This is a genomic window from Streptomyces sp. NRRL B-1347, assembly GCF_000720325.1.
Lineage (GTDB): Bacteria > Actinomycetota > Actinomycetes > Streptomycetales > Streptomycetaceae > Streptomyces.
In genome coordinates, this window is the sequence record NZ_JOJM01000011.1 from 1 (window position 1) to 57,671 (window position 57,671).

Annotated in this window: 42 protein-coding genes and 2 pseudogenes (1 of these 44 running past the window's edge); 24 read left to right on the forward strand and 20 right to left on the reverse strand. The window is 73.6% G+C overall.

The features are described from left to right. The 3 genes from IG74_RS53415 to ptsP all read left to right on the forward strand — a co-directional run. The coding region (locus tag IG74_RS53415; RefSeq protein ID WP_234334320.1) for a hypothetical protein at positions 1–268 on the forward strand (268 nt) is incomplete at its 5' end. Between the two features lie 283 nt (positions 269–551). After that, positions 552–1,001: a PTS sugar transporter subunit IIA gene (locus tag IG74_RS0112700; RefSeq protein WP_030674555.1), complete on the forward strand. Its 450-nt coding sequence runs from the start codon at positions 552–554 to the stop codon at positions 999–1,001. Between the two features lie 80 nt (positions 1,002–1,081). Beyond that, complete coding sequence (gene ptsP, locus IG74_RS0112705; RefSeq protein ID WP_030674557.1) at positions 1,082–2,752, forward strand: phosphoenolpyruvate--protein phosphotransferase; 1,671 nt, start codon at positions 1,082–1,084, stop codon at positions 2,750–2,752. A gap of 80 nt (positions 2,753–2,832) precedes the next feature. On the opposite strand, the gene IG74_RS0112710 is transcribed toward ptsP, so the two are convergent. Further along, positions 2,833–3,723: a hypothetical protein gene (locus IG74_RS0112710; RefSeq protein ID WP_030674559.1), complete on the reverse strand. Its 891-nt coding sequence runs from the start codon at positions 3,721–3,723 to the stop codon at positions 2,833–2,835. 76 nt (positions 3,724–3,799) lie between these two features. Continuing rightward, positions 3,800–5,782, reverse strand: a complete 1,983-nt coding sequence (locus IG74_RS0112715) for an acetoacetate--CoA ligase (protein ID WP_030674561.1) — start codon at positions 5,780–5,782, stop codon at positions 3,800–3,802. Between the two features lie 213 nt (positions 5,783–5,995). On the opposite strand from IG74_RS0112715, the gene IG74_RS0112720 reads away from it, so the two are divergent. Beyond that, entirely contained in the window at positions 5,996–8,365 is a 2,370-nt protein-coding gene (locus IG74_RS0112720; protein WP_030674563.1) for a glycoside hydrolase family 31 protein, read from the forward strand. Between the two features lie 25 nt (positions 8,366–8,390). Here the strand turns inward: IG74_RS0112720 and IG74_RS0112725 are convergent, their stop codons facing one another. Then, positions 8,391–8,924 carry an NUDIX domain-containing protein gene (locus tag IG74_RS0112725; protein ID WP_030674567.1) on the reverse strand — a complete coding sequence of 178 codons (534 nt, stop codon included), beginning with the start codon at positions 8,922–8,924 and terminating at the stop codon, positions 8,391–8,393. 71 nt (positions 8,925–8,995) lie between these two features. Between IG74_RS0112725 and IG74_RS0112730 the strand changes: the two genes are divergently transcribed. The 5 genes and pseudogenes from IG74_RS0112730 (at position 8,996) to glpK (ending at position 14,260) form a co-directional block, all read left to right on the forward strand. Then, positions 8,996–9,799 (forward strand): M15 family metallopeptidase, encoded by an 804-nt coding sequence (locus IG74_RS0112730; RefSeq protein ID WP_030674570.1) that lies wholly within the window; start codon positions 8,996–8,998, stop codon positions 9,797–9,799. A gap of 84 nt (positions 9,800–9,883) precedes the next feature. Next, positions 9,884–10,309, forward strand: coding sequence for a Zn-ribbon domain-containing OB-fold protein (locus IG74_RS0112735; protein WP_030674572.1), 426 nt, complete (start codon positions 9,884–9,886; stop codon positions 10,307–10,309). Continuing rightward, positions 10,306–11,490, forward strand: a pseudogene (locus IG74_RS0112740) (lipid-transfer protein); the annotation flags it as partial. The gene IG74_RS0112735 and the pseudogene IG74_RS0112740, both read left to right, overlap by 4 nt. A gap of 402 nt (positions 11,491–11,892) precedes the next feature. Beyond that, positions 11,893–12,648, forward strand: a complete 756-nt coding sequence (locus tag IG74_RS0112745; protein WP_030674578.1) for an MIP/aquaporin family protein — start codon at positions 11,893–11,895, stop codon at positions 12,646–12,648. A gap of 76 nt (positions 12,649–12,724) precedes the next feature. Beyond that, complete coding sequence (gene glpK, locus IG74_RS0112750) at positions 12,725–14,260, forward strand: glycerol kinase GlpK (RefSeq protein ID WP_030674581.1); 1,536 nt, start codon at positions 12,725–12,727, stop codon at positions 14,258–14,260. Positions 14,261–14,468: 208 nt separating this feature from the next. Here glpK and IG74_RS0112755 read toward each other — a convergent pair whose 3' ends face one another. From IG74_RS0112755 to IG74_RS0112775, 5 genes are read right to left on the reverse strand one after another with little or no spacing between them, the layout of a single operon-like run. Continuing rightward, positions 14,469–15,074, reverse strand: coding sequence for a GTP-binding protein (locus IG74_RS0112755; RefSeq protein WP_030674585.1), 606 nt, complete (start codon positions 15,072–15,074; stop codon positions 14,469–14,471). Between the two features lie 17 nt (positions 15,075–15,091). Then, positions 15,092–18,862 (reverse strand): hydantoinase B/oxoprolinase family protein, encoded by a 3,771-nt coding sequence (locus IG74_RS0112760; RefSeq protein ID WP_078868752.1) that lies wholly within the window; start codon positions 18,860–18,862, stop codon positions 15,092–15,094. A 25-nt stretch (positions 18,863–18,887) separates the two neighbouring features. Next, on the reverse strand, positions 18,888–19,295 hold the full coding sequence (locus tag IG74_RS0112765; protein WP_030674591.1) for a DUF742 domain-containing protein: 408 nt from the start codon (positions 19,293–19,295) through the stop codon (positions 18,888–18,890). 9 nt (positions 19,296–19,304) lie between these two features. Beyond that, complete coding sequence (locus tag IG74_RS0112770) at positions 19,305–19,745, reverse strand: roadblock/LC7 domain-containing protein (protein ID WP_030674593.1); 441 nt, start codon at positions 19,743–19,745, stop codon at positions 19,305–19,307. Beyond that, positions 19,742–22,813 carry a nitrate- and nitrite sensing domain-containing protein gene (locus tag IG74_RS0112775; RefSeq protein WP_030674597.1) on the reverse strand — a complete coding sequence of 1,024 codons (3,072 nt, stop codon included), beginning with the start codon at positions 22,811–22,813 and terminating at the stop codon, positions 19,742–19,744. Before IG74_RS0112775 ends, IG74_RS0112770 begins: the two co-directional genes overlap by 4 nt. Before the next feature lie 820 nt (positions 22,814–23,633). On the opposite strand from IG74_RS0112775, the gene IG74_RS50960 reads away from it, so the two are divergent. Beyond that, positions 23,634–24,158 carry a hypothetical protein gene (locus IG74_RS50960; RefSeq protein ID WP_030674600.1) on the forward strand — a complete coding sequence of 175 codons (525 nt, stop codon included), beginning with the start codon at positions 23,634–23,636 and terminating at the stop codon, positions 24,156–24,158. Positions 24,159–24,267: 109 nt separating this feature from the next. Here IG74_RS50960 and IG74_RS0112785 read toward each other — a convergent pair whose 3' ends face one another. Then, positions 24,268–25,653: an NAD(P)/FAD-dependent oxidoreductase gene (locus IG74_RS0112785; RefSeq protein WP_030674603.1), complete on the reverse strand. Its 1,386-nt coding sequence runs from the start codon at positions 25,651–25,653 to the stop codon at positions 24,268–24,270. Next, positions 25,650–26,006, reverse strand: a complete 357-nt coding sequence (locus IG74_RS0112790; RefSeq protein WP_030674606.1) for a bifunctional 3-phenylpropionate/cinnamic acid dioxygenase ferredoxin subunit — start codon at positions 26,004–26,006, stop codon at positions 25,650–25,652. The genes IG74_RS0112785 and IG74_RS0112790 overlap by 4 nt, the downstream gene beginning before the upstream one ends. Before the next feature lie 712 nt (positions 26,007–26,718). On the opposite strand from IG74_RS0112790, the gene IG74_RS0112795 reads away from it, so the two are divergent. From IG74_RS0112795 to IG74_RS0112815, 5 genes are all read left to right on the forward strand, one after another. Next, positions 26,719–27,462 (forward strand): IclR family transcriptional regulator, encoded by a 744-nt coding sequence (locus IG74_RS0112795; protein WP_030674609.1) that lies wholly within the window; start codon positions 26,719–26,721, stop codon positions 27,460–27,462. Between the two features lie 369 nt (positions 27,463–27,831). Beyond that, positions 27,832–28,917, forward strand: a complete 1,086-nt coding sequence (locus IG74_RS0112800; protein WP_030674612.1) for an S-(hydroxymethyl)mycothiol dehydrogenase — start codon at positions 27,832–27,834, stop codon at positions 28,915–28,917. Positions 28,918–29,018: 101 nt separating this feature from the next. Continuing rightward, positions 29,019–31,517, forward strand: a complete 2,499-nt coding sequence (locus IG74_RS0112805; protein ID WP_030674615.1) for a GcvT family protein — start codon at positions 29,019–29,021, stop codon at positions 31,515–31,517. Positions 31,518–31,580: 63 nt separating this feature from the next. Beyond that, a complete protein-coding gene (gene solA / locus IG74_RS0112810) occupies positions 31,581–32,759 on the forward strand; it encodes an N-methyl-L-tryptophan oxidase (RefSeq protein ID WP_030674617.1) in 1,179 nt (392 codons plus the stop codon). Between the two features lie 10 nt (positions 32,760–32,769). Then, the gene (locus IG74_RS0112815) at positions 32,770–33,885 is read left to right on the forward strand and encodes an aromatic ring-hydroxylating oxygenase subunit alpha (protein ID WP_030674619.1); all 1,116 of its coding nucleotides are present in this window, start codon (positions 32,770–32,772) and stop codon (positions 33,883–33,885) included. A gap of 71 nt (positions 33,886–33,956) precedes the next feature. On the opposite strand, the gene IG74_RS0112820 is transcribed toward IG74_RS0112815, so the two are convergent. From IG74_RS0112820 to IG74_RS0112835, 4 genes are all read right to left on the reverse strand, one after another. Further along, positions 33,957–38,648 carry a hypothetical protein gene (locus tag IG74_RS0112820; RefSeq protein ID WP_030674623.1) on the reverse strand — a complete coding sequence of 1,564 codons (4,692 nt, stop codon included), beginning with the start codon at positions 38,646–38,648 and terminating at the stop codon, positions 33,957–33,959. 91 nt (positions 38,649–38,739) lie between these two features. Continuing rightward, positions 38,740–39,633, reverse strand: coding sequence for a hypothetical protein (locus tag IG74_RS0112825; RefSeq protein ID WP_030674627.1), 894 nt, complete (start codon positions 39,631–39,633; stop codon positions 38,740–38,742). Between the two features lie 76 nt (positions 39,634–39,709). Beyond that, positions 39,710–41,236, reverse strand: a complete 1,527-nt coding sequence (locus IG74_RS0112830) for a hypothetical protein (RefSeq protein WP_030674631.1) — start codon at positions 41,234–41,236, stop codon at positions 39,710–39,712. 93 nt (positions 41,237–41,329) lie between these two features. Then, positions 41,330–42,034, reverse strand: a complete 705-nt coding sequence (locus tag IG74_RS0112835) for a GntR family transcriptional regulator (RefSeq protein WP_030674634.1) — start codon at positions 42,032–42,034, stop codon at positions 41,330–41,332. A 234-nt stretch (positions 42,035–42,268) separates the two neighbouring features. On the opposite strand from IG74_RS0112835, the gene IG74_RS0112840 reads away from it, so the two are divergent. The 5 genes and pseudogenes from IG74_RS0112840 to IG74_RS0112860 all read left to right on the forward strand — a co-directional run bounded on the left by IG74_RS0112840 (position 42,269) and on the right by IG74_RS0112860 (position 46,692). After that, on the forward strand, positions 42,269–43,570 hold the full coding sequence (locus tag IG74_RS0112840) for an MFS transporter (protein ID WP_030674637.1): 1,302 nt from the start codon (positions 42,269–42,271) through the stop codon (positions 43,568–43,570). After that, positions 43,567–44,335, forward strand: a pseudogene (locus IG74_RS0112845) (putative hydro-lyase). Before IG74_RS0112840 ends, IG74_RS0112845 begins: the two are co-directional and overlap by 4 nt. 73 nt (positions 44,336–44,408) lie before the next feature. After that, positions 44,409–45,173, forward strand: a complete 765-nt coding sequence (locus tag IG74_RS0112850; protein ID WP_030674641.1) for a LamB/YcsF family protein — start codon at positions 44,409–44,411, stop codon at positions 45,171–45,173. Positions 45,174–45,196: 23 nt separating this feature from the next. Continuing rightward, the gene (locus tag IG74_RS0112855) at positions 45,197–45,811 is read left to right on the forward strand and encodes a 5-oxoprolinase subunit B family protein (RefSeq protein WP_030674644.1); all 615 of its coding nucleotides are present in this window, start codon (positions 45,197–45,199) and stop codon (positions 45,809–45,811) included. Then, positions 45,808–46,692 (forward strand): biotin-dependent carboxyltransferase family protein, encoded by an 885-nt coding sequence (locus tag IG74_RS0112860; protein ID WP_030674647.1) that lies wholly within the window; start codon positions 45,808–45,810, stop codon positions 46,690–46,692. Before IG74_RS0112855 ends, IG74_RS0112860 begins: the two co-directional genes overlap by 4 nt. Here the strand turns inward: IG74_RS0112860 and IG74_RS0112865 are convergent. From IG74_RS0112865 to IG74_RS0112885, 5 genes are all read right to left on the reverse strand, one after another. Then, entirely contained in the window at positions 46,578–47,567 is a 990-nt protein-coding gene (locus IG74_RS0112865; protein WP_158857595.1) for an SGNH/GDSL hydrolase family protein, read from the reverse strand. The genes IG74_RS0112860 and IG74_RS0112865 overlap by 115 nt on opposite strands. Continuing rightward, positions 47,564–48,727 carry a glycosyltransferase gene (locus IG74_RS0112870; RefSeq protein ID WP_420709882.1) on the reverse strand — a complete coding sequence of 388 codons (1,164 nt, stop codon included), beginning with the start codon at positions 48,725–48,727 and terminating at the stop codon, positions 47,564–47,566. Before IG74_RS0112870 ends, IG74_RS0112865 begins: the two co-directional genes overlap by 4 nt. Before the next feature lie 242 nt (positions 48,728–48,969). Continuing rightward, the gene (locus tag IG74_RS0112875; RefSeq protein WP_030674655.1) at positions 48,970–50,094 is read right to left on the reverse strand and encodes a glycosyltransferase family 4 protein; all 1,125 of its coding nucleotides are present in this window, start codon (positions 50,092–50,094) and stop codon (positions 48,970–48,972) included. A gap of 153 nt (positions 50,095–50,247) precedes the next feature. Beyond that, positions 50,248–51,666, reverse strand: a complete 1,419-nt coding sequence (locus IG74_RS0112880) for a hypothetical protein (protein ID WP_030674657.1) — start codon at positions 51,664–51,666, stop codon at positions 50,248–50,250. A 301-nt stretch (positions 51,667–51,967) separates the two neighbouring features. After that, the gene (locus tag IG74_RS0112885; RefSeq protein WP_030674659.1) at positions 51,968–52,360 is read right to left on the reverse strand and encodes an ankyrin repeat domain-containing protein; all 393 of its coding nucleotides are present in this window, start codon (positions 52,358–52,360) and stop codon (positions 51,968–51,970) included. A gap of 324 nt (positions 52,361–52,684) precedes the next feature. On the opposite strand from IG74_RS0112885, the gene IG74_RS0112890 reads away from it, so the two are divergent. Then, a complete protein-coding gene (locus IG74_RS0112890; RefSeq protein ID WP_030674661.1) occupies positions 52,685–52,879 on the forward strand; it encodes a hypothetical protein in 195 nt (64 codons plus the stop codon). A gap of 37 nt (positions 52,880–52,916) precedes the next feature. Then, the gene (locus tag IG74_RS0112895) at positions 52,917–54,494 is read left to right on the forward strand and encodes a membrane protein (RefSeq protein WP_030674663.1); all 1,578 of its coding nucleotides are present in this window, start codon (positions 52,917–52,919) and stop codon (positions 54,492–54,494) included. Positions 54,495–54,612: 118 nt separating this feature from the next. Here the strand turns inward: IG74_RS0112895 and IG74_RS0112900 are convergent, their stop codons facing one another. Beyond that, positions 54,613–56,109 carry a PLP-dependent aminotransferase family protein gene (locus tag IG74_RS0112900; protein ID WP_030674665.1) on the reverse strand — a complete coding sequence of 499 codons (1,497 nt, stop codon included), beginning with the start codon at positions 56,107–56,109 and terminating at the stop codon, positions 54,613–54,615. Positions 56,110–56,207: 98 nt separating this feature from the next. On the opposite strand from IG74_RS0112900, the gene IG74_RS0112905 reads away from it, so the two are divergent. Then, the gene (locus tag IG74_RS0112905) at positions 56,208–56,927 is read left to right on the forward strand and encodes a YczE/YyaS/YitT family protein (protein WP_234334322.1); all 720 of its coding nucleotides are present in this window, start codon (positions 56,208–56,210) and stop codon (positions 56,925–56,927) included. Then, positions 56,924–57,671, forward strand: the 5' portion of a protein-coding gene (locus IG74_RS0112910) for a glycerophosphodiester phosphodiesterase (RefSeq protein ID WP_030674669.1). The gene runs 20 nt beyond the window's last position; only the first 748 of its 768 coding nucleotides appear in the window; it begins with the start codon at positions 56,924–56,926; the stop codon falls past the right edge of the window. Before IG74_RS0112905 ends, IG74_RS0112910 begins: the two co-directional genes overlap by 4 nt.

Sequence of the window (57,671 nt, forward strand, 5' to 3'; positions counted from 1 at the left end):
TTCCTTTGTACTCACCCTCTCGGGCTTTCCTCCGGGCGCTTCCCTTCGGTATTTCGTGTTTCCGACTCTATCAGATCTTTCCGGCTTCCCGGTCCGTTCTGACTTCCTCGGTGCTTTCCGGCCTTTCGGCCTTCCGGCGGTTCCGACTTTATCAGATCTTCTCGGCTTCCCGATCCGTTCCGATTTTCATCGACGCCTTTCAGGTATTCGCTTTCGCGTTTCCCGTTCCGGCGGTTCCGACTCTATCAAGCCTTTTCCGTCTCGCTGACCACGATCATTTCGCAGGCACACGGAACCAGACCCCGCGTTAGGATCTGACTTGAAAGAGACTGCCGAGCCTGGACGCTGATCGCGTCGCTTGGCCCTGGGCAGGAACCCGACTCTACATGGGGGTTCCGGGCGGCGCAAATCGTTTGTGCTGCGCTCCTACGTCCGCCAACCAGGACCTTCGTGCGGAACCGGGACTTCCTATGACTTACCCTTCTGAACAGTGCGTCGTCCAGGACAGGTAGTGGCGGCGGTTACCAATCTCCACCCCCTGGGAGGCCCCCATGACTAGCGTGACGTCCCCGCTCGCCGGACGCGCCATCGGACTCGCTGCGGTACCGGACCCCGTCTTCTCGGGCGCCATGGTCGGCCCCGGCACGGCCATTGATCCCGTGCGCGAGGCGTCCGAGGCCGTGGCCCCCGTCGACGGCATCATCGTCTCGCTCCACCCCCACGCCTTCGTCGTCGTCGACGACCAGGGCCACGGCGTGCTGACGCACCTGGGCATCGACACCGTTCAGCTCAATGGCGAGGGTTTTGAACTTCTTGTCAATAAGGGTGACACCGTACAGCGCGGCCAGGCCGTCGTGCGCTGGAACCCCGCGGCGGTCGAGGCCGCCGGCAAGTCTCCGGTGTGCCCCGTCGTGGCGCTCGAGGCGACGGCCGAGTCCCTGGCCGACGTCGTCGAGGACGGCGACGTGAAGTCCGGCGACGCTCTCTTCAGCTGGAAGTGACGTCGGCGCCGTCGGTGTGCGACGGCAGGCAGTACAACCACCGCGGCGGCTGGGCCCGCCGCACTATCGGAGACGGTGAGATGGAGACAACGCTGCGAGGCGTCGGCGTAAGCCACGGGGTGGCCATCGGCGAGGTTCGGCACATGGGGACGGCGGTGCTGGAACCGCCTGCCAAGCAGATCCCGGCGGACGAGGCGGAGCGCGAACAGGGGCGCGCCCGTCAGGCCGTCGAGGCCGTCGCGGCCGACCTGATGGCGCGCGGCAACCTGGCCGGCGGTGAGGCTCAGGCCGTGCTCGAGGCCCAGGCGATGATCGCGCAGGACCCGGAGCTGATGGCCGACGCGGACCGGCGCATCGCGGTGGGCAGCTCGGCGGAGCGCGCCGTCTACGACGCCTTCTCCTACTACCGCGAGCTCCTCGCGGGCGCGGGCGAGTACATGGCGGGTCGCGTCGCCGACCTCGACGACGTGCGGAACCGTATCGTCGCTCGGCTGCTCGGCGTCCCGATGCCGGGCGTCCCGGACAGCGACGAGCCGTACGTCCTCATCGCCCGGGACCTCGCCCCGGCGGACACCGCGCTGCTCGACCCGGCGCTCGTCCTCGGCTTCGTGACCGAAGAGGGCGGCCCGACCAGCCACAGCGCGATCCTGGCGCGGGCGCTCGGCGTCCCCGCCGTCGTGGCCCTGCCCGGCGCCGGCGAGCTGGCCGAGGGCACGGTCGTGGCCGTGGACGGCAGCACCGGTGAGATCTTCGTGGACCCGAGCGCGGAGAAGCGTGCCGAGCTGGAGGCCGCGGCCGCCGCGCGCAAGGCCGCGCTCGCCGCGTCGACCGGTCCGGGCGCGACCTCCGACGGGCACAAGGTGCCGCTGCTCGCGAACGTCGGCGGCCCCGCCGACGTCCCCGCCGCGGTCGAGGCGGGCGCCGAGGGCGTCGGCCTGTTCCGTACGGAGTTCCTCTTCCTCGACGACAGCTCCAAGGCGCCGAGCGAGGAGAAGCAGGTCGAGGCGTACCGCCAGGTACTCGAGGCCTTCCCCGAGGGGCGCGTCGTCGTGCGCGTCCTGGACGCGGGCGCCGACAAGCCGCTGGACTTCCTCACGCCGACCGACGAGCCGAACCCGGCTCTGGGCGTACGTGGGCTGCGGTCGCTGCTCGACCACCCCGAGGTGCTGCGCACGCAGCTGACCGCGCTGGCCAAGGCCGCCGAGGGTCTGCCCGTCTACCTCGAAGTCATGGCGCCGATGGTCGCGGACCGCGCCGACGCCAAGGCGTTCGCCGACGCCTGCCGCGAGGCCGGGCTCCAGGCGAAGTTCGGCGCGATGGTGGAGATCCCCTCCGCCGCGCTGCGGGCGCGCTCGATCCTCCAGGAGGTCGAGTTCCTGTCCCTGGGCACCAACGACCTGGCGCAGTACACCTTCGCCGCCGACCGTCAGGTCGGTGCGGTGTCCCGGCTCCAGGACCCGTGGCAGCCCGCGCTGCTCGACCTGGTCGCACTGTCCGCGGACGCGGCGAAGGCCGAGGGCAAGAGCTGTGGCGTCTGTGGCGAGGCCGCGTCGGACCCGCTGCTCGCCTGCGTCCTGACGGGTCTGGGTGTCACCTCCTTGTCCATGGGTGCCGCTTCGATTCCTTACGTGCGTGCGACGCTCGGCAAGTACACGCTGGCCCAGTGCGAGCGGGCCGCGGCCGCGGCCCGTGCCGCGGACAGCGCCGAGGAGGCCCGCAAGGCCGCGCAGGCCGTGCTCTCCGGCGAGTAGGAGGAGTACGGACGGGCCTGGCTCGTAGAAGTACGGCTTCGAGGGGCGCTTCACCGCAAGGTGGGGCGCCCCTCGGGCGTTCAGTGGTGGTGGCCTCCCCCGGGCTCTTCGTCTCCGAGGTCGGGTGCCGCGCTGTAGTCGACGCCCGGCTCCGGGGCGATCAGGTCGCCGGAGAGCGCGTCGGTGCAGTAGGCGTCGAAGACCTCGGCCGCGGTGAGGGGGCGCAGGCGCTCGCCCTCCAGGCGCCAGCCCTGGACGCGGTCGCCGGTCTCGTCGCTGGTGCGCATGACGAGGCCGCCCGAGCTTCGGGTGGCGATGCCGACCGCGAGGACCGTGGTGAACTCCAGGGCCTCGGCCTCGTCCAGGCGGGGTTTCCCCTCGTCGTCGTGTCCGGCGTGCAGGGCGGCGAGGAGTGTCTGGCCGTCGCACGGGACGCTGCACACCAGGTGGCGCGGGCCCGTGCCCACTGTGTCGAGTACGCGCATCAGCAGGTCGGAGGCGCGGGCGAAGGCGGACCTGCCGATGTCCACGCCGCACTCGGCGCAGGCGCCGATGCCGGCCAGGAGCATCGTCGCGTACTCCCACGTGGTCTGTCGCACCGTCTCGTCGACGAGGTCGGGGACGAGGTCGGTCAGCGCCTGGCCCTCGTACGGAACGGTGGGGCCCGCTGTCGCCAGTTCGGCGGCGAAGCGGGCCCGGCTGGCGGAGGCGTCCGGGGCGAGCCCGGTGTCCGCGCAGAACTCCTCGTACTCCTCCGGGTCGAAGAGGGCGATGCTCGTGAGCCTGCCCTGGGCGGCCAGGGATTTGAGGAGCCCCTCCACCTCTTGGAGGTAGGTCACGTGGTCGTCGAAGGTGAAGGTGCGATAGCGGCGCATCGCCGCGAAGTCGCTCTCGTCGGCCAGCAGGCCGATGGTCCCGGCGACTTCGCGGCGCAAGGCGCGGCGCATGGTGTGGTGCTGGCTGTGCCCCATGATTTCCCCCTGCGGTCTGTCGATCAACGCTCACCCAACGTAACGGGTGGCACTGACAACGGCCGCCGGGCGGGCGTCAGGCGCGGTCGCGGGCCAGCTGCTCGTAGAAGCGGAGCAGCTCGATGTTGTCGACGGAGCCGGGGTTGACGGCCTTGTCGAGGGGGGTGCCCTGCAGGAGGCGCTTGACCGGGACTTCGATGCGCTTGCCGGTGAGGGTGTGCGGGATGGCGGGGACTTCGATGACCTCGTCCGGGACGTGCCGGGGGGACAGCTGTGTGCGGATGGTCGTCTTGATACGGGCGCGCAGGTCGTCGTCGAGGGCGGCGCCGGGGGCGAGGTGGATGAACAGCGGCATCCAGTACCCGCCGTCGGGCAGTTCGACGCCGATGACGAGGGACTCGCGGATCTCCGGGAGCCGTTCGACGGCTTCGTAGATGTCGGCCGAGCCCATGCGGACGCCCTGGCGGTTGAGCGTGGAGTCGGAGCGGCCGTGGATGACGACGGAGCCGCGCGCGGTGAGGGTGATCCAGTCGCCGTGGCGCCAGACACCGGGATAGGTGTCGAAGTAGCTGTCGTGGTAGCGGCTGCCGTCCGGGTCGTTCCAGAAGTGGATGGGCATCGACGGCATGGGGTTGGTGACCACGAGTTCGCCGACCTCGTCGACGAGTGGCTTGCCCTGGGGGTCCCAGGCCTGGAGGTCGGTGCCGAGGCAGGGGGCCTGGAGCTCACCGATGTGCACGGGCAGCGTGGGCACGGCTCCTGCGAAGCAGGAGCACACGTCGGTGCCGCCGCTGACGGAGGCGATCCACACGGGTCCCGTCACCTCGGCGAAGGCGTCGTGCAGCCAGCGGAAGCCGTCGGGCGGCAGCGGTGAGCCGGTGGTGGCGACGCACCGCACGCGCGAGAGGTCGAAGTCGCGCGCGGGGTGCACGTCCGCCTTGCGGCAGGCCATGACGTACGCGGCCGAGGTCCCGAAGAGCGTGGCTCCGGTGCGTTCGGCGATGCGCCACTGGGCGCCGGTGTCCGGGTGGCCGGGGCTGCCGTCGTAGAGGACGATCGTGGTGCCCGTGAGCAGGCCGGAGACGAGGAAGTTCCACATCATCCAGCCGGTCGAGGTGTACCAGAAGAACCGGTCGTCGGGCCCGAGGTCGCAGTGCAGGCCGATCTGCTTGAGGTGCTCGACGAGGATGCCGCCCTGGGACTGGACGATGGCCTTGGGCAGGCCTGTGGTGCCGGAGGAGTAGAGCACCCACAGGGGGTGGTCGAAGGGGACGGGCTCGAAGACGGGGGCCGTGTCCGCCGCGGTGAGCGCGGACCACTCCAGGGTGCCTTCGGGGGCCTCGGTGCCGAGGAGCGGGATGTGGACGACCGCGCGCAGGGTGGGCAGTTCGCGGCGCAGCTCGGCGACGGTGTCGCGGCGGTCGTGCTCCTTGCCGCCGTAGCGGTAGCCGTCGACAGTGAAGAGGACCACCGGTTCGACCTGCTGGAAGCGGTCGAGGACGCTGCGGGCGCCGAAGTCGGGGGCACAGGAGGTCCAGACGGCTCCGACGGCCGCGGTGGCGAGGAGCGCGACGACGGCCTGCGGGATGTTCGGCAGGTAGCCGCTGACGCGGTCCCCGGGGCGTACGCCGAGGGTGCGCAGCTCGGCGGCGAGGGAGCCCACCTGGCGGCGCAGCTCGGACCAGGTGACGGGGGTCGGGTCGTGGGTCTCGTCGACGTACAGGAGGGCGGGGGCGTCCGCGCGCGTGGGGTCCTCACCGGCGCGCAGGGCGTGTTCGGCGTAGTTCAGGGTGGCGCCGGGGAACCACTCGGCGCCGGGCATGGAGCGATCGCCGAGCACGCGCGCGTAGGGGGCGGTGAAGCGCACGTCGAACCAGTCGGTGACGGCCTTCCAGAAGGTGTCGAGCTCGTCCACGGACCAGCGGTGCAGGGCCGCGTAGCCGCCGGTGGCGGGAGCTCCGTGGTGTTCGGCCGCCCAGGCCTGGAAGCGCGTGATCTGGGCGCCGGCGATCCGCTCCTGGTCCGGCTGCCAGAGCGGCGAGGGGTTCGCTGTGGACATGCGGCTGCTCCTGGGCTGTACGCGTCGTGGGCGGCTGTCGTGCGCACGGGCTTGGTGTGCGCGTGACACGGCTGACAGGACGATGCCACGTGATCGACTTCCGCACCAGGGTCTGCCGCGCCGGTGCGGCCGGGCGACGGCGGACGGGGCCCTTGAGTGAACGGCAGTTGAACGCGGTGCACCCGCTCCTCCTTCGGTGGCAGGGTGAGCAGCATGAACGGTCGTGACCTGGTGCGTTCGGTGAAGGCGGTCGGCTTGTCCGACCCGGCCCGGAAGGTGCGCGAGGTGCGCTCCGCATGGCGTCGGCGGCGGGCCGACGCGGCCGGTCTCGCTCCTCGGGGTGCCGAGCGGGCCCGGACGCCGGGTCCTGTGACGATCGTGGAGCCGGGGCCCGGCGGTGGCGTGGTGCGGTTCGCGCGGTCCGAGCTGCGGGTGCGGGTGACGGCGGGTGGGGCCGTGTTCTGGGGCTGGGACGGGGCCGAGCCGGATCCGTCGTACGCGCTGGTGGGAGGGAGTCCCGAGGCGGATCCCAGGGCGGTTCTGGAGCCCGACAAGGAGGGCGGCTGGCGGGTGGTGTCGGAGCGGGCGACGGTGGTCGTCTCGCGCCACGGTGCGGTGGAGCTGCGGACGCCCGGTGGCGTGGTGCTGCGGCGCGATCTGCCGCCGCGCTGGTGGGAGCCGGTGGGCGGGGGGACGGCGCGCTGGGTGCAGCGGTCGGAGGTGGCGGCGGACGCGCGGTTCTTCGGGCTCGGCGGGAGGGCTGCGGGGCCACGGCTGCGGAATGGGACGTACCGCTTGTGGAACACCGATCCGGGGGGTTCGTTCGAGCCCGGTGACGATCCGCTGTACATCACGATGCCGGTGCAGCTGGTGGTCGCCGACGTGGGCACGCACCTGGTGTTCCACGACAACAGCTGGGACGGCTCGGTGACGCTGCGCGAGGGCCTGGAGGGTGCCGGTTCCGGTCACGACCGGCTGGGGTCCTGCGAGGTGCGGATGGACGGCGGGCCGCTGCGGTGCTGGGTGATGGTGGGGACTCCCGCGCGCGTGCTGCACTCCTGGGCGTCGCTGACGGGCGCGCCCGCGGTGCCGCCCGCGTGGGCCCTGGGCCACCATCACGCGCGCTGGGGCTTCGGCAGCGAGCGTGAGGTGCGGCGGGTCGTGGCGGGCTACCAGGAGCGCGGGTTGCCGCTGGACGCCGTCCACTTGGACATCGACCACTTCGACGCGCACCAGGTGTTCACCGTCGACAAGGAGCGCTTCCCTACGCTGCCGCAGCTGGCCGGGGAGCTGCGCCGGGACGGGATCCGTCTGGTGTCGATCGTGGACCCCGCGGTGAAGGCGGCGCCGGGCAACGCCGTGTACGACGGCGGGATGGCGGCGGACGCCTTCGTGCGGGACGCGGCGGGGCGGGTCGTGCGGGGTCTCGTGTGGCCCGGTGATTCGGTGTTCCCGGACTTCACTGCGGGGCGGGTGCGCAAGTGGTGGGGCGGCCTGTACGACGAGCGGCTCGGACAGGGGTTCTCGGGCTTCTGGCACGACATGAACGAGCCGGTGTCGTTCGCGGCCTTCGGGGAGACGACGCTGCCCCGTTCGGCCCGGCACGCGCTGGAGGGCCGCGGCGGTGACCACCGGGAGGCGCACAACGTGTACGCGCTGGGCATGGCCCGGGCGGGGTACGAGGCGATGCGCGAACTGCGGCCTACGGAGAGGCCGTTCGTGTTCTCGCGCTCCGGCTGGGCGGGGATGCAGCGCTACGGAGGGACGTGGTCGGGCGACGTGGCCTCTACGTGGGAGGGGTTGCGGGCGTCGCTGGCGCTGGTGCTGGGGCTCGGCCTGTGCGGGGTGCCCTATTCGGGGCCTGATGTGGGCGGCTTCGACGGCAGTCCGTCCCCGGAGCTGTTCCTGCGGTGGTTCCAGCTCGGCGCGTATCTGCCGCTGTTCCGTACGCACGCGGCGCTGCGGGCGGGTCGTAGGGAGCCCTGGGAGTTCGGCCCCGAGGTGCTGGAGCACGCGCGCATGGCGCTCGCGGAACGCCGTCGGCTGTTGCCGTACTTCGTCACGCTGGCGCAGCTGGCGCGGCGTACGGGGGCACCGTATGTGCGCCCCTTGTGGTGGGTCAGTCCCGAGGACAGGGCACTACGGGACTACGAGGACGCGTTCTTGCTCGGTGACGGGCTGCTCGTGGCGCCGGTGCTGTCGGAGGGGGCCGCGCGGCGGACCGTACGGCTGCCTCCGGGACGGTGGTACGACACCGTGACCGGGACGGCGTACGAGGGGCCCTGCAAGGCGGTCCTGGAGGCGCCGCTGTCCCGCATCCCGGTGCTCGCGCGGGCGGGTGCGGTGCTGCCCGTGCGGGGCGAGGACGGGCGGCTCGCCCTGGACGTCTGGGCGCCGCCCAAGGGGCGCACCGGCGGAGGCCTGGTGATAGCCGACCCCGGGGACGGGTGGGAGGAGCCGGAGCTCCAGCGCTACGGCGTGCGCTGGAGCGGGGACGAACTGCTCGTCGAGCGGGAGGGCGAGAAGGGCGGCGGGTATCCGGTGGAGTACGCGGTGCGGATCCGGGGACTCGCGGCGCCCTAGGGGCCGCCCTCTCGCGCTCCGCGGTTCAGATGTAGCGCCCTTCGAACCAGGCCCGTACCACCGACGTGTGCAAGGGGAAGGCGAGTTCCGTGGGGCGGTACAGGAGCTCCCAGCCCTCGGTCTCGTCCGTGGGGGTGGACTGGGGCAGGTCGGCCGCGGGGCGCTCCGGGAGCAGTCCGAACAGGAGCAGATGGCCGTCGGGGGAGCTGAGGACCTCGACGATGCGTACATCGCGGCTCGCGGCGCTGATGCCGGTCTCTTCCTTGAGCTCCCGGGCGACCGCGTGGCGCCAGTCCTCCCGGTGGTCCACGTAGCCGCCGGGCAGGGCGGAGCCACCGCGCGCGGGGGCGATGGAACGGGTCACGACGACAAGGGAGGTGCCCTTCGTGTCGTACACCGGCTGAAGGGCGATGGCCACGGGCAGGGGGTTGCGGTAGACCACGGCCTCGCAGTCGGAGCAGGTGCGGGGCCAGCCGGCGACGTGGTCTCCGTAGCGCGCGCCGCAGCTCGAGCAGTGGGCGTCCGGCGCGGAGTTGGTGGGGTGCTGGGATGGGGACACGCGGCGGACTGTAGCCGATCTCCGGGCGTCGGTCTTCCGTGGAGTACGGAGATGCTGATAGACGCTCGGACATGACAGCATTCGCTCCCGCTCTGCGGGGACTCGCCCTTGCCGCCGTTGCCCTCTTCGCCGTGGCGGCCGCGCCCGCGCCCGCCGAGGCACGCACGGAACCGGAAGCTCCGGATGGATTCGTGGCGTTGAGGGACGTCGACCCGACGATCATCCAGGAGATGCGCTACTTCACGCCGCACAACTTCGTGGGCGAGCGCGTCGACGGCTATCGGCAGCCGATGTGCATCCTCACCGAACCGGCGGCCAAGGCCCTCCGCACGGCGCAGCGCGCACTCCTCCGGAAGGGCTACTCCCTCAAGGTGTACGACTGCTACCGGCCGCAGCGGGCCGTCGACCACTTCGTGCGCTGGGCCGAGGACCTGGGGGACGAGCGGATGAAGGCGGAGTTCTACCCCCGGGTCGACAAGTCGCGGCTCTTCGAGGACGGCTACATCGCGAAGAAGTCCGGGCACAGCCGGGGTTCGACGGTCGATCTGACGGTCGTGCGGCTGCCCGCGCCGCCCACCCGGCCGTATGTCCCCGGAGAGCCCCTGAAGCCGTGCTACGCGCCCCGGAGCGAGCGCTTTCCGGACAACTCCGTCGACATGGGCACGGGCTACGACTGCTTCGACACGCTGTCCCACACGGACGATCCGCGCGTCACCGGCAAGCAGCGCGCGCACCGGGATCTGCTGCGGGGCGCGCTGGCCAAGGCCGGTTTCGTCAATCTGCCGGAGGAGTGGTGGCACTTCACGTACAAGCCGGAGCTCTTCCCCGACACGTACTTCGACTTCCCGGTGTCACGCCGTTCGCTGCCCCACTGACGCGGCGGGCCTCGCCGTGACACACTTCTGACGTCCCGTCAGATCTGTTGTCCTGGAGGGCTCATGTCGCCGAAGCGGGCGCCTGTGGTGGCGCAGTGGTTCGCCGGGGAGGGGGATTCCTTCCGGCTGTTGGGGACGCGGTGCGCGCGGTGTGCCACGGTCCACTTCCCCCGCGAGGACGGCTTCTGCCGCAATCCGGGGTGCGGGGGCGGCGAGCTGGTCGAGGTCGCGCTGTCACGGCGGGGGCGGGTGTGGTCGTACACCGACGGGCGGTATCGCCCGCCGGAGCCGTACGTCTCCGATCCGGAACTTCCGTGGCGGCCCTACACGTTGATCGCTGTGGAGCTCGAGGCCGAGCGCATGGTCGTGCTCGGCCAGGGGGCTCCCGGCGTGACCGTCGCCGACCTGGAGGTCGGGATGGAGGTCGAGGTCGTGTCCGGCGTGCTCCATGAGGACGCGGAGGCGGTCTGGACCACGTGGCACTGGCGTCCGGTGGGGGTGACGGCATGACGGGCGAGGTGGCGGTGCTCGGGGCGGGCATGCACCCCTGGGGCAAGTGGGGGCGCGGCTTCGTCACGTACGGCACGGTGGCGGCCCGCGCCGCCCTGGCGGACGCGGGCGTCGACTGGCGGGACGTGGGCTCGGTCGTCGGCGCGGACACGGTGCGCGGCGGCTATCCGGGGTACGTGGCGGGGGCGACCTTCGCCAGGGCGCTCGGCTGGCAGGGCGCGCGCGTGGCGAGCGTGTACGCGGCGTGCGCGTCCGGGGCCCAGGCCATCGCCACGGCACGCGCACAGCTGCTCGCGGGGCTCGCGGACGTCGTGCTCGTGGTCGGCGCGGACGCCGCCCCCAAGGGGTTCTTCCGGCCCGCCGGCGGCGAACGGCCGGACGACCCGGACTGGCTGCGCTTCCGCGTACTCGGCGCGACGAACCCGGCGTACTTCGCCCTGTACGCCCGTCGCCGCATGGCCGTCCACGGCGACACGCTGGACGACTTCGCGCAGGTCAAGGTGAAGAACGCGGCCCTGGGGGCGTTGAATCCACACGCCCGCTACCGCAAGGCCGTCACCGCCGACGAGGTCGCCGCGTCGGCCGTCGTGGCGGACCCCTTGCGGCTGCTCGACATCTGCGCGACCTCCGACGGGGCGGCGGCCCTGGTGCTGTCCACGATGGAGTTCGCCCGGCGGCACGGCGCGTCCGACCCGGTGCGCATCCGCGCGGTGTCCACGGTCACGCCGACGTATCCGAACACGGTCCTGGACCTCCCGGACATCGCCACCGACTCGGCCGCCGCCGTGCCACCCGCCGAGCGGACGTTCCGGGCGTCGATCGCGCACGCCGCGTACGAGGAGGCGGGCATCGGCCCGGACGACCTCTCCTTGGCCGAGGTGTACGACCTGTCGACCGCGCTGGAGCTCCAGTGGTACGAGGACCTGGGGCTGTGCGGCGAGGGCGAGGGGGCCAAGCTGCTGCGCGCCGGAGCGACCTCCCCGGGCGGGCGCATACCGGTGAACACCAGCGGCGGGCTCGCCTCCTTCGGAGAGGCCGTCCCGGCGCAGGCGATAGCCCAAGTCTGCGAGCTGACCTGGCAGTTGAGGGGCGAGGCGGGCGGCCGTCAGGTGGCCGGGGCGCGGGTGGGCCTCACCGCGAACCAGGGGCTCTTCGGGCATGGCTCCTCGGTGATCGCGGTCCGCTGAGTCCCGTGGAGGGCGTTCCTCCGCACGGCACGGAGCCGTTCCGCCGCACGGCACGGGGGCCAGTCACGGAAGGGCGTGCGCCGGTTAACCGATGGTGTCGGCGACCTTGACGCTCCATCACTGGCGGTGAACACTTCCCGGTGTCAGTCGGCATCGCCGTTCTTCGGCTCCGTGCCGCTCAGGGCCCGTGTGCTCTCCCAGGCTCTGCAAGAAGGGCCTGTTCAGCGGGCTATCCCCCCATGGGCGATGCGACTGTGACGGCACGCTCGTCACCGGGGCGCGGGAGTCCCCTGCCACGGCGGATGCTGCCGTGCGTGAGCGGGCTGTAGTCGTGGGAAGCGCACCCTGCACGGAGGACCGGGGCCCGTCGCCCCGGGCGAGGGACTAGGAGCCGCCATGTACTCGAACGGGGACATCTTCGTCGGTGAGGTCATCGGCACCGCGATTCTGATTCTCTTCGGCGCCGGCGTATGTGCCGCCGTCACCCTCAACCACTCGAAGGCCAAAGCCTCCGGATGGGTCGTCATCGCCCTCGGGTGGGGCTTCGGCGTGCTGGCGGGGGCCTACACCGCCGGTCCGCTGTCCGGCGGCCACCTCAACCCCGCCGTGACGCTCGGCATCGCCATCGACACCGACAAGTGGGGCAAGGTCTGGATCTATCTGGCCGGACAGATGGTCGGCGCGATGCTCGGCGCCGTCCTCGCGTACCTCACGTACCTCGCGCAGTTCAACGCCAACGTGCCGACGGGCGGCAAGGACGGCCGGGCGGGCGCCCAGGGGCCCACGCCGACGCTCGGCATCTTCTCCACCATCCCGGAGATCCGGAACCCGGTCGCCAACCTGGTCACCGAGGTCATCGCGACGGTAGGCCTGGTCCTTCCCATCCTCGCCTTCGGGCTCACCAAGGGCCTCGGCGAGTCGGGTACGCAGACGCTGATCGTCGCCTTCCTGGTCGTCGGCATCGGCCTCTCGCTCGGCGGGCCCACCGGCTACGCCATCAACCCGGCCCGTGACCTCGGTCCGCGCATCGTGCACCAGTTCCTGCCGATCCCCAACAAGGGCACGTCCGACTGGAGCTACGCCTGGATTCCGGTGGCCGGTCCGCTGATCGGCGGCGCCCTCGCGGGCGTCATCTACAACGCAGCCTTCTGAGCGGCAGCCCGGGGGACCTCCAGCGCTCCCGGGCCGCCTCCGACGCTCCCCGAGCAGCTTCCGACAAGGAGGAGCCATGACGGACAGCTCCGAGAAATTCGTCGCCGCGATCGACCAGGGCACCACCTCTAGCCGCTGCATCATCTTCAACCGGGACGGCGCGATCGTCGCCGTGGACCAGCGCGAGCACCGCCAGATCTTCCCCAAGCCCGGCTGGGTCGAGCACGACGCCACCGAGATCTGGTCCAAGGTGCAGGCCGTGGTCGCGGGCGCGATCGCCAAGGCCGGACTGCGCGCCGACCAGCTCAGCGCGCTCGGCATCACCAACCAGCGGGAGACCACGGTCCTGTGGGACCGTGCCACGGGCAAGCCGGTGCACAACGCCATCGTCTGGCAGGACACCCGTACCTCCGCGCTCTGCACCGAGCTGGGCGGCACGGACGGCCAGGACCGCTTCCGCGAGCAGACCGGCCTGCCCCTGGCGAGCTACTTCTCCGGGCCCAAGGCGGCCTGGCTGCTGGACAACGTGCCGGGCCTGCGCGCGCGTGCCGAGCGGGGCGACATCGCCTTCGGCACGATCGACTCCTGGCTCATCTGGAACCTCACCGGCGGCACCGACGGCGGCGTCCACGTCACGGACGTCACCAACGCCGGGCGCACGATGCTGATGAACTTGGAAACGCTCCAGTGGGACTCCTCGATCCTGTCCGCGATGAACGTGCCCGAGGCGGTCCTGCCGGAGATCAGGTCGTCGGCCGAGGTGTACGGAACGGCCGTGGGGCAACTGGCCGGAGTGCCCGTCGCCTCCGCCCTCGGCGACCAGCAGGCGGCCGTCTTCGGGCAGGCCTGCTACGACACCGGTACGGCCAAGAACACGTACGGGACGGGCAGTTTCCTGCTGCTCAACACCGGGAACAGGCCCGTGCCGTCCAAGAGCGGGCTGCTCACCACGATGGGCTACAAGATCGGCAGCGAGGCGCCCGTCTACTGCCTGGAGGGGTCCATCGCGATCACCGGGGCGCTCGTGCAGTGGTTCCGCGACCAGCTCGGCATCATCCGCACGGCCGATGAGATCGAGCCGCTGGCGGCGAGCGTGGACGACAACGGCGGGGCGTACATCGTGCCCGCCTTCTCCGGCCTGTTCGCCCCGTACTGGCGCTCCGACGCGCGCGGTGTCGTCACGGGACTGACCAGGTACGTGACCAAGGCGCATCTGGCACGCGCGGTCCTGGAGGCGACGAGCTGGCAGACCCGCGAGGTCGTCGACGCGATGTACCAGGACTCGGGGGTGCGGATCACCACCTTGAAGGTGGACGGCGGCATGACCAAGAACAACCTGCTGATGCAGCACCAGGCGGACGTGCTCGGCGTGCCCGTGATCCGCCCCAGGATCGCCGAAACGACGTGTCTGGGAGCCGCGTACGCCGCGGGGCTCGCGACGGGCGTGTGGCACGACCTGGACGAGCTGAAGAGCCACTGGCAGCGCGACGTCGAGTGGACGCCGCGGATGGAGGCGCAGGCGCGCGACCGCGAGTACCAGAACTGGCGCAAGGCCGTGGAGCGCAGCTTCGGCTGGCACGACGACGGCACCGACGGCAATGCCCAGGGCTGAGACCCCGCACGCCGAGGCGACGGCGGCGGGCACGCGCGCGTAGCGGGCCGGCAAGGCTCACGCGCGCGTGCGTGGCGGCGGCTCGTACCCCGGTCGGCGAGGGTGCGGGCCGCTCGCGGGGCGCACCCTCGCGGGGCGGGGCGGGGCGGGGCGGCGGGCTCACCTGGCCGCAGGCTCCCGCCGGGCTCAGGTCGGGCTCCTGTCAGACTCAGGTGGCGACGGGCTCGCGGGCCGCGGCGCCGACGGCCATCGCGTGCTCCACCACGTCGATCAGGACCTCCTTGACGGACTCCTTCTCGCGCGCGTCGCACAGCACCACGGGGGTGCCCGGGTCGAGGTCGAGCGCCAGGCGCACCTCGTCGGCCGGGTACTGGTCGGCCCCTTCGAAGCAGTTGACCCCGACGACGAAGGGTATGGAGCGGCGCTCGAAGTAGTCGACGGCGGCGAAGCAGTCCTCGAGGCGGCGGGTGTCGGCGAGCACCACGGCGCCGAGCGCGCCGGTCGCCAGTTCGTCCCACAGGAACCAGAAGCGGTCCTGTCCGGGGGTCCCGAAGAGGTACAGGACGAGGTCCTCGCGGAGGGTGATCCGGCCGAAGTCCATGGCCACGGTGGTGGTGTGCTTGCCCGGGACGCCGTTGACGTCGTCCACGGGGCGGCCGGCCTCGCTGAGCGTCTCCTCCGTACGCAGCGGCTTGATCTCGCTGACCGCGCCGACGAGCGTCGTCTTGCCCACGCCGAAGCCGCCCGCCACCAGGATCTTCAGCGTGACCGGCTCGACGGGGGCCGTACCGCGCTCAGAACGCTTGAAGATCATTGCTCTCTTCTCCTGCATCAGTCATCAGTCGTGTCGCGTACGTCGGTCGTGTCACGTGCGTCAGCCATGCCGTGAGCGTCGGTTGGGGCGGAGGCCGCCGGGTGGGCGGGCGCGGGTGGCGGGCCGTAGCCGCCGCCTCCGGGGGTCTCGATCACGAGGACGTCACCGGGGCCCGCGTCGGCCGTGTCGCTGCCGTCCAGCCGTACGACGGTGCCGTCGGCGCGCTCCACGCGGCCCGAGCCCAGGGCGCCCGGCCGGCCGCCCGCCATGCCGTACGGCGCCACCTTGCGGTGCTGGGACAGCGTGGAGACCGTCATGGGCTCCCGGAAGCGGATGCGGCGTACGGCGCCGTCCCCGCCGTGCCAGTGGCCGTCCCCGCCGCTGCCCCGGCGGACGGCGAACTCGTCGAGCAGGACGGGCAGTCGCCACTCCAGGACTTCGGGGTCCGTGAGGCGCGAGTTGGTCATGTGGGTCTGCACGACGGACGCGCCGTGGAAGCCGTCGCCCGCGCCGGAACCGGAGGCCACCGTCTCGTAGTACTGGTGGCGGTCGTTGCCGAAGGTGACGTTGTTCATGGTGCCGGAGCCCTCGGCCTGGACGCCGAGCGCCGCGTACAGGGCGCCGGTGATGGCCTGCGAGGTCTCCACGTTGCCCGCGACGACGGCCGCGGGCGGCTCCGGCGACAGGAAGGTGCCGGGCGGGACGATGATGCGCAGGGGCCGCAGACAGCCGTCGTTGAGGGGGATGTCGTCGGCCACCAGGGTGCGGAAGACGTACAGGACGGCCGCGTTGACCACAGCGAACGGGGCGTTGAAGTTGGTCGTCAGCTGGGGCGACGTCCCAGTGAAGTCGATGGTGGCCGTGCGCTGCTCGCGGTCCACGGTGACGCGGACCTTGATGACGGCACCCGAGTCCGTTTCGTAGGTGAACTCGCCCTCTTCTAGGGCGTCGATAACGCGGCGCACGGAGTCTTCGGCGTTGTCCTGGACGTGTCGCATGTACGCCTGGACGACGTCGAGCCCGAAGTTGTCGATCATGCGGGCGACTTCGTCGACGCCCTTCTGGTTGGCGGCGACCTGGGCGCGCAGGTCGGCGAGGTTCGTGCCCGGGTTGCGGGAGGGGTAGCGGGTCTCGGTGAGCAGGCGTGAGGTCTCTTCCTCGCGGAAGCGGCCCGCCTCCACCAGGAGCCAGTTGTCGAAGAGGATGCCTTCCTCGTCGATGGTGCGGCTGTGGGCGGGCATGGAGCCGGGCGCGATGCCGCCGATCTCGGCGTGGTGGCCGCGCGAGGCCACGTAGAAGAGGATCCGCTCCCCAAGGGTGTCGAAGACCGGGGTGATGACGGTGACGTCGGGGAGGTGGGTGCCTCCGTGATACGGGTCGTTCACCGCGTACGTGTCGCCGGGGCGCATGGCGGCGCCTCGGCGGCGGATCACCTCTTTGACGCTGGTCCCCATGGAGCCCAGGTGCACGGGGATGTGGGGGGCGTTGGCGACGAGGTTGCCGTCCGGGTCGAACAGGGCGCAGGAGAAATCGAGCCTCTCCTTGATGTTGACCGACTGGGCCGTGGACTCCAGGCGGGCGCCCATCTGTTCGGCGATCGACATGAAGAGGTTGTTGAAGACTTCGAGGAGGACCGGGTCGGCCTCCGTGCTCGCGCGGGAACCCGTGAGCTCCGTGGCCCGTTCCATGACCAGGTGCCCGTCGTCGGTCGTCGCGGCCTGCCAGCCGTCGTCGACGACCGTGGTGGCGCCTGCCTCCGTGATGATCGCAGGGCCGGTGACGGTCCGGCCGGACGGCAGCTCCTCGCGGCGGTGCAGGGGAACTTCGCGCCAGGCCCCGCCCGTGTGCAGACGTACGAGGCGCGCAGCGGCCGTGGCGTCGGGCGTGGCGGCACGGCCGAGGCCGGAGAGGTCCGGGGCTTCGGTGATGCCGGTGGCCTCCACGGAGAGGGCTTCGACGACGACGGGGCGATCCAGGGCGAAGGAGTAGGTGGCGCGATGGCGTTCTTCGAAGGTGCGCCGCATGGCGTCCGGCTCGGTGAGCTCCACGGTGAGCGTGGTGTCGGTGCCGTCGTAGCGCAGGTGCGCGCGGCGCGTGACGCGGACGCGGTCGTCGGGCACGTCCTCCGCGCGCAGCTCGGCGCGGGCGGCCTCCTCCAGGCCGTCCGCCGTCTTCAGGACGTGGTGCATCGCCGCGGCTCCCAGGGGTGCCTCGACGGACTGCTCGCGCATCGACGTGGTGTCGGCGAGGCCGATGCCGAGGGCGGAGAGCACGCCCGCCATGGGCGGCACCAGGACGGTGCGGATTCCGAGCGAGTCGGCGACCATGCACGCGTGCTGCCCGCCCGCGCCGCCGAACGTCGTCAGGGCGTAGCGCGTGACGTCGTGGCCCTTCTGGACGGAGATGCGCTTGACGGCGGCGGCGATGTTGGCCACCGCGATCTGGAGGTAGCCCTCGGCGACCTGTTCCGGTGTGCGGTCGTCGCCGGTGCTCGCGGTGATCTCGCGGGCCAGCGCGGCGAACCGGTCGCGGACCAGTTCCTCGTCCAGCGCCTCGTCGCCGTCCGGGCCGAACACCTGGGGGAAGTGGGCCGCCGGGATGCGGCCGAGCGCGACGTTGGCGTCGGTGAGGGTCAGGGGGCCGCCGCCGCGGTAGCAGGCCGGGCCGGGGGCGGCGCCCGCCGAGTCGGGTCCCACGCGGTAGCGGCTGCCGTCGAAGTGCAGCACGGAGCCGCCGCCCGCGGCCACGGTGTGGATGTCGAGCATGGGGGCGCGCAGCCGCACGCCCGCGATCTGGGTGGTGAAGACGCGTTCGTACTCCCCCGCGTAGTGCGACACGTCCGTCGACGTGCCGCCCATGTCGAAGCCGATGACGCGGTCGTACCCGGCGAGCCGCGACATGCGGGCCATGCCCACGATGCCGCCCGCGGGCCCGGAGAGGACGGCGTCCTTGCCGCGGAACTGCCCGGCTTCGGCGAGTCCGCCGTTGGACTGCATGAACATCAGGCGCACGCCCCGGAGTTCGGCGGCGACGTGCTCGACGTACCGGCGCAGGACGGGCGAGAGGTAGGCGTCGACGACGGCGGTGTCGCCGCGCGGTACGAGCTTCATCAGCGGGCTGACCTCGCTGGACAGCGAGACCTGCGGGAAGCCGATGGCGCGGGCGAGCGCGCCGACGGCCTGCTCGTGGGCGGGGTACAGATGGCTGTGCACGCACACGACGGCGACGGCGCGGATGCCGTCGTCGTAGGCCTGGCGCAGCGGTCCTTCGAGGGCGTCCAGGTCGGGGGCGCGCAGCACCTCGCCGTCGGCGGCCACGCGTTCGTCGACTTCGAGCACGCGCGCGTACAGCTCTTCGGGCAGGACGATCTCGCGGGCGAAGATCTGCGGGCGGTTCTGGTACGCGATGCGCAGGGCGTCGCGGAAGCCCCGGGTGATGACGAGGGCCGTGGGCTCTCCCGTGCGCTCCAGGAGGGCGTTGGTGGCGACGGTGGTGCCCATCCGGACGGCGTCGATCGGTGCGGAGCGCGGATCGGTGGCGCGCCGGGGGTCCTGCGGGTCGCGCGGAGTGGCGGCGGTGCCGGGCGCGCCGCTCGTCTCCTGGGTTCCGGGGGTCTCCGGGGCGCCCTCTTCGGCGAGCAGGTGCGCGATGCCCGCGACGGCCGCGTCCGGGTAGCGCGCGGGGTTGTCCGACAGCAGTTTGTGGGTGCGCAGCCGGCCGTCCGGGCGACGCGCGACGATGTCCGTGAACGTGCCGCCCCTGTCGACCCAGAACTGCCAGCCAGTCACGTCTCAATCCCCGCTTTCGCGCTGTTCAGAGCGCCCGGAGGCCGCTGATCACGTCGCGCAGAATACTCTCGTCCGGCAGCTCGGCGGGGGGTACGGGGCGGGTGACGTGCACCAGTTGGTCGTCCACGAGATCGCCGATCAGGACGCGGATCACGCCGATCGGAAGGTCGAGTTCCGCCGCGAGTTCCGCGACGGACTGGGGGCTGTCGCGGCACAGGTCGACGATGTCCACGTGCTCCGGTGACAGCGTCTGGTCGGCCTCCGTGTCATCGGCGCGGGACTCCGCGACCACGACCGCGATCAGGTCGAGGCGGTGCTGGGCCGGGCTGGTGGTGCGTCCGCGCGTCATGGCGTACGGACGCACCACCGGGCCGGCGTCGTCGTCGAACCAGCGAGGCGTCGAGGGAAGGGCCTGACTGTCGTCGTCGCTCATGCCCTCCCACTACCCTCCCGTGGGCAGGTCGGTGCGCGGCGCCGAACCCAGGTGCACACCCACCCTTTTGACCAGCAGCGTCATCTCGTACGCCACCAGGCCGACGTCGGAGTCCGCGTCCGCGAGGACGGCGAGACAGCTGCCGTCGCCCGCGGCCGTGACGAAGAGGAACGCGTCGTCGAGCTCGACGACGGTCTGTCTGACCTTGCCCGCCTCGAAGTGGCGCCCGACGCCCTTGGCGAGGCCGTGGAAGCCGGACGCGACGGCGGCGAGGTGCTCGCTGTCCTCCCGGGTCAGGTTCTTGGACACGCCCGTCGGCAAGCCGTCGCCGGAGAGGACGAGCGCTTTGCGGATGCTGGCGACACGCTCCACCAGGTCATCGAGGAGCCAGTTCAGCTCTCCCGATCCCCCGGTCGCGGTGGTGCGTGTGTCGGCCTTCGGTGCGGTCATCGACCGTCCCCCTCAGATGTCGTTCCTGGTGCTGTGCCGTCAGGGGCGGTGTCGCCCGCGGCGTTCTCTTCGCGGCCGCGCTGCCAGCCGCGCTGGAGCGAGGCCATCCGGCTGCGTACCTCGTCGGCGTCGCGCTCGTCCGACCCCCCGGTCACCGGAGCTGTGTCACGCTCCGTGCGGTGTCCGGGGCCTTCCTTGAGCTGTGGGGCGAGGTTCGCCTGCCGGACCCTGCGCGGCAGGCCTCCCAGAGCGGGCCTGCCGGGGTCCTGGGGCGCCGTGCGGGGCGTCGTCCCGGTGCTGCCTGCGGCCCGGTCCATGGCTTCCCTGTCCGTCCTCGCCGCCCGGTCCGCACCGGGCGCTGTCTCCGTGCGGGCGGCGCCCCTGAGCGGGTCCGTCGCCGGGCGGCGGCGGGGCAGCGGCCGCGGTTCCGCCTGGGGGTCGCTCCGCTCCGGGCGGGGCGGGGCCAGATCGGGCCAGTCGCCGTCGGAGCGCGGGCGGCGCGGCGGTTCGAGGCCCGCGCGGCCGGCCGCGGCGTCCCGGGCGGGGGCGCTGTCGGTCCGGGCGTCCAGCGGGGTCGGTCCAGTCGGCCAGGTGTCCCGCGCGGGGCCGCGCCCCGGGCGGCCGCCCGGGGCGTCGCGGCGGGACCGTACGTCGTCATCGGTGTCGGTGGTGTCGGCGGCGTCCGCGTCCCGCGCGCGGGACGGGCCGACGCGGCGGCCGTGCGAGGAGACCAGCTTCGGCGCGCCGCGGCGCGGCAGGGGCACCGTGCCCCCGGGGGCCCGATCGTTGTCCAGGAGGTCGTCGCGGCCGGGAAGGTCGTAGGCGGTGGGGCCGGTGGCCCGGGCGGGCTCGTCGAGAACCGGCTCGCGCGCCTGCTGATGCTGCTCTCCGGAGGTCTCGGTGACACGGCGGCGGGGGCGGAACAGGCCACCGCGCTCGCTGTCGGCGTCTTCCAGGTCACCGAGTTCGTCGAGGGAGTCCGAGAAGCCCTCCAGGCTCGCCATGCCGACCGGCGCCTCCAGCTCGACCGGTCCGTCCAGGATGGAGGCGGGCAGGCCGGGGAGCTGGACGGGGACCTGGGCGAGGGCCGCGGCGCGGTCGCCCGCGGGGGTGCCGCCCACGGGCGTGGCGGGCTGCGGCCGGTCGAGGCGGAACCCGACGCCTCCGGTGTCCGGTACGTCGTCCGTGAGCAGGGACTCCGGGATGAAGACCACGGCCGTCGTGCCACCGTACGGAGAGGGCTGCAAGGAGACGCGGACGCGCTGGCGCTGAGCCAGACGGCTGACGACGAAGAGGCCTAGGCGGTCGGTGTCGGACAGTTCGAACTCGGGCGTCTCCGCGAGGCGGAGGTTGGCGTCCAGGAGGGCCTCGGAGGCCATGCCGAGGCCCCGGTCGTGGATCTCCAGGGTGAAGCCGTTGGCCACGTGCTCCCCCAGGACCTGCACCGCGGTGTGCGGGGGCGAGAACACCGTGGCGTTCTCCAGGAGTTCGGCGAGCAGGTGGGTGAGGTCGGCGACAGCGGGCCCGGTGACGGCGATCCGGGGCAGTCGGCGCACCTCAATGCGTTCGTAGTCCTCGACCTCGGCGACGGCCGCTCGTACGACGTCCATCAGCTGGACGGGCTTGCGCCACTGCCGGGAGGGGGCGGCGCCGGAGAGGATCACGAGGCCTTCGGCGTGCCGCCGCATGCGGGTGGTGAGGTGATCGAGGCGGAACAGGTCAGCCAGTTCGTCGGTGTCCTCGGTCCTGCGCTCCATGGTGTCGAGGAGCGTCAGCTGCTTGTGCAGCAAGACCTGGCTGCGGCGGGCGAGGTTGACGAACACCTCGGAGACGCCGCGGCGCAGGTCGGCCTGTTTGACGGTGGCCTCGACGGCGGCGCGCTGCAGGGTGTTGAGGGCCTGGCCGACCTGGCCGATCTCGTTCTTCTCGTAGCTGAGGCGGGGCGCTTCGGTCTCCACGTCGACCTGCTCGCCCGCCGCGAGCCGCCGCAGCAGGCCGGGCAGGCGCACACCGGACGCCTCGTGGGCCTCCAGGCGCAGACGGCGCAGGTCGCGGATGAGGCCGCGGCCGATCCGCACGGAGAGCACGATGGAGATGATCACGGCGAGCAGGCCGACCACGCCGGCGATGGCCAGCTGCACGATCACGCCGACGGCCTCGGGGCGGGCCCGGTCGCGCAGCCGGTCGATGGCCGCGTCGTTACGCTCGGAAAGGCCCAGGAGGACCTTGTCCGCCTCCTGGTTCCAGTCGGAGGAGGTGACCGCGCGCGGGGTGCCGGGGCCGGACTCCGCGAGGGACTTCTCGGCGTCGCGCAGGCGGGCGGTCTCGGCGCCGTTCCAGTACCGCTCGTAGCGGGCGCGCTCGCCGTCGGGGAGCTGGGCGAGGCTGTTGTCGAGGAGCATCGAGCGCTGCGCCATCAGGTCGGTGACCTGGCGGATCTCGCCCTTCGTGACGGTCCCTGTGACCAGGGCGGAGGCGATCAAGGCGTCTTCGCGGGAGAGGAGTTCACGGGCCTGGTCGACGCCGACGAGGGCGCGGCTCTGGGCGGTGATGCTCACGTCGTCCAGGGCGTTGAGCGTCGTCAGGAAGCCGTAGCAGGGGTCGGTCAGACGCGTGTACATCTTCAGCGCCTTGTCGCGGCTGATGGTGCCTTCCTCGACGGTGCGGCGCAGGGCCTCGATGCCCGCGAAGGCGTCGAGGACGGCGGTCAGGCGTTCCTCGGAGTGGCCGTCGAGGACGTCGCGGGAGTCGGAGTCCTTGGCGGCGGACCTGACCTTGGCGACGAGTTCGTCCGTGGCGTCGCGGCTGCTGCGCAGCGCGGCGAGCGCGTCCGACGCCCGTGGGTCCGCTAGGTAGACGAGCGTCTGGCGCCGCTCCTCCTGGACGACCTGGACGGTGTCCTGGATGGGTTTGGCCAAGTCGTCGATGATGTACGCGGTGTCGATCAGCTTGTTTGCCTCTCGCCCGGTCACGAACGTGGCGAAGCCCCAGATCGCCGTGAGGGACACGAGCGGCACGAGCAGCAATGCCACGATCTTCCGGCGGATCGACTTCCCGCGAAAGCGCATGGCCTCCCCTAGATCGGGCCCCTTGCGGCCGCGCGAATGACCCAGGGGCACGCATGTGCGTCAACAAACGGCGTGAGCCTACTACTGACACACGGGCAACTCGAAGGCACGTCCGGACGCTTTTCAGCCGTGACGCGAAACGGACGTCAGGAGTTGTCCGCCCATTGCGGGAGATTGCCTCCCGCCTGCGCCGCACCCCGAGCCGCCCCATCCCCCTTACCTCAAAGGCCAGTTGGCCTGAAGTGTGTGCCGCTGGGAACCGATCACCCTTTCGGGTGACGTCTCGAGCGGAGTGGGAATCTTCGACGGGGCTCGTTCGTCGATCAGTACGGAAGGTGAGCACGAGGTCGAATGGCTGGACGGGGCGACCGAGTGGTGCGCGCGGGGGCCGGACGACAAGGGGCGCGGGATCGAACGACCATGTACGGCTCGGCGGGTGGCGTAAAGCAGCGTAATCCGGGCAGCAGCCAGAGAGTCGGACAGGAGACTCTCGGTGGCCGCGGGGCACGGGACGGCGTGCGTGCGACACGCGCCGCGCCGTAAGGCAGCGGGGGGGAGTGACGAGTTGATGAGTACGACGGAGCGCGATACGGCGCTACGGAAGGGCGCGCGCGGTGAAGTGGCGGGCCCGGACGTGAAGGTGGCCGCGCGACAGGAGGACGATCAGGCCGGGACGGGGCGGCCTTGGCGGGCCGAGCGTGCGCAGAGACGTGAGCTGGGCCGGGCCGAGCGCGACGGCGAGGCCGGAGCGTCGGGCGCCGAGACGCAGGGCTTGGAGGCGGGGAGCGCCGCGCACCGCGTCGCCCCGGCACACGCCGCCTTGGGGCAGGCCGCCTTGGGGCAGGCCGCCTTGGGGCAGGCCGCCCTGAAGCAGGCCGAGCAGCGGGAAGCCGATACCGGTGACCCGAGCACGCGAACGGGAGGCGACCGCTTGGGATTCGACGGGTATGACGCGCGGCGGCCACTGTGGATCGAGGAGCCCTCGACCCGTCGGCGCCTGCCGGATCCGGTGCGCGCCACCGCCGTACGGGCCGTGCTCATCGTGGCGCTGACGCTCATCCAGGCGATGACTGCGTTCTTCTGCGCGATGGCCGGGTCCTGGCTGGCCTTCCCCATGGTGCTCAGCAGCGTCGCCAGCACGGTCGTGGCCACCTGGGGCGTCCTCGACGTCTTGGTGACCCGCCAGGCCTGGAACCAGCGCAACGGCGTCGTGTCGGCGCCCAGCAGCACGGCACGCAGGCTCCGGCGCGAGCGGCGCAGGGCCCGCCGGGCGGCTCGCACGACCGCCCGCGCCAAGGAGGGCATACGGGGGCGGGGCGCGGCGCGACAGCTGTCCCACTCCTGACGGCGCGCCGCACCTCGCCGACCACACAACTTCGCCACAGGTCGCGGGCGATGGACCCACAGCGCACGCTGCCGGGCGACATCACGTGCTGCGGGCCGCACACCGGCCGTCACACCACGGCCGCGCGCCTGGCCCGTAGCTCTCGCCGGGCACGCATGAACGCACGCGGGCGATCCACAGCCAGGACAGCCGTCGGGTGACCCTCATGCTCGTACACCGCCAGAAAACCACCATCGTCTGGGTTGAGACCGCCCTCCTCCACGCGGACCGTGGCCGCGGCGGGGCGATGGCCCGCGAACTGGAGACGGGAGCCGTACTGATCCGACCAGAAGTAAGGGAAAGCGTTCGCGGACTCCACGGTACGGGCGGCGAGCAAATTACGTACGGCTACGCGAGGTTGCTCCGTGGCGCTCGTCCAGTGCTCGGCGCGGATACCGCCGACACGGGCGACATCCCCGACGGCGATCACCTGCGGCAGGGCGGTCACGCAGCCCTCATCGCACGGGACTCCGTCGCGCAGCGCCCCACCGCCGCCGTCGAGCCATGTGTCCTCCAGCCATGCGGTATTGGGCTGCGCGCCGATGCCGACGACCACCACATCGGCGGGCAGTAGGCGGCCGTCGGCAAGCTCCACCGCGGCGACCCGGCCGCCGGAGTCGGACGCGCAGGCCGAACGCGGCGCGGGGTGCAGGCTCGCCACTCCCGTGCCGGTGAGCAGCCGAGCGCCGCCCCGCCGGTGCAGGTCGGCACAGAACGCGGCCATGTCCGAGCCGAATTGAGGTATCAGTGGCAGGGGCGCCGCCTCTACGACGGTGACGTCATGGCCGAGCGTCACGCACGACGACGCCGTCTCCGCGCCGATGAATCCGCCGCCGATCACCACGACCCGGCGGGGGCGGCCGGTCAGCGCGGTGCGCAGGGCTCGGGCGTCGTCGAGGGTGCGCAAGGTGTGGACCCCGGCGAGGGGTGGACCCGGGAGGCTCCGGGCCGTCGCGCCCGTGGCGATGACGACGCCGTCGCCGACGACCGCGCGGCCATCGGCGAGCAGTACGGCACGGCTGCCCGTATTGAGGCCGGTCGCGGGGGTGCCGAGGAGCCATTCGGCGTCCAGCTCGGCGAGTTCCTCGTCGTCGGCCAGGGTTAGGTCGGGCTCGTCGGCGGTGACCGGAGCCGGGGCCGGGACTGCGCCGATGCTGGTGGTGGGTGTGGCGAGCGTTGTGGGTGCGCCAGGAGTGGGGGGCGTGCCAGTCGCAGGGGCCGTGAGGGCGGTGGTGGTGCTGGTGGTGGTGATCGTGCCGGTCGTGGGGGCTGGGGCCGTGGAGGCTGTGGAGGCCATGGAGGCCGCGAGGAAGGACTTGGACAAGGGTGGGCGGTCGTAGGGCATGTGGGGTTCCGCGCCGATGACCACGAGGCGGCCGTCGAAGCCCTGGGCGCGCAGCTCGCGGACTGCGTGGAGCCCGGCGAGGGAGGCGCCGACGACGATGACCGTTCTCATGCGGCGGAGCCCTCCCCCGCCACCGCGCCCGCCTCGGCCGGGACCGAGGGCACGCCCGTCACGTGGACGTGAACCATGCCGTCCACGACGCTCACGCGATGTGTGCGTACGGAGCGGCGCGCGGGCAGGCAGGTCGGCTCGCCCGTCCTGAGGTCGAACGAGGCGGCGTGCAAGGGGCATTCGACCAGGCAGCCCTCCAGCCAGCCGTCGGAGAGAGAGGCGTCCTGGTGGCTACAGGTGTCGTCGATGGCGTACAGGGCGCCGTCGGCGTTGAACACCGCGATGGGCGGGGTGGTGTCGAGACGGACGGATGCGCCGGCGGGGAGGTCGTCGAGGCGGCAGACGGGAATCATGGCGTCCCTCTGGATCTCTCGGTCGGATGTGGTGGAAGGCTGGGCCCGGACCGGGTCGGTGGGGCCGGGTCGGTGCTTGGCTCGGTGCTCGGCTCGGTGCTCGGCTCGGTTCGTGTGGCCCGACGGGTGCTCGGCTTCCGGCCGGGGTGAGGCTTCGGGTCCCGGGCAGGCCCGGAAGCTTGGGCTGCGGTTGGGCCCGGAGGTTCAGGACCCCGTCGTACGCGGAGGTTCAGGTTCGTGGCCGGGAGCGGAGGTTCAGGGCCCGGCCAGGAGCGGGGAGGCCTCGGCCAGGCCCGGAGGTTCGCACCGGGGCGCGGTTCGAGGTGTCAGGCCTCCGGCCAGGTCCGGCTCCGGCGAGGAGCAAAGGCTCAACTCCCGCCCGGAGCAAGGGCGCAGCCGCAGCCCTGACGTCAGCTCCATGTCCAGCTCTGTCGGGAGACCCCAGCCCTGTCCGGCCCCGTTTGGGCTGGGGACTCTTCGGTAACATGAAGTTCCATATGACGCACCACGTAGTGCTATGCGCAACAGAATCCGGTGGGACGCCCGCGGAGTCAAGGGCTTCCCTGAGACGCGGCATCAACGGCCGCCGAGTGGTGAGAGTTGAGATATGACCCGCACGCCGAAAAGCCCTGACCAGACCGAGGAGCCGCATCAGGACCCGCACGGGTCCGGGAGGTCCGGCGCGCGGCAGTCCCGGGCGGCCGCGGGCTCGGTGCAGTCCGTGGACCGGGCCGTGAGCGTCCTGGAGATCCTCGCCCGGCACGGTGAGGCCGGAGTCACCGAGATCGCCGACGAGCTGGGCGTGCACAAGTCGACGGCGTTCCGGCTGCTCGGGGTCCTGGAGAACCGGGGCCTCGTCGGCCAGGCCAAGGACCGCGGCAAGTACTTCCTCGGCGCGGGCGTGCTGCGCCTCGCGGGGGCCGCGGCCGTGCGCATGGACATCTCCCAGGAGGGCGGCCCCGTCTGCCGCGAACTGGCCGACGAGCTGGGCGAGACGGTCAACATCGCGGTCCTCGACGACGACGCCGCGGTCAACATCATGCAGGCGCGCGGCCCCGCGTCCGTGACCGCGCAGAACTGGCTCGGCCGCCGCACCCCGCTGCACGCCACCTCCAGCGGGAAGGTGCTGCTCGCCCACCTGCCGACGACGTTGCGCGAGGGCCTGGTCGCCCGGACGCTGCCGCGGCTCACCGACCACACCGTGACCGGCACGGTGGCGCTGCGCGGCGAGTTGGAGACCGTCGTGGAGCAGGGCTTCGCGACGGCCGTGGAGGAGTTCGAGGTGGGGCTCGCCGCCGTGGCCGCGCCGGTGCGCGCGCACGACGGCAAGGTGATCGGGGCGCTCAGCGCGTCCGGGCCGGTGTACCGGCTGACCGAGGGCCGACTCACCGAGCTGGCCAAGCGCACGGTCGCGGCGGCGGTGGAACTGTCGCGCCGCATGGGCTACGGCCTCTGACCGCGGGCCCGCGCCCCGGGGGCGGCCCGCCCAGGCCCCCTCCCCCAGCCGAGCCGGGCCGGTCGGCCGGACACCCGTAGCCCGCCACCCAGCACCGCCGCCACCGCCACCGCCACCCAGCACCCAGCACCCAGCACCCAGCACCCAGCACCCAGCACCCAGCCGGAGCTGCCCGCCGCCCGCGCACCCATCCGCGCGCCCACGCGCCCACGCGCTCCCGCAAGCGTTCACGCCCGCCCTTTGACGACCTCTTGACGCCCCCTCGATACCGCTCGCACGATGTTCCCGATAGCGCAACGAGTCGTGGAGTACGCAACAACAGCCGCGTTTGCGCGCACTCGCGCAACGGTCCCGCAGAGGAGCCTGGCCGTGCCACACGAGGTCCGTGGCGTCGTCGCCGCGAAGAAGGGCGCACCCGTCGAGGTGCAGACGATCGTCGTGCCGGATCCCGGACCGGGAGAGGTACTCGTCTCCGTGCAGGCCTGCGGGGTCTGCCACACCGATCTGCACTACCGGGACGGCGCGGTCGGCGACGACTTCCCGTTCCTGCTCGGGCACGAGGCCGCCGGCACGGTCGAGGCCGTCGGCGAGGGTGCCGACGGGCTGCGGCCCGGCGACTACGTGGTCATCGCCTGGCGCGCACCGTGCGGGGCGTGCCGCTCCTGCCTGCGCGGCCGCCCCTGGTACTGCTTCGACTCCCGCAACGCGGCCCAGTCCATGACGCTGCTCGACGGCACGCCGCTGACCCCCGCGCTCGGCATCGGCGCGTTCGCGCAGAAGACACTGGTCGCGGCGGGCCAGGCCGTGAAGGTCGACCCCGCGGCGCGCCCGGAGGCGGCGGGCCTCATCGGCTGCGGTGTGATGGCCGGGTACGGGGCCGCCGTGCACACCGGCGGCGTACGCCGCGGCGACACCATCGCCGTCATCGGCTGCGGCGGCGTGGGCTGCGCGGCGATCGCCGGGGCCGCGCTCGCCGGGGCCAGGCGCGTCATCGCGGTCGACGTCGACGACGCGAAGCTCGACGGCGCGACGCGGTTCGGGGCGACGGACACGGTCAACTCCCGGGGCACGGAGCCGGTGGCGGCGGTGCGCGGGCTCACCGGCGGCTTCGGCGTCGACGTGGCGATCGACGCGGTGGGCGTCCCGGAGACGTACCGTCAGGCCTTCTACATGCGCGACCACGCGGGCACCCTCGTCCAGGTCGGCGTGCCCGACCCGGCGATGACCATCGAGCTGCCGCTGATCGACCTGTTCTCACGCGGCGGCGCGCTCAAGTCCTCCTGGTACGGCGACTGTCTGCCCACGCGGGACTTCCCGATCCTCGTCGACCAGTACGTGCGCCGCAGACTGGACCTCGGCGCCTTCGTCAGCGAGCGGATCGCCCTCGACGAGGTCGAGACGGCCTTCGACCGGATGCGGGACGGCAAGGTGCTGCGATCGGTGGTGGTCCTGTGACACCCCCGCACGACCACTCCCAGAGCCCCGGCAGCCCCCACAACCTCCGCAGCCCTCACGGCCCCCGTGGCCCCCATGGCCCCCATGGCCCCCGCGTCGTCATCATCGGCGCCGGAATCGTCGGCTGCTCCCTCGCCGACGAGCTCACCGCGCGCGGCTGGAGCGACGTCACCGTCCTCGAACAGGGGCCGCTGCCCGCCCCGGGCGGCTCCACGTCGCACGCGCCCGGGCTCGTCTTCCAGACCAGTCCGTCCAAGACGCTGAGCGAGTTCGCCGCCTACACCGTGCGGAAGTTCACCTCCCTGACCGTGGACGGGCTTCCCTGCTTCCACGCGGTCGGCGGCCTCGAACTCGCCACCACTCCCGAGCGCTTGGCCGATCTGCGCCGCAAGGCCGGGCTCGCCGCGTCCTGGGGCGTTCGCGCACGGCTCGTCGGCCCGGAGCGGTGCGCGGAGCTGTGGCCGCTGCTGGACAGCGGGCAGGTGCTCGGCGGTCTGCACACGCCCGACGACGGGCTCGCGCGGGCCGTGCCCGCCTGCCGCGCGCAAATCGACCGGGCCGTCCGGCGCGGCGCCCGCTTCCTCGACCGGCACACCGTCACCGGCATCGAGCGCGCCGACGGCCGGGTCACCGGCGTGGTCACCGACCGCGGCTCGTTCCCCGCCGACCACGTGGTGTCGGCCGCGGGCTTCTGGGGCCCGGTGATCGGACGGATGGCGGGCGTCGACGTACCGCTGCAGCCGCTCGCCCACCAGTACGCGAAGACGCGGCCGCTGCCCGAGCTCGCGGGCGTCAACGACCCGCGCGCCGAGGCGTCCCGGCCCATCCTCCGGTTCCAGGACAGGGATCTGTACTTCCGCGAGCACACCGACCGCATCGGCATCGGCTCGTACGCCCACCGGCCGCTGCCCGTCGACCCGTTCACGATCGACTCGTACGACGAGGCCGCCGCACGGGGGCGGGCCGTGCCCGCGATGCCGTCGGCGCACCCCTTCACCGAGGAGGACTTCGCACCGAGCTGGCAGGACTGCTGCGGTCTGCTGCCCGCGCTCAAGGAGTCGGCGGTCGACGAGGGCTTCAACGGCGTCTTCTCCTTCACTCCGGACGGCATGCCGCTGCTCGGCGTGACACCGGCGCTGCGCGGCTTCTGGCTCGCCGAGGCCGTGTGGGTCACGCACTCGGCGGGCGTCGCCAAGGCGGTCGCCGAGTGGATGATCGACGGCAGGCCCTCGACGGACGTCCACGACTGCGACCTGACGCGCTTCGAGGACGCGCAGCGCTCCCCCGCGTACGTCGCGCGGCGCGGCGCCCAGCAGTTCGTCGAGGTCTACGACGTGATCCACCCGCAGCAGCCGATCGACCAGCCTCGCCCACTGCGCGTCAGCCCCTTCTACGCCCGCCAGGTGCAGTCGGGAGCGGTGTTCCTGGAGGGCGGCGGCTGGGAGCGCCCGCACTGGTTCGAGGCGAACGCGCCGCTCACCGAGGGCCTGGAGCTGCCCGCGCGGGACACCTGGTCCGCCCGCCACTGGTCACCGATCGCCGCCGCGGAGGCGCGGGCGACGCGCGAACGGGTCGCGCTGTACGACATGACGCCGCTGCGCCGCCTGGAGGTCACGGGCCCCGGCGCCCTGGCCTTCCTACAGCGCATGACCACCAACAACGTTCACAAGAAGCCCGGTTCGGTCACCTACACCCTCCTTCTCGACGAGGCGGGCGGCATCCGCTCCGACCTGACCGTGGCACGGCTCGCCCCCGACCACTTCCAGGTCGGCGCCAACTCCCCCGCCGATCTCTCCTGGCTACAGTGGCACGCGCCGGACGACGTGCACATCAGGGACATCACCCAGGGGACCTGCTGCGTCGGCGTCTGGGGTCCGCGCGCCCGCGCGCTCGTGCAGCCGCTCACCCACGACGACTTCTCGCACCGGGCCTTCGGCTATTTCAAGGCCCGCCGTACGTACATCGGCGACGTCCCGGTGACGGCGCTGCGCCTGAGCTACGTCGGTGAGCTCGGCTGGGAGCTGTACACCACCGCCGACCTCGGCCTGCGGCTGTGGGACACGCTGTGGGACGCGGGGCGCGACCTCGGCGTCGTCGCGGCCGGACGGTCCGCCTTCACCAGCCTGCGCCTGGAGAAGGGCTACCGCGCCTGGGGCCAGGACATGACCACCGAGCACGACCCGTACGAGGCCGGGCTCGGCTTCGCGGTGCGGGAGGACAAGGGCGACTTCGTCGGCCGTGCGGCCCTGCGGGAGCGCCGCGCGGCCCAGCGGAAGCAAGGCCCCCACTCCGGCACGGGCGCAGGCACGGGCACGGGCACGGGCACCGGCACCGGCACCCGGAGGCTCACCCCGCTGCTCCTGGACGACCCCGCCGCCGTCGTCCTCGGCAAGGAACCGGTGTACGTCCAGGGGACCCCCGCCGGATACGTCACCAGCGCCTCCTACGGCTACACGCTGGGCCGCTGCGTCGCCTACGCCTGGCTGCCGCCGCTGCCCACCGGAGCGCGTACGCACATCGAGTACTTCGGGGAGCCACTGCCCGCGACAGTCGCCGACGAACCGCTCTTCGACCCCGAGATGACCCGCATCCGGTGCTAGCCGCCCGCACCGTCGCCCCCCCCCTGAAGAACCTCCCCCGAAGAACCTCCCTTGGAGACCGCCATGTCCCGCACCACCCCCACGTACGACGTGATCGTGATCGGCCTGGGCGGCATGGGCAGCGCCGCCGCCCACCACCTGTCCGCGCGCGGGGCCCGCGTCCTCGGCCTGGAAAGGTACGGCCCCGTGCACCAGCGGGGCTCCAGCCACGGCGGCTCCCGGGTCACGCGCCAGTCGTACTTCGAGGACCCCGCGTACGTACCGCTGCTGCTGCGCGCGTACGAGCTGTACGAGCAGGTGGAGCGGGACACCGGGCGCGAGATCGCCGTCCTCTGCGGCGGGGTGATGGTCGGCAGGCCCGACGGGCGCGTCGTCTCCGGGGCGCGGCTCTCCGCCGAGACCTGGGACCTTCCGCACGAGATGCTCGACGCCCGCGAGATCCGCCGCCGCTTCCCGACGCTCGCGCCCCGCGCCGACGAGGTGGCGCTCTTCGAGCGGCGCGCGGGCCTCCTCCGGCCGGAGAGCACCGTGGCCGCACACCTCCAGCTCGCCACCCGGCAGGGCGCCGAGCTGCGCTTCGAGGAGCCGGTCGTCCGGTGGGAGCCGTACGGCGGCGGGGTGCGCGTGCACACGCCCGAGGACACGTACACCGCGGGCCAGTTGGTGATCTGCCCCGGTGCCTGGGCGCCCGAACTGCTCGCGGACCTCGGGGTGCCGTTCACGATCGAGCGGCAGATCATGTACTGGTTCCAGCCGACCGGCGGCGTGGGCCCCTTCCTGCCCGAGCACCATCCGATCTATGTGTGGGAGGACCCGGAGGGGGTCCAGGCGTACGGCTTCCCCGCGATCGACGGCCCCGGACTCGGTGCCAAGGTGGCCTTCTTCCGCAAGGGCGAGGTGTGCACCCCCGACACCATCGACCGCACGGTCCACCCGCACGAGGTCGCCGCGATGGCCGACCACATCTCCCGCCACATCCCGCTGCTCCCGGGGCGCCTGCTCAAGGCCGCCACCTGTATGTACACGACGACGCCCGACGAGCACTTCGTCATCACCCGGCACCCCGCCCATCCGGAGTCGGTGACGGTCGCCTGCGGATTCTCCGGGCACGGCTTCAAGTTCGTGCCGGTCGTCGGCGAGATCGTCGCCGACCTGGCGCTCGACGGCACCACCGCGCACCCCATCGAGCTGTTCGACCCGCGCCGGATCACCGGCCAGCTGCCCGCCGCGGCGCCCGCTTAGGAGGACCGACGTGACGACCCAGGTCTCCAAGAGTCTCATCGCGACCCTGCCCGGCCGCTCGTACACCGACCCCGAGGTGTTCGAGCGCGAGCGGGAGCGCGTCTTCGAGGCGCTGTGGGTGTGCGCCGTGCGCGCCGCCGACCTCGACAGGCCCGGCGCGTACCGCACCGTCCAGGTCGGCCGCGAGAGCGTCCTGGTCACCCGCGCCCGCGACGGCGGCCTGCGCGCCTTCCTCAACGTCTGTCGGCACCGGGGCGCCCGCCTGTGCGCGGACGACGCGGGCGAGGTGCGGCGCGGCCTCCAGTGCCCGTACCACGCGTGGACGTACGGCCTGGACGGCCGGCTCGTCGCGGCGCCGAACCTCACCGGGATGCCCGACGTCGACCGGACCGCGTACGGCCTGGTGCCGGTGGCCCTTCGGGAGTGGCTCGGCTACGCCTGGGTGTGTCTGGCCGACGAGCCGCCGTCGTTCGAGGAGACCGTGATCGGCGAGGTCACCGCGCGCCTCGGCGACCCGGCGGCCATCGAGCGCTACCGCGTCCACGACCTGGCCCTCGGACGGCGCGTCCGCTACGACGTGCGCGCCAACTGGAAACTGATCGTCGAGAACTTCATGGAGTGCTACCACTGCGCGACCATCCACCCCGAACTGACCGACGTGCTGCCGGAGTTCACCGACGGCTTCGCCGCCCAGTACTACGTCGGGCACGGCGCGGCCTTCGGCGATGGGGTGCAAGGCTTCACCGTCGACGGCAGCGCGGGCTTCGGGCGCCTCCCGGAGGTCGCCGACGACCAGGACCGGCGCTACTACGCGATCACCGTCAGGCCGACGGTGTTCGTGAACCTCGTGCCGGACCACGTGATCCTGCACCGCATGTTCCCGCTGGCCGTGGACCGTACAGCCGTCGAGTGCGACTGGCTGTACGCACCCGACGTCGTGGCCTCCGGGGCCGATCTGTCGAAGTCGGTGGAGCTCTTCCACCGGGTCAACGAGCAGGACTTCGCGGCGTGCGAGCGCACCCAGCCCGCGATGAGCTCCCGCGCCTACCGGCAGGGCGGGGTGCTCGTGCCGACCGAGCACCACATCGGGGAGTTCCACGACTGGGTGACCCGGCGGCTCGCCTGAGCACCGCGCGCCCCGCGGGGCTCGGGCAGCTGCCGTCCCGCACGGCTCAGGCGACTGCCGTCCCGCACGGCTCAGGTGGTCGCGGGCCGCTTGTACATCCGCGTCGCCGTGATCTCCCCGTGCACCGTCTCCTCGGCCGGGGCCTGCTGCCCCTGCGGCAGACCCGGCCGCAGGTGCTCCTCGACGCTGATGTACTTCAGGCCCGCCCGCAGGTCCGCGTCGTTGCGCAAGCGGATGACCAGCGGGAACTCGGCGAGCGCGGTCGTGTCGAACAGGCCGGTGGTGTACAGCAGCTGCACGCCGAGGGCGTCCGAGACGGCCCGCTGGAGCTCCAGGAGGTACGTGGCGTTGGCGCGGCCGATGGGGTTGTCGAGGAACAGGGTGCCCGCGTGGCGGTGCTTGTCGCGGCCCCGGTCGTTCGACCGCAGGGCGGCCATCGTGCAGTACAGGGCGATGGCGGCGGTCAGCAGCTGGCCGCCGGAGAACACGTCGCCCATCTGGCCGACGGGGACGCGCTCGGCGCGCAGCACGGCGTCGGGCTTGAGGATCTCCACGGCGATGCCGCGCGGCTCCAGGGCGGCCTGAACTCCCCTGAGCAGCAGGGACATTCCGTCCCTTCGCAGGTCGGAGTTCTTCTTCACGGCCGCGCGGGTGGCCTCGTCGATGACCAGGCCGAGGCGCTCCACGAGCGTGGCCTGGTCGGGCTCCTCGAAGCGGATGCGCAGGAACTCCTGGCCCGACCACTCGCCGAGGCCTTCGGGGAGCCGGGACAGGCGCTGGGCGGACCGCAGGGTGGCGAGGGCCGACTCGACGAGCCCGCGCAGCCGGTCGACGATGCTGTCGCGGTTGCGCTCCAGCTGCTCCAGCTCGTCGGTGAGCACGCGCAGGCGGGGCGCGAAGGCGTCCGCCCACTTCTTGGCGTGCTCGGGCAGCGCCGCGGCGGGCAGCTCGCGGATCTGCTGGCGGGCCGGGGTGCGGACCTGTTCGTAGCGCGTGGAGTTGGCGTGCCGGACCAGGACGTCGCTCGCCTCGCGCACCGCCGTCTCGGCCGCGGACAGGTCGGCGGCGCAGCCGCGCAGCGAGCGGCGGGCCTCCGCGGCGGCCTGCCGGGCCTCCTCCAGGGTGCCGGGGTGGGGTTCGGGCTGCTCGTCCTCGTCCGCTTCGTGGTGCTCGCGGAGCAGGTCGCGCAGGAGCGCGGCCGTCTCGTCGAAGCCTCCGGCCGCGTCCTCGGTGGCGCGGTGGGTGCGCAGGAGCGCGGCGTGCGCCTCCTTGGCCCGGGTCAGGTCCTCGCTGTGCGCGGCCAGTTCGCCCGTGGCGGTGCGCAGCAGCGCCTGGGCGTGCTCGGCGTCGGCGGGCACCAGGTCATCGGGCAGCTCGGTGTGCGCGTCGCCGTCCTCGGGCGCGTGCCGCTCGGCCTCGCCGCGCAGGCGGCCGAGCTGCTCGCTGGCGGCGGACGCGCGCGACTCGATGAGCTGGACCTGTGCCTCCGCTCGCGCGGCGGCGGCCTGCCGGGAGGGGCCGTCGGCGCCGTCGGTGCCTTCGAGGAGCTGGGCGGCGCGGGTGCGCACCTTGTTGCTGAGCCGGTCGAGCTCGGCGAGGGCGGCGGACTCGTCGCTCTCGGCCCGGGCCTGCTCGGCGCGCAGGTCGGCGCCGACACCGACCTTCTCGTAGAGCTGCGAGGCCGCGCGGTAGGCCTCGCGCAGGGCGGGCAGCGAGGTCTTGGGGGCGTCCTCGTCCAGGGCGAGGTCCTCCGGGGCGCCGGCGATCTCGGCGCGCTCGGCGCGCAGGGCGCGGGCGGTGCGGCGGGCGTCGTCGGCGGCGCGCTGCGCGGCACGGCGGTCCTCGTCGGCGGCGCGGGCGCGGTCGAGGCAGGCCTGGGCGCGGGCCTCGGACTCCACGGCCTCGTCGGCCAGTTCGCGCAGTTTCGTCTGCCATCCGGCGCGCTCGCGCAGCCGGAACGCGAGGCCCGCGAGGGCGTCGGCGGCGCGGCGGGCGCGCTGGGCGGCCTCCTGCCGCTCGTCGCGCACGCGCGCGGCCTCGCTGGCGATCTCGTCGGCCTCGGCGCGGGCGGTACGGGCCTCGGTCAGCTCGGCCTCCGCCTCCTCGGCGAAGGCGCGGGCCTCGCGCGCGGCGACGGCCAGCTCGCCGAGGCGCCCGGCCGGGCAGCCGGAGCGCCAGGACGCGAGCCGGGCGGCCAGCTCCCGGTCCTTGGCCAGGCGCTGGGCGAGCACGCGGATCTCGTCGTCGCGCCGGGTGGCGCGGGCGCGCAGGGCCTGCCGCTCCTCGTCGGCGGCGTGCTCGTCGTGCATGGCCGGGTTCGGCGGCACCAGGAAGACGGCGCGGGCGTCGTCCTCCGCCGCGGCCTCGTCGCCGGGGGCCGGGGCCAGGAGCGCTGCGGCCGTGCCGACGGCGACGGTGGAGCGCGGCAGCAGGGCGGCACCGGCGAGCGCCTCGCGGGCCCGCACGTGGGTGTCGGGGTCGGTGATGATGACGCCGTCGACGAGCTCGGGCCGGGCCGCGAGCACGCGCGCGTGGTCGGTGGGGTCGACGGCCTGGGCGAGGTAGCGCCAGCCGGGCAGTGCCGGGATGCCCTGCTCGCCGAGGAACTCGACGGTGGCCAGGACGTCGGGGCCCGGCGGCAGCAGGCCGCCGTCGCCGAGCGCGCCGAGGATCCGGGCGTCGTCCGCGGCCGCGGTGCGCAGCTCGAACAGCTGCCGCTCGGCGGCGGCCACCCCGTCCTCCAGGAGGCCGCGCAGGTCGTCGGCGCTGTGGTCGAGGTGCTCGGCGGTGAGGGCCGCGGCTTCCTCCGGGCGGCCTTCCTGGTCGGTGGCCGCGGCGCCCTCGGGCGTGCCGCCGGTGCCGTCGTCGGCGGCCGCGCGGCGCGGCTGCGGCACACCGGCGCCGAACGTGCCCGCGGGACCGGGCAGACCGAGCAGTTCCGCGAGCCGCTCGTCGCGTGCGAGGGACTCGGCGGTGCGCCGCTCCGCGTCGTACGCCTGCTCTGCGGCCGTCGCGGCGTCGGCGGCGCGGGCCGCCGTCAGCTCGGCACGGGCCTCCGCGGCGCCGGCCTCCTTGGCGTGCTCGGTGGCCCTGCGCCCGGCCTCGCGGGCGGTGTCCCAGGCGGCGACCGCGGTCTTCTCCGCGTCGCTAGCGGCGAGCGCGGCGCGCGCCGGGTCGGCGTCGGGAGCGCTGTCGTCGAGCCAGCCCGCGCGGACGGCCTCCGCGGTCTCCTGTTCGACCTCGGCCAGGCGCTGGCGCAGGTGGCCGGTCTCGCTGCGGGCCCGCTGCGCCTCGGTGGCGGCGGCGGTGGCGTCGCGGTGGGCGGCCTCGCCGGTCTCCTGGAGGGCGGCGGAGCGCTCCTCCTCCTCGTTCGCGTGCGCCTCGGCGCCCTCGGCGGCCGTGTGCAGTGCCCGGACGAGGTCGGCGGCGGCCTTGGCGCGGGCGGCGAGCGCGGGGGCCGCGTCCCGCTCGGCCTCGCGGATGGCGGCGGCCACGCGCGCGGAGCGGTCGGCGGCCGCCCGGTGCCGCAGGACGGCCTCGGCGGCCTGCCACGCCGCGTGCAGGGTACGGGCGTCGGCCAGCTCGCGACGCTGGGCGGTGGCGGCCTTCTCGGCGACGGTGAGCGCCAAGGAGGCGTGCCGGTAGGCCAGTTCGGCGGAGATGCGGGCGGAGCGCTCGCGGGCCTGCTCCGCCGAGGTGACGGTGTGCGCGGCGGCCGTGACCTGCTCGGCGAGGTCCGCGGCGCGGCCGCGCTCCTCGACGGCGCGGGCGGACAGGCGGCGGGCGAGGGTGCGGGTGCGCCGCTCGGCGCCCGCGTGCACGTCACGCGCGCGTGCCCGGGTCTCGGCGGCGTCGACGATGCGGCCGAGCAGGTCGACGGAGCCCGCGGTGAAGTCCCGCTCGGCGATGAGCTCGGCGCGGCGGCCGAGTTTGTTGCCGAAGCCGTGGACGAGGTCGGCGAGGCCGTCCGTGTCGCGGGTGTCCGTGACGGCGCGCAGCAGCAGGTCGGTGAAGTCGGAGTCCTTCTTGACGGCGAAGAGGCCCGCGGCCTCGCCCTCGTCGGCGTTCATCTCGCGCTGGTAGCGGAAGAGTTCGGGGTCGAGGCCCAGGTCGCCGAGGTGTTCGTTCCACCGGTCGTGGATCTCTTCCCAGTGCACTTCGAGGTGCGGGTACGCCTTCCCCGCCTCCGTCAGGGCGTCCCGGAAGCCCTTCATGGTGCGGCGGCGGCCCTGCGCGCCCGACGCGCCCTCCGCGGTGGGCCTGACGGCGGTGGACTCGGCGACGGGCAGCGAGTCCAGGCTCATGCCCGGGCCGGGCCGGAACGAGTACCAGGCCTCGGCGAACTTCCGCGGGTCGTTGGAGACCTGGCGGCCGCGCCACTCGCTGACCTTGCCGACGACGACGCACTCGCCGGTCAGCGTGTGCTGCCACTCCAGGGCGACGTGGCCGCAGTCGTCGGCCAGCAGGAACTTGCGCAGGACGCCGGAGCTGGCGCCGCCCAGGGTGTTGCGGTGGCCCGGCAGCATCACCGAGAAGATCAGCTTGAGCAGGACGGACTTGCCGCCGCCGTTCTCCAGGAAGAGCACGCCGGCGGGCGCGGGCCTGCGCGGCGGGCCGACCGGCTCCTCCTCGAAGAACTCCGCCTGCGCGGGCGCGGGGTCGGGCACCACGTCGCCTACTCCGCGCAGGTCGAGGACGGTGTCGGCGTAGCGGGCACCGGCAGGTCCGATGGAGTAGAGGCGGACCCGGGACAGCTCGTACATGGCGGCGGACTCTCGTCGTAAGTCGGTGACTCGTGCGGAACGGCGGGGCGTCGGGGCAGGTCCCCGGTGACGGGGTCCCGGCCCCGGGGGGTCAGGCGTGGAACGGCAGGCCCGCGTCGGCCACCAGCTCCAGGTCGTCGGTGTCGTCGGGGGGCAGGAGCGTCGCCGAGCCGTCCGTGACGGGGACGACGCCGAGCTCCAGGAGCTCGGCCATGGCGGCGCTGCCCGCCATGTCGCGCACCTGGAGCTGATAGCGCGCCGTCGTGCGGTAGGTCCCGCCGGAGTCGTCGCCGGTGCGCTGGAGGAAGCCGGAGTCGGTGAGGAACGCGGCGGCCTTGCCGACGATTCCGGTGGTCGAGCCGGCCAGTCTGCGCGCGTCCTTGGTGGCTCCGGTGGAGCTGCGCCGGGCCCAGACGCGCCAGGCGGACTCCAGGCCCGGGGCGTTCGTCGCCGGGTCGGTGTTCTCGCCCTGCTCCTCGGCGCGCTCCTCCAGGCGGCGGCAGGCCTGGCGGACGAACGCGTCGACCCCGTTGACGGTGACGCGGCCGATGTAGCCGTCGTCGGCGAGGTCCTCGGGGCGCGGGAAGGCCATGGCGGCGACGGCGAGGTGGGCGAGGCCGTGCAGGAAGCGGTCGGTGGAGTCGGCGGCGGCGCGCCGGGCGTAGTCGCCCATGCGGACGGCGAACACGGAGTCCTCGGCGGCGGTGACCGCCATCCCCGCGCGCGGGGACACCTCCAGGACGACGAGCCCCAGGCCGGTGGCGACGGCGTCGGCGAGGCGCGCGAAGGGCGGGTCCTCGCGGTAGCGGCGGAGCAGGTCGCCGTACTCCTGGTCGCGGGCGGGCTGGAGCTTGGGCTGGAGCCCGAAGGCGACGAGCCGGGCCGCGTCGGCGGCGTCGGCCGGGGTGACGGCCGGGGCGGCCGCCGGGGCCGGGGCGGAGTCCGGCTCGCCCCACGCGGCGTGCTCTGCGGGGTGGTCGGTCACGGCTGCGGCTCCTTGCTGCGGTGGTTCGGTCGTACGTCTCCTGGGGTGCCCGGGGCGGTGCCGCGGGCCCGGGGCGTCACGCCGCCTCCGTGCGGTCGGCGGCCATCCCCGCGGCGTCGAGCAGCGCGGTGCCGACGATGAGGTCGGCGCCACCGAACTCCGGGTCGTCCAGGTCCGTGCCGTCGTCCACGGCGAACAGGAGCCGCTCCTCGCCCTGGCGGTAGGCGGTGCCCACCGGCGGGCTCGCCGCGTGCACGGCGAGCAGGGCGACCAGGTACGGCAGGTCGGGGTCGCGGCGGCGGGCGTCGGCGAGCAGCCCGGAGAGCCTGCGCGGCGCGTCCGGCGGCAGGGCGAGCAGCTCCATCGCGCCGGCCAGCTGCTCCTCGCTGAAGCGGCTGTCGTCGGGCGTGGCGATGAGGTCGGGCTCGGGCATCTCGGCGCCGAGGTGCTCGCGCTCTATCGGCGGGGTCAGGAGTATGTCGACGAGGTCGCCGACGCGCACGGACACGGGCGTGCGCAGGCCCGTGCCGTGGGCGAAGAAGGCGTCCGTGACGCGGGTGGCCTGCTCGGCGGGGAGCGGGAGCACGGGGGCGACGAGCTGGCCGTACAGGTCGAGGCCGGTGCGTGCGGCGGGGGTGGCGAAGGCCTGCCGGTCCTGCTCGGCGCGGAACAGGGGGCCCGCTTCGAGGAGCCGGGACTGGAGCTGGGTGTGGCGGCGGATGCAGTCCTTGACGATGTCGACGAGCTCGGCGGCGCGGCGCTTCTGCTCGGGGTCCTCGGACTCGTCGCGGGCCTTGCGGATGTTCGTCAGGATCGCGTTCTCGTGGCGGTAGCGGTCGGCCACGTGGTCGAGGGCCTCGGCGATCATGTCGGGGACGGCGTTCAGCCAGTCGACCGCGCGGACGTTGCGCCGGGTGGCGTCGAGGGCCTTGCGGAGGGTCTCCGAGTACTGCACCGTGCGGTAGCGCGCCTGCTCGGCGGCGAGCTGGGCGTCGGCGAGGCGGCCCCGGCTGATGAGCACCTCCAGCTTCACCTCAGCGGCGATCTGGGCGCTGGTGACGTCCGTGTCGAGGGCGCCCACCAGGACGTTCACGGCCTCGTCGGTGGTGCGGAGGTAGACACCGCCGCCGTATCCGGGGACTTCCTCGATGAGTTTGAAGTCGTAGTCCCGGCGGACGTACGTCCCGTCCGGGTCGAAGGTGCCGTAGACGGCGCGGAAGCCGCGGTCCACGCTGCCGACGTTGATCAGGTTCTCCAGGACCCAGCGGGCGACGCGCTCGTGCTCGGCGGCGGGGCGGCGCGGGGCCTGGGCGGCGACGCGGGGCAGCAGCCGGGCGACGATCTGCTCGTGGTCGGCGCCCGTGTCGAAGTCCATGTTCAGCGTGACGAGGTCGATGGCGGACAGGGCCACCTCCGCCATCGCGTACACCGAGTACTCCCCCGCGAGGTTGGCCTTGCGGGCGTCCAGGTCGTGCAGCGGCGCCGTGCACGCGAGCGCGCGCAGGCGCCGCGCCAGGCCCTCGTCGGCGGCCGGGCCAGGCGCGGGCCGCGGCCCCGCGCTGAGCTGGGGCGGAGCGGTGTCCGATACGGCAGGCGAAGTCACGGTGCACAGACTAGGTCCTCGGTCTGACAACGGTCGAAACGACGCAGATGCACCGTGCGGGGCCCCCGCTCCCGCGGCGGGCCCGCGGCCGCCTCACCGCGTGCCGATGCCACCCTCCGCCACGCGGCGCGCGTAGGTGTCGACCAGGCCGCGCCGCGAGTCGTCCAGGTACGCGGCGAGCAGTTCCTCCGCCGCGGGCCCGGCACCGGCCTGGAGGGCTTCGAGGAGCTGGCGATTGCGGGCGAGGTAGGGCTCGTGCAGGCGGCGCGGGTCGTCCACCACGTGGAAGGCGAGCCGCAGTTCGGCGAAGACGCTGCGCATCAGCTCGTCGGTGCGGTCGCTGCCTGCGAGCGCGACCAGTTCGCGGTGGAAGTGGATGTTGGCGGTGGACACGCCCTTCCAGTCCTTCTCGCGGGCCGCCGCTGCGCCCTCGGCGACCGCCTCGGCGAGTGCGTCGACGGCGTACGGCGGCTGTCCGAGGCCGCGGACGACGGCGCACTCGACGAGCTTGCGGATGCGGTAGATGTCCTCGACGTCGTCGACGGTCAGGACCCGCACGAACACGCCCCGGTTGAGCTCGTGGACGAGCAGCCGCTCGTGGGTGAGCAGCCGGAAGGCCTCGCGCAGCGTGTTGCGGGAGACGCCGAGCGCGCCGCCGATGCTGTCCTCGGACAGCCGCGTCCCCGGGGGGAAGTACCCCTCGGCGATGCGGCTCCGCAGGATGTCCGCGACGCGTTCGGCGGTGCTGGTGCGGCCCAGCAGCGCGCGGTCGTCGGCGAGACCCGTCAGTTCAGCCATGCTCAACGATCCCCTCAGCCATGCCGGGATTCAACCGCAGAGACAAGAACGAAACAACACGGGTATTGAGGGATCGTTGAACAATCCTCTACGTTGTCCGGCAGGCGGCTCCCGCTCCCCGCCGGGCGCCGTCACGCTCAGCCCGTCAACAGCACCCGCGGCGCTTCCGGACCCCCTTCGGCACCGCTCATCAGAAGCACCCTCCAGCCCCGCCAACCCCTCTGCGAGGTGCCCATGAGCACGACCCCACCGCCCTCCCCGATACCGGTCGACGACTCCCGGAGCGACGCCCGACGCCCCGACGACGACGGCGCGTTCGGCTGGCTGCGGGCGCTCGGGCCGCGCGGCCGCCGCGCCTTCACCGGCGCCTTCGGCGGGTACGCGCTCGACTCCTACGACTACTTCACGCTGCCGCTGACGATGGTCGCCCTCAAGGCGTACTTCGACCTGAACAGCGGCCAGACCGGCCTGCTCACCACCGTCACGCTGGTCGTCTCCGCCGTGGGCGGGGCCGTCGCCGGCGTCGTCGCCGACCGCATCGGCCGCGTGAAGGCCCTGATGATCACGGTGATCACCTACGCGGTGTTCACCGTGGCCTGCGGCTTCGCGCCCAACTACGAGACGCTGCTGGTCTTCCGCGCCCTCCAGGGCCTCGGCTTCGGCGGCGAGTGGGCCGTCGGCGCCATCCTGGTCGCCGAGTACGCGAGCGCGAAGAACCGGGGCCGCACGCTCGGCGCGATCCAGAGCGCCTGGGCCGTGGGCTGGGGCCTCGCCGCGATCGTGTACACCCTGGTGTTCCAGTTCCTGGACGACGACCTCGCCTGGCGCGTGATGTTCTGGACGGGCGCCCTGCCCGCGCTGCTCGTGGTCTACGTGCGCCGCAACGTCCACGACGCCCCGGAGGCGGCCGCCGCGCGCGAGAAGAGCGCCGACAAGGGCTCCTTCACGGCCATCTTCAAGCCGGACCTGCTGCGCGTCACGCTCTTCGCGGTCCTGCTGTCCACCGGCGTCCAGGGCGGCTACTACACGCTCGCCACCTGGGTGCCCACCTACCTCAAGGACGACCGCGGCCTCACGGTCGTCGGCACCGGCGGGTACCTCACGTTCCTGATCACCGGCGCCTTCCTCGGCTATCTGACCGGCGGATACCTCACCGACAAACTGGGCCGCAAGCGCAACATCACGCTGTTCGCCTTCCTCTCCGCGGCCAGCATCGTCGCCTACACGAACATCCCCGACGGCGCCAACGGCCTTCTCCTTGTGCTCGGTTTCCCGCTGGGGTTCTGCATGTCGGCCATCTTCAGCGGCTTCGGCTCGTTCCTCAGCGAGCTGTACCCGGCCGCCGTCCGCGGTACCGGACAGGGCTTCACGTACAACACCGGGCGGGCGATCGGCGCCGTGTTCCCCACCACCGTGGGCTTCCTCGCGGACAGCTGGGGCACGGGCGGCGCGCTGATCTTCGGCGCGTTCGGGTACGCGCTCGCCGTCATCGCCCTGCTCGGCCTCCCGGAGACGCGCGGGAGGGAGCTGCTGTGACCCCCGCCGAGGCACGGAAGCGGTTCCGGGCGGGCCTGAGCGCCCCGACGGCGGGCTGGGCCCGGGGGGCGCACCCAGGCGAACCTGATCGCCGTCCCCGCCGACTGGGCGTACGACATGCTGCTGTTCTGCCAGCGCAACCCGAAGCCCTGCCCTGTCCTGGACGTCACCGACGCGGGCTCCTGGACCACGCCGCTCGCCCCGGGGGCCGATCTGCGCACGGACCTGCCGCGCTACCGCGTGTGGGAGCACGGCGAGCTGGTCGACGAGCCCACCGACGTGCGCGCGCACTGGCGCGACGACCTGGTGACGTTCCTCATCGGGTGCAGCTTCACCTTCGAGTGGTCCCTCGCGGCGGCGGGCGTGCCGCTGCGCCACATCGAGCAGGGCCGCAACGTCTCCATGTACGTCACCGACCGCCCGTGCAGGCCCGCGGGGCGCCTGAAGGGGCCCATGGTGGTCTCCATGCGCCCGGTCCCGCCCGCGCGCCTCGCGGCGGCGATCAGGGAGAGCTCACTGCTGCCCGCCGTGCACGGCTCCCCCGTCCACTGCGGGGACCCGGGCGGGCTCGGCATCGCCGACCTCGGCAAGCCCGACTTCGGCGACCCGGTGGACGCCGAGCCCGACGACATCCCCGTCTTCTGGGCGTGCGGGGTCACCCCGCAGGCCGCCGTGATGGCCTCCAGGCCGCCGTTCGCGCTCACGCACGCGCCGGGCCACATGTTCCTCACCGACGCGCGCGACGAGCAGTACCGCGTGGCCTGACCACGACCGCAGCGGCACGCACGGTGCCCACGCGCGCGCGGGCACGCGACAACGAACAGGAGCGAGAACGTTCATGACCTGGGCCTCGATCGACCTCAACGCCGACCTGGGCGAAGGCTTCGGACGCTGGCGGCTCACCGACGACGAGGAGCTGCTGTCCGTGGTCACCAGCGCCAACGTGGCGTGCGGCTTCCACGCGGGCGACGCGGCCACCATGCGGCGCGTGTGCGAACGGGCGGCCGAGCGGGGGGTGCGGATCGGCGCCCAGGTCTCGTACCGCGACCTGGCGGGCTTCGGGCGGCGCGCGATGGACGTGCCGCCTCTGGAGCTCGCGGCCGAAGTGGCCTACCAGATCGGCGCCCTGGAGGTGTTCGCCCGGGCGGCGGGCGCGCGCGTGGCGTACGTGAAGCCGCACGGCGCGCTCTACAACCGGGTGGTCCACGACATCGAGCAGGCGGCGGCCGTCGTGGACGGGGTGCTGCTCGCCGACGACCGCCTCCCGGTGCTCGGCCTGCCCGGATCACGCTTCCTGGAGGCGGCGGACAAGGCGGGACTCCCCGTCGTCACCGAGGCGTTCGCGGACCGCGCGTACACCGACGAGGGCACCCTGGTGCCGCGCGGCACCGACGGGGCCGTCATCGCCGATGCGGACGCCGTCGTGGAGCGGTCCGTCGGCATCGCCCGGTCCGGCACCGTGACCGCGCACACCGGACAGCGCATCCCGGTCCGCGCCCGCTCCCTGTGCCTGCACGGCGATACACCGGGGGCGGTGGGGCTCGCCCGGCAGGTCCGCGCGCGCCTGGAGGCGGCGGGCGTCCGGGTGGAGGCGTTCGCGTGAGCGTGTCCCCTGCGCGGCCGCGCGTGAAGGTGCTGCCCATGGGCGAGCGGGCGCTGCTCGTCGAGCTCGCCGACGGGAGCGCGGCCGAGGCCCTGCACGCCGAGCTGCTGCGCCGCCGGGCCGCCGGTGAGCTCACGGTGCGGGAGATCGTTCCGGCGGCCCGTACGGTGCTTCTGGACGGCCTGGACGCCCCGGAGCGGCTCGCTGCCCGTCTGCCCTCCTGGGAGATCCCGCCGCTGCCCCCGCGCGCGGAGGACGTACTCGAACTGCCCGTGCGGTACGACGGCCCCGACCTGGCGGACGTGGCCGCCCTGTGGGGGGTGCCGGTGCGGGAGGTGCCGCGGATCCACGCGGCGGCCGAGTTCCGCGTCGCCTTCTGCGGGTTCGCCCCCGGCTTCGGCTATCTGACGGGCCTCGGCGGGCTGCCCGACGTGCCGCGCAGGGCCACGCCGCGCACGACGGTGCCCGCGGGCTCCGTGGGCCTCGCCGGACCGTACACGGGCGTGTACCCGCGTGCCTCGCCCGGCGGCTGGCAGCTGATCGGCACCACGGAGGCCGTGCTGTGGGACCACGCGCGCGTACCGGCCGCGCTCCTGACACCGGGTGTGCGGGTCCGCTTCGTCCCGGAGGCCCGATGACCGACCGGGCCTTCGCCGTCGTACGGTCCGGGGCGCTGACCACCGTGCAGGACGAGGGGCGGCCCGGGCACGCCCACCTCGGAGTGCCGCGGTCCGGCGCCCTCGACCGGCCGGCCGCCGCGCTCGTGAACCGTCTCGTCGGCAACCCTCCCGAAGCGGCCGTCCTGGAGACCACCCTCAACGGCTGCGCGGTGCGGCCCCGCTGTGCGGTCACCGTCGCGGTGGGCGGCGCGCCGTGCCCGGTGACGGTGGACGGCAGGCCCGTCCCCTGGGGGATGCCCGTACGAGTGCCCGCCGGGGCGCTGCTCGACGTGGGAACCGCCGTCTCCGGAGTGCGCGGCTATCTCGCGCTGAGCGGCGGCGTGGCCGTCGAGCCGGTGCTCGGCAGCCGCTCCACGGACCTGCTCTCGGGCCTGGGGCCGCCGCCTCTCGCGAACGGTGCGGTCCTGCCCCTGGGGGACGCGACAGCCGCGCACGCGCGCGTGGACGTCGTTCCGCACGCGGCGCCGCCGAGCGAGCTGGTGCTGCGCCTGACGGCCGGGCCCCGTGCTGACTGGTTCACGCCCGATGCGCTGCGGACCCTCGCCACGCGCGCGTACCGCGTGTCATCGGCGAGCAACCGCATCGGCCTGCGCACGGAGGGGCCGCCGCTGGACCGGGCGGTGAGCGGGGAGCTGCCCAGCGAGGGCATGGTGCTCGGCGCGGTCCAAGTGCCGCCGGACGGCAGGCCCGTGGTGTTCCTCGCCGATCACCCGACCACGGGCGGCTATCCGGTGGTGGGCGTGGTGCGGCCCGCCGACCTGGCAGGGGCGGCGCAGGCGGTGCCGGGGACGCGGGTGCGGTTCGTGGTCACGGGGGCACTCACGCCGCCCCCCGGCTGACCCTCCGCCGCCGTGAGCCCCGTGAGCCCCGTGAATCCTGTGCACCCCGTCAGCCCCGTGAGCGCCGCGGCGACGGAGCGCGCGGCCCGTGCGTCCAGGCCGCCGCTGGTGCCGCACAGCCCGTGGCGCACCTCCGCCGCGGCCAGGGCGAGGAGTTGGGGCAGCAGGTCGGTGCAGCGCCGGGCGACCCATCCCGTGCCCTCCGTGGCCAGCCACCACAGGCTCGCCGAGCGGGTGGGCGGCGGCAGTTCCGGCTGCTCACCGGGCGCAGGGCCGACGGCCAGTCCCGCGGCGGCGAGCAGGGCGTGACAGCGGGCGGCGAACACCCGGTGGCCGCGCTCGCCCGGGTGCAGCCGGTCGGCGCTCCACAGGGTGCGGTCGGCCAGCCACTCCTCGCCCGCGGCGTGCAGGTGCAGCGCGCCGTGGCGCTCCGACAGGGCGTGCACGACCGCGTTCACGGCCCGCTGCCGCCGGGCCAGCGGACGGCCGAGGGCACCGGGGAGCCCGAGCATCGCCCCGGGGTCGGGCAGACAGGCGGTGAGCAGGGCGGCGCCGCTCCCGGCCAGCGCGCCGTAGACCTCGTCGAGGCGCGCGGCCACGGCACGCAGGTCGAAGGTGTGGCGCAGCGTGTCGTTGACACCGACGACGACGGACACCAGACCGGGACGCAGGGCCAGCGCCTCGGGCGTCTGGCGGTGCAGGACGTCCCAGGTCCGGGCGCCGTTCACGGCCAGGTTGTGGAACTCCACGGGCCGTTCACGCGACCCGATGCCGGTAGCGAGCAAGGCTGCCCAGCCCCGCCAGGCGCCGTCCACAGGGTCGCCCACGCCCGCGGTGAGCGAGTCCCCCAGGGCCACGTAGGTGAGCGCGTTCATCCGCCACCGCCGTGCCCGGGCAGTGCGACGGCTCCGAGGGCCTGCTGCGCCCCCGTGTCATGCGCTGCCAGGAACGCCGTCACCGCGGTGTCCCACCCGAAACCCTCGGCACGCGCGCGTGCGGCCTGTCTGCGGTCCCGCTCGGGCCGGTCGAGCACGGCCTGGACCGCGTCCGCGAACGCGTCCGCCGTGTCGGCCGCCACCGCTCCCGCCCCGCCCACGATCTCCGGCAGCGCGGACGAGGCACTGGCCACCACGGGGGTGCCGCACGCGAGCGCCTCCAGGGCCGCGAGCCCGAACGTCTCGCACGGCCCCGGTGCCAGGCACACGTCGGCGGTGGCCTGGAGCGCGCCGAGCGCGGCGCGCTCCGCGACGTGCCCCAGGAAGGTCACCGGCAACCGCCGCTCCCCGGCCCGCTGTTCGAGGCGGGGCCGCAGCGGCCCGTCCCCGGCGACGACGAGCACCGCGCGCACGCCACGCGCGCGCAGCTCCTCCAGGGCGTCCAGCGCCCTTCCGGGCTGCTTCTCCACCGAGAGCCGTGAGCACAGCAGGAGCAGCGCGTCGCCCTCGCGCGCGTGGGCGGCACGCAGCCACGCGTCCCGCAGCCCCGGGTGCCGGTCCCGTAGATCGACCCCCAGGGGTGCCCGTACGACATTGCTCGCCCCTATGCGGACGAATTCGCGTTCGGCCCACTCGGTGGTGCACACCACGCGCGCGTAGGCGTGCGCGGTACGCGAGTTCAGGGAGTCGGCGGTCCGCCGGGCCAGGCGCGGCGGCAGTCCCCACGTGCGCATCACGGCGTCGGCGGCCTCGTGGGAGACCATCGCGGCGGGGACCCGGGCGCGGCGCGCCCACGCGCCGGTCCAGCGGAGCGTCGTACGGTCGGACACTTCGAGGCGGTCCGGGGCCAGGCGCTCCAGGAGGCGGGTCACCCGGCGCCGGTCGGCGAGGACGCGGTAGCCGCCCGTGCCGGGCAGCTCGGGCCCGGGCACCGTCACGACGAGGCCCTGTTCGGTGTCGGCCACCGAGGCGCGCTCCCCGGGGACGATCAGAACGGGCTCGTGCCCGGCGGCCCGATAGCCGCGGCCCAGCTCGTGCAGGGCGGTGCGCAGGCCTCCCGACGACGGCGTCACGAAGTTGGCGAGGCGCACGATGCGCAAGGGGCCCGTGTGCCGCACGGCGAACGGCGCCTCGGGCCGCGCGGACGGCTCCTCGGGCCACGCGGACGGCTCCTCGGGCCGCGCGAGGGCCGTACCAGCATCCTGAGGAGCCGTACGGGTACCCCGAGGGGCCGTGCCGGTATCCCGAGGAGCCGCACCGGTGCCCCGGGTGTCCGTACCGGTACCCCGGGTGTCCGCACCAGTGCCCCGGAGGGCCATGCCCGTACTCCGTACACCCCGCATCACGCCGCCACCGCCGTCCGCTCGGCGAGCACCTCTTCGTAGTGCCCGACGAGCTGGTCCCCGACGGCGTCCCAGGTCCGCCCCTCGACCGCGGCGCGCCCGGCGGCGCCGTACGCCGCCCGCAGGCCGGGATCGGCGGCCATGGCCCAGACGGCGTCGCGCACGGCCTCGGCGTCGCCCGGCGCGACGAGGCTCCCGGTGCGGCCGGGGACGACCAGGTCGAGCGGCCCGCCCACGGCGGGCGCGACCACCGGAACGCCGCTGGCCATGGCCTCCTGCACCGTCTGGCAGAACGTCTCCAGGGGCCCGGTGTGCACGAAGACGTCCAAGGAGGCGAAGATCCGGGCGAGTTCGCCGCCGGAGCGGCGCCCGAGCAGCCGCGCGCCGGGCAGCGCCGTGCGCAGCGCCGCCTCGCTCGGCCCGTCGCCCACGACGACCACGCGCACCCCGGAGAGGCGGCACACCCGCGCCAGGAGCTCGACGTGCTTCTCCGGGGCGAGCCGTCCCACGTAGCCGACGAGGAGTTCGCCACCGGGGGCGAGCTCGCGCCGCAGCGCCTCGTCGCGCAGTGCCGGGCGGAACCGGTCCGTGTCCACGCCGCGCGGCCACAGACGCACCCGCGGCACGCCGTGGGCCGCCAGGTCGGCGAGGGCGGCGGAGGACGGCGCGAGGGTGCGGTCGGCGGCGGCGTGCACGCCCCGGATGCGCCGCCACGCCGTGGCCTCGCCCCTGCCCATGTACGTGCGCGCGTAGCCGCCGATGTCGGTCTGGTAGACGGCGACGGTGGGGATGTCCTGGCGGGCCGCGGCGGTCATGCCGCGGGCGCCGAGCACGAACGGGCTGGCGAGGTGGACGAGTTCGGCCCGGTGCGCGGTCAGCGCCGCGGCCAGTCGGCGGCTCGGCAGCGCCACCCTGACCTGCGGATAGCCGGGCAGTGGCAGGGAGGGCACGCGGATGACGGGGCACGGCGCGCGGCCGTCGGGCTCGGCCCCCGGCACGGCGGCCGGGGCGATGACGAGGGGGTCGTGGCCGCGGGCGGCGAGCTGGCGCGCGGTCTGCAGGGCGCAGTGCGACACGCCGTTGACATCGGGCGGGAAGGACTCGGTGACGATGACGACACGCATACCGGTGTTGTCGTCAGATGGGGCGTGCCCACGTCAACGTGGATCTTTCCTGGCGAGGAACGTCCCATGAGCGTTCCGCTCCGCGCGCGGCGACGGCCCGCCGGGCCGCACGGCTCCGCCCTGGGTCCGGGCCCGCCGCCGCGCGCCGGAATCTCACACGGCGGGCGCGTCAGGTCCTATCCGGTTCCGCACCGCGGACTGGACCTCGTCCTCCTCGGCGGGATCGGTGGCGAGCCTTCTGAGCTGGGCGACGACACGCGCGTCGCCGGTCTCCGCGTGCCGCGCGGCGACCTCGCGGGTGGACTCCTCGCAGTCCCAGAGGCACTCGACGGCGAAGCCCGCGGCGAAGGAGGGGTCGGTGGCGGCGAGCGCGCGGGCGGCGCGGCCCCTGAGATGGGAAGAGGCGGTCTCGCGGTAGACGTGGCGCAGGACGGGCGCCGCGCAGCAGATGCCGAGGCGTCCCGCGCCGTCGACCAGCGGCCACAGCGTCGGCGCGTCCGGGCCCGCGCCGCGCACGGCCTCGCGCAGCGCGGCGAGCACCAGCTGGCTGTCCTCGGCGCCGCCGCGGCAGGCGAGGACGCGTCCGGCGGCGGCACCGAGCACGTCCGGGCGGCCCGCCCACTGCCGGGCCCGCTGCACGGCGGCGACGGAGCGCATCCGCTCGAAGGTCTCGGCGGCGACGTCCACGACGACGGACGACGTGCTCTGCGCGGCCTCCTCGATGAGGTCGAGCACATCGGGGTCGTGCGCGTCGGCGAGGTAGCGCAGGGCAGTGCCGCGCGCCCCGTCCGCGCCGTACCGCGCCACCGCGATGATCTCGGCACGGTCCTCGGGTCCCGCGACGGCGCTCAGGCAGCGGGCGGCCGGGGCGTGCAGCGCGGCGCCGCGCTCGAACCCTTCCTGGGCCCAGTCGAGCACGGCCTTGACGCTCCAGCCGGGGCGCGGTCCGGACGGCTCCAGCTGCCGCTGCCAGCGGTCGAAGGAGCCGCGCTCCTGGGCGGCGCGCACCCGGGCGCCGATCTCCGGGCGCGGATCCTCGGCCCACAGCCGCCAGGGCCGTGGTTCGAAGGCGTCGCGGACGGCGACGGTGAGGGCGGCCTCGCCCTCGGCGTCGGTGGTGAAGCGGGCGAGCACGGGCCCGGCGAGGGCGCGCAGGGCCGCGTCGTCGTCGCGCAGGGCCAGCTCGTCCAGGGCCCAGGCCCAGTTGCTGCCGTACTCGGCGTACCGGCGCAGCATCCTGAGGGCGTCCAGGCGGTCGTACGAGGCCAGATGACCGAGCACCGAGAGCGCGAGGCCGGTGCGTGAGTCCTCCGTGACCAGGGTGTCCTCGGGGTCGAAGAGGTGGCGCTCGATGGCGCCGAGGTCGCCGTCGAGGTCCAGGTACAGGCGGGCGTAGTACAGGGAGCGGTTCTCCACCTGCCAGTCGTGCCGCGGGTCGCTGAGCACGCAGTGGTTGAGGGCGGAAAGGGCCTCGGCCCGTGGTGCGGTGAGCGCGTGCAGCGTGCCGTCGCCGCGGCCCCTCTGCAACAGGCCGAGCAGCGTACCGCTGGGCGCTATGACCGGTTCGAACATGGGAAACAGCCTCACATCAAGCGTCGACGCAACCGGGAATCCGCATTACCTGGCCGTGCGCCAACACGTCGGGCCGCCCGCCGTCTCTTGCTTGTCGAAGACCATTTTCCTCTGCCTTTCGTCAGTGGCCCGGGGGGATGCCGGACACCAGGTCCGGGTTCGGGCCGATCACGGGCCACGCGCTGCGGCAACTCCTGCCCCGACGTCGTGTCCGTGAATCACGTCGTCATGATGACCCAGCGGTTACACCCGCCGCGACCACATTTCCGGCGCCCCCGTCGCACCGGGTCGGGTGCCCCGGTCAGGCGGCCCCGAACAGCGTGAGCAGCTCGACCTTGTCGAACATCCGTGCGGTGTCAATCGCCGACGGCGTGCCCGCGGCCGGATCGGCGCCCCCGTCGACCAGCGCCCTGACCACGTCGTCCGCACCCTTGAAGACGGCACCGGCGAGCGGCGTCTGCCCCCGGTCGTTGGCGCGGTCGACGTCCGCGCCGCGCTCGACGAGAGCGCGTACCGCGGGTGCGTGACCGTGGTACGCGGCGAGCATGAGGAGCGAGTCGCCGCTGTCGTTGGTCAGGTTCGCGGGAACGCCCGCGTCAACGTACGCGGCGAGGGCGTCGGTGTCGCCGGCGCGCGCCAGATCAAAGATCTTGCCCGCCAGCTCCACGACCTCGGGGTCGAGGGCTTCGCCCATGGTGGTGCCCGCCTTTCGCGATGCGCGTGAGCCCGGCCCCAGCGCGTGCGGGGGCCCGGATGGTTCCCGGCTGCGCAGCCGTGCAGCCGTACGAGTGAATCGACAGGGTACTGCCCGTCACGGCACATGACCGACCGCGTCGGCGGCAAAGATCACCGCGGGCGCGGCCGACCGCCCGCCCCTCACCCCGGACAGCCCGGCGACCCGCCGCCGTTCAGGGGAAATTTCCGGAATTTCCCCCATTTGCACCCCATCTCGTATGGATACATGCTGTGAGCCTGGAAGTACTGATGGTGACTGTCCCCCTCAATCAGGAGAACTCTCATGGTCCTGTCCATCTCCGGAGTCGTGCTGCTCGGCATCATCGTCTTCCTCTTCTTCCGCAAGGACGGGCTCAAGGCCTCCCACGCCCTGGTCTGCGCCCTCTTCGGCTTCTTCCTCGCGGGCACCGCCATCGCGCCGAGCATCCAGGCGGGCAGCGCGAGCCTCGCGAGCCTGCTCGGCGGGATCAAGTTCTGACGGCTGAGCCCCTCACCACCACCTCGAGGAGACCGACGTGGCCCGGCGCCCTCTCCCCCGCATCCTGAGCACCGGCACCGCCCAGATCGCCCGGAGCCGGGAGCACATCGCGCGCAGCCGCGAGCTGGCCCGGTCGGCCGCCGACAGCGCCACCGACGTCCTGCATCCGCTGATCACCATCACCCGAGGACTGCGCCGCCTCGCCGGAGCCGGGCGGCGCAAGTGGTCCGCGACCCCCAAGGACCGGCGGGGGCCGCTGCTGTTCCTCGTGGCCTCGGTGATCCTCGTGGTGGCCCTCATCCCCTACGGACCGCTGCTCGCCGTCATCTGCCTGATGGCGGCGGCCGCCTGGAAGGGCCGCGAGCGCACCGTCCCCGCGCCCACCGGCCCTGACGACGCGCAGGTGCAGCGCCTGCAGTCCCTCTACGAAGCGCTGGTGCCGTACTTCTCCGTCCCGGAGGACCCCAGCCCGCTGTTCACGCACGGCGGCGAGTGGGAGAAGGCCTTCCCCGCCCACGAGTTCGACGACACCGGGCGCGTGTCCCACCTCGTGGTGCGCTACCCCGCGTACTTCACGGACGGCGAGGCCGAGTCCCGCGCGCGGATCGAGCAGCTGCTGCACGCCAAGTCGGGCCGCGGCCGCGAGTACCACTTCGAGTGGGACGAGGAGGGCAACACCCTCACCGTGGACGTGCTGCCGCCGCTGCCCACCGACATCGCCGCCCAGCGGTTCGTCACCGCCCCCGGCGAGACCGTCCTCGGCTTCACCGACCCGACCTCGGTCCAGCGCACGCTGCCCGTGGCCGACGGCGACGCACAGCGCGACGTACCGCCCGTCGTGTGGCGCACCGGCCCCCGCTCGACCGAGCCCCACCTGCTGGCCGTCGGCCAGCCCGGCAGCGGCGCGACCACCCTGCTCCGCTCGATCGCCCTGCAGGCCCTCCAGCACGGCGACGTCGTGGTCGTCGACGGCAGCGGCACCGGCGACTACGCGTGCCTCGCCGGGCGCGACGGCGTCCTGGCCGTCGAGTGCGGGCTCGCCGGGGCCCTGGCGAGCCTGGAGTGGGCGGCGCACGAGACGGAGCGGCGGCTGATCGCCGCCAACCGCGCGCGGCAGGCGGGCCAGCAGCCGCCCGACGACATCAGGCGCCCGCTGTGGATCCTCCTCGACCGCCCGAGCACGCTCGGCCACCTGGCCGCTGCCGACGGGCACCGGGACCCCCAGGCCCTGCTCCAGGTGCCGCTGCGGCACGGCCGTGCGGCGGGCGTCACCGTCGTCGTCGCCGAGCAGCTCGACTCCATGGACGCCCTCAGCGACGCGGTGCGCCAGCACACCCGCGCGCGCGTGGTGCTCGGCCCCGCCGCCCCCGACCAGCTGGAGCAGATCCTCGGGGCGGCGCCGCACACGACGCCCACGGCGGAGGTCCCGGCGGGCCGCGGCTACGCCCGCCTCGGCACGGGCCCGGTGCACCGCCTCCAGGTCCCGGCGACACCGGACCCCTACGACGACGCGACGAGCGAGGCGCACCGGCAGGCCGTCCTCGCGCTCCTGCCGGAGCGCACGACGCCCGCGGACGCGACCCTCACGGCGGCACCCGCCGTCGCGGAGGGCTGAGGCGCACGGGGCAGTGGCGGGCGGGGCGCTGGCGGGCGTGGGCGGTGGTGGGCGTGGGCGGTGGCGCACAAGGCGGCGGCCCACCGCCCTCAGGCCGTGAGCCCCGCGCCGCGAGCCCTCACGCCACGAACGTCTGGGGCGCCTGCATCCCTCCGCCCGCCCCCGTCTCCACGAGGCGCGCCGCCGCCGCGAGCCGCACCGCCGCCTCGTCCGCGACCGCTCCCCCGACCGTGAACGGCAGCCGCACATAGCCCTCGAAGGCGCCGTCCACACCGAAGCGGGGCCCGGACGGCACCCGGACGCCGACGCGTTCGCCGACCTCGGCGAGGCGTGAGCCGGACAGGCCGCCGGTGCGCACCCACAGGGTCAGGCCGCCGCGCGGCACCTCGAACTCCCAGCCGGGCAGCTCCCGGCGCACGGCGGCGACCAGCGCGTCGCGGTTGTCGCGGGCCTGGGCCCTGCGCACGTCCACCGCCTCGCTCCAGCCGCCGGTGCTCAAAAGCCAGTTCACGGCCAGCTGCTCCAGGACGGGCGTGCCCAGATCGGCGTAGGCGCGCGCCGCCACCAGGCTGCGGATCACGTCGGGCGCGGCCCGCACCCAGCCGATGCGCATGCCCGCCCAGAAGGCCTTGCTGGCCGAGCCGACGGTGATGACGGTGGCGCCCGCGGGGTCGAAGCCGCAGACGGGGCGGGGCATCTCGACGTCGTCGAGGGCCAGTTCGCTCATGGTCTCGTCGACGACGAGGACGGTGCCCGCGGAGCGCGCCGCGTCGACGAGCTTGCGGCGCTGGTCCTCGTCGGCGAGGGCCCCGGTCGGGTTGTGGAAGTCCGCGACGACGTACGCGAGGCGCGGCGCGGCGTCGCGCAGCACCTGCCGCCAGCGGTCCAGGTCCCAGCCGCGCAGCCCCTCGGCCATCGCGACGGGCACCAGGCGTGCGCCCGCCTCGCGCATCAACTGGAGGATGTTGGCGTACGAGGGCGACTCGACGGCGATGCGCTCACCGCGGCCCGCGAAGAGGTGGCAGATCGCGTCGATGGCGCCCATGGCACCGGTGGTGACCATGATCTGTTCCGGCATGGTCGGGATCCCGCGCGCGGTGTAGCGCTCGGCGAGCATGGCGCGCAGGGCGGGCAGTCCGGCCGGGTAGTCGCCGTGGGTGTGGGCGTAGGGCGGCAGCTCCTCCAGGGCGCCCTGCACGGCGCGGGTGAGCCAGGGCTCGGGGGCGGGCAGCGCCGCGCAGCCCAGATCGATCATGGAGCCGACGGCTTCGGGCGGCAGGGGTTCGAGCCCGCGCGCGGGGAGCGGGTTTCCGGCCGGGACCGCGGTCCAGCTGCCCGCGCCCCTGCGGGACTCCAGGAACCCTTCCGTGCGCAGTGCCTCGTAGGCGGCGGCGACCGTGGTGCGGCTCACGGAGAGCGCGACCGCGAGTTCCCGCTCGGCGGGCAGGCGGGCGGCCACGGGAACGCGTCCCTCTAGGACGAGGAGCCTGATGCCGTCGGCGAGGGCGCGGTAGGCGGGCGGGCGGCGGGTGCCCGCGCCCGCGGGGCGCGCCTGCTGGGAGGTGAGCAGCCGGGCGAGCTGAGTCGCGCCCACCGCCGATGTCCACTGAGCCATGATCCCAGTCCACCTTCATCGAATTGGCCATGGATGGCGCCTTGCGCCAAGCCACACAGTGTCATGAGTCAGGCCACTACCACCACGGGGGGCATCCCTTGTCCAGGGCGCATCCAGATCCGTCCACCCCGGCCCCGGAGCGCCGGGGCCGGTCCCTGCCCAGGCTGCCGGGCGGCGGCCACCTCACCCGGCGGATCGTCCAGCTGTACGCGGGCCTGGTCCTGTACGGCGCGAGTTCGGCGCTGCTCGTGCGCTCGAGCCTCGGTCTCGAGCCGTGGAACGTGCTGCACCAGGGCCTGGCCGAGCGGACCGGGATGTCCATCGGCGTCGTGTCGATCTTCGTGGGCGCCGCGGTGCTGCTGCTGTGGATCCCGCTGCGGCAGCGGCCGGGCCTCGGCACGGTGTCGAACGTCTTCGTCGTGGGCCTGGCGATGGACGGCATGCTCGCGCTCGTCCCGGACGCGCACGGCCTCGGCATCCGGATCCCGCTGATGACGGCGGGCATCGTCCTCAACGGCGTGGCGACCGGCCTCTACATCGCGGCGAAGTTCGGCCCCGGCCCCCGGGACGGCCTGATGACGGGCCTGCACGAGCGCACCGGCCGCTCGATCCGGCTGATGCGCACGCTGGTGGAGGTGGCCGTGGTCGTCACGGGCTTCGCGCTCGGCGGCACCCTCGGCGTGGGCACCGTCGTGTACGCCGTGGCGATCGGGCCGCTCGCCCAGTTCTTCCTGCGCCTCTTCGCCGTGCCCGCGCCACCCGCCAGGGGCGTGGTAGCCGCCGGCGGGCCATCGGAGCGGGCGATACTGCGGCGGTGACCACGCACGTACGCCATCCGTACCTCGACCATCCGGGGCCGCTCGCCTTCGCCCACCGAGGGGGCGCGGCCGGCGGCCTGGAGAACACCGCGACGGCGTTCCGGCGCGCCGTCGACCAGGGCTACCGCTACCTGGAGACCGACGTGCACGCCACGGCGGACGGCCGGCTCGTGGCGTTCCACGACGCCACGCTCGACCGGGTCACGGACGGGACCGGCGGCATCGCGGCGCTGCCGTGGCGCGAGGTGCGCCACGCGCGCGTGGCGGGGCAGGAGCCGGTACCGCTCTTCGAAGACCTCCTGGAGGCGTTCCCGGAGGCGCGCTGGAACGTGGACGTGAAGGCCGAGCCCGCGCTGGTGCCGCTGCTCGACCTGATCGAGCGCGCCGCCGCGTGGGACCGGGTCTGCGTCGGCTCGTTCTCCGAGGCGCGGGTGGCCCGGGCCCAGCGCCTCGCGGGCCCGCGCCTGGCCACGTCGTACGGCACGCGCGGCGTCCTGGCGCTGCGGCTGCGCTCCCTGGGCCTCCCCGCCGTCCCGCGGACGTCCGCGGTGTGCGCGCAGGTGCCCGAGGCGCAGTCGGGGGTCCGGGTGGTCGACCGCCGCTTCGTGCGCACCGCCCACGCGCGCGGGCTCCAGGTGCACGTGTGGACGATCAACGACGCGGCCCGCATGCACGCGCTGCTCGACCTCGGGGTCGACGGCATCATGACGGATCACACAGAGACACTGCGCGACGTCCTCAAGG

Excerpts from the sequence above, each read along its gene's own strand:
- IG74_RS0112790 (WP_030674606.1), bottom strand. The coding sequence starts at position 26,006 with ATGATTCCCGTCTGCCGCCTCGACGACCTCCCCGCCGGCGCATCCGTC.
- IG74_RS0112900 (WP_030674665.1), bottom strand. The coding sequence starts at position 56,109 with ATGGCTCAGTGGACATCGGCGGTGGGCGCGACTCAGCTCGCCCGGCTG.
- IG74_RS0112700 (WP_030674555.1), top strand. The coding sequence starts at position 552 with ATGACTAGCGTGACGTCCCCGCTCGCCGGACGCGCCATCGGACTCGCT.
- glpK (WP_030674581.1), top strand. The coding sequence starts at position 12,725 with ATGACGGACAGCTCCGAGAAATTCGTCGCCGCGATCGACCAGGGCACC.
- solA (WP_030674617.1), top strand. The coding sequence starts at position 31,581 with ATGTCCCGCACCACCCCCACGTACGACGTGATCGTGATCGGCCTGGGC.
- IG74_RS0112850 (WP_030674641.1), top strand. The coding sequence starts at position 44,409 with ATGACCTGGGCCTCGATCGACCTCAACGCCGACCTGGGCGAAGGCTTC.
- IG74_RS0112885 (WP_030674659.1), bottom strand. The coding sequence starts at position 52,360 with ATGGGCGAAGCCCTCGACCCCGAGGTCGTGGAGCTGGCGGGCAAGATC.
- IG74_RS0112835 (WP_030674634.1), bottom strand. The coding sequence starts at position 42,034 with ATGGCTGAACTGACGGGTCTCGCCGACGACCGCGCGCTGCTGGGCCGC.
- IG74_RS0112770 (WP_030674593.1), bottom strand. The coding sequence starts at position 19,745 with ATGACCGCACCGAAGGCCGACACACGCACCACCGCGACCGGGGGATCG.
- IG74_RS0112840 (WP_030674637.1), top strand. The coding sequence starts at position 42,269 with ATGAGCACGACCCCACCGCCCTCCCCGATACCGGTCGACGACTCCCGG.
- IG74_RS0112865 (WP_158857595.1), bottom strand. The coding sequence starts at position 47,567 with ATGAACGCGCTCACCTACGTGGCCCTGGGGGACTCGCTCACCGCGGGC.
- IG74_RS0112710 (WP_030674559.1), bottom strand. The coding sequence starts at position 3,723 with ATGGGGCACAGCCAGCACCACACCATGCGCCGCGCCTTGCGCCGCGAA.
- IG74_RS0112860 (WP_030674647.1), top strand. The coding sequence starts at position 45,808 with ATGACCGACCGGGCCTTCGCCGTCGTACGGTCCGGGGCGCTGACCACC.
- IG74_RS0112755 (WP_030674585.1), bottom strand. The coding sequence starts at position 15,074 with ATGATCTTCAAGCGTTCTGAGCGCGGTACGGCCCCCGTCGAGCCGGTC.
- IG74_RS0112720 (WP_030674563.1), top strand. The coding sequence starts at position 5,996 with ATGAACGGTCGTGACCTGGTGCGTTCGGTGAAGGCGGTCGGCTTGTCC.
- ptsP (WP_030674557.1), top strand. The coding sequence starts at position 1,082 with ATGGAGACAACGCTGCGAGGCGTCGGCGTAAGCCACGGGGTGGCCATC.
- IG74_RS0112890 (WP_030674661.1), top strand. The coding sequence starts at position 52,685 with ATGGTCCTGTCCATCTCCGGAGTCGTGCTGCTCGGCATCATCGTCTTC.
- IG74_RS0112785 (WP_030674603.1), bottom strand. The coding sequence starts at position 25,653 with ATGAGAACGGTCATCGTCGTCGGCGCCTCCCTCGCCGGGCTCCACGCA.
- IG74_RS0112820 (WP_030674623.1), bottom strand. The coding sequence starts at position 38,648 with ATGTACGAGCTGTCCCGGGTCCGCCTCTACTCCATCGGACCTGCCGGT.
- IG74_RS0112880 (WP_030674657.1), bottom strand. The coding sequence starts at position 51,666 with ATGTTCGAACCGGTCATAGCGCCCAGCGGTACGCTGCTCGGCCTGTTG.
- IG74_RS0112765 (WP_030674591.1), bottom strand. The coding sequence starts at position 19,295 with ATGAGCGACGACGACAGTCAGGCCCTTCCCTCGACGCCTCGCTGGTTC.
- IG74_RS0112715 (WP_030674561.1), bottom strand. The coding sequence starts at position 5,782 with ATGTCCACAGCGAACCCCTCGCCGCTCTGGCAGCCGGACCAGGAGCGG.
- IG74_RS0112775 (WP_030674597.1), bottom strand. The coding sequence starts at position 22,813 with ATGCGCTTTCGCGGGAAGTCGATCCGCCGGAAGATCGTGGCATTGCTG.
- IG74_RS0112745 (WP_030674578.1), top strand. The coding sequence starts at position 11,893 with ATGTACTCGAACGGGGACATCTTCGTCGGTGAGGTCATCGGCACCGCG.
- IG74_RS0112730 (WP_030674570.1), top strand. The coding sequence starts at position 8,996 with ATGACAGCATTCGCTCCCGCTCTGCGGGGACTCGCCCTTGCCGCCGTT.
- IG74_RS0112875 (WP_030674655.1), bottom strand. The coding sequence starts at position 50,094 with ATGCGTGTCGTCATCGTCACCGAGTCCTTCCCGCCCGATGTCAACGGC.